This is a genomic window from Pseudomonas sp. RW409 (assembly GCF_003184125.1).
Lineage (GTDB): Bacteria > Pseudomonadota > Gammaproteobacteria > Pseudomonadales > Pseudomonadaceae > Aquipseudomonas > Aquipseudomonas chlororaphis_I.
Window position 1 is genome coordinate 421972 of record NZ_QHHP01000002.1, and the last position, 54300, is coordinate 476271.

At 63.3% G+C, this 54300-nt stretch carries 59 protein-coding genes and 1 pseudogene (1 of these 60 only partly in view); 27 read left to right on the plus strand and 33 right to left on the minus strand.

Translation table 11 applies throughout. The features are described 5' to 3' along the window. The 5 genes and pseudogenes from DK261_RS33285 to DK261_RS01960 all read right to left on the minus strand — a co-directional run. Positions 1 to 502: pseudogene (locus DK261_RS33285) on the minus strand (hypothetical protein); the annotation flags it as partial. Beyond that, entirely contained in the window at positions 499 to 1377 is an 879-nt protein-coding gene (locus DK261_RS01945) for an endonuclease/exonuclease/phosphatase family protein (RefSeq protein ID WP_009046282.1), read from the minus strand. The gene DK261_RS01945 and the pseudogene DK261_RS33285, both read right to left, overlap by 4 nt. 13 nt (positions 1378 to 1390) lie before the next feature. After that, positions 1391 to 2020, minus strand: coding sequence for a thiol:disulfide interchange protein DsbA/DsbL (locus tag DK261_RS01950; protein ID WP_009041530.1), 630 nt, complete (start codon positions 2018 to 2020; stop codon positions 1391 to 1393). A 195-nt stretch (positions 2021 to 2215) separates the two neighbouring features. Then, positions 2216 to 2821, minus strand: a complete 606-nt coding sequence (locus DK261_RS01955; RefSeq protein WP_009041529.1) for a cytochrome c — start codon at positions 2819 to 2821, stop codon at positions 2216 to 2218. A gap of 45 nt (positions 2822 to 2866) precedes the next feature. Beyond that, complete coding sequence (locus DK261_RS01960) at positions 2867 to 3157, minus strand: cytochrome c5 family protein (protein WP_009041528.1); 291 nt, start codon at positions 3155 to 3157, stop codon at positions 2867 to 2869. A gap of 191 nt (positions 3158 to 3348) precedes the next feature. Between DK261_RS01960 and yihA the strand changes: the two genes are divergently transcribed. Next, positions 3349 to 3990, plus strand: coding sequence for a ribosome biogenesis GTP-binding protein YihA/YsxC (yihA, locus tag DK261_RS01965; RefSeq protein WP_009046280.1), 642 nt, complete (start codon positions 3349 to 3351; stop codon positions 3988 to 3990). A gap of 424 nt (positions 3991 to 4414) precedes the next feature. Here the strand turns inward: yihA and polA are convergent, their stop codons facing one another. Next, positions 4415 to 7219 (minus strand): DNA polymerase I, encoded by a 2805-nt coding sequence (gene polA / locus DK261_RS01970; protein WP_110175217.1) that lies wholly within the window; start codon positions 7217 to 7219, stop codon positions 4415 to 4417. Positions 7220 to 7293: 74 nt separating this feature from the next. Here polA and DK261_RS01975 point away from each other — a divergent pair, with 74 nt between their 5' ends. Together DK261_RS01975 and DK261_RS01980 are read left to right on the plus strand one after the other, a co-directional pair. Continuing rightward, entirely contained in the window at positions 7294 to 7581 is a 288-nt protein-coding gene (locus DK261_RS01975) for a DUF2782 domain-containing protein (RefSeq protein WP_007924295.1), read from the plus strand. Between the two features lie 62 nt (positions 7582 to 7643). After that, on the plus strand, positions 7644 to 8594 hold the full coding sequence (locus DK261_RS01980; RefSeq protein ID WP_016703912.1) for a homoserine kinase: 951 nt from the start codon (positions 7644 to 7646) through the stop codon (positions 8592 to 8594). Between the two features lie 74 nt (positions 8595 to 8668). Here DK261_RS01980 and DK261_RS01985 read toward each other — a convergent pair whose 3' ends face one another. Continuing rightward, on the minus strand, positions 8669 to 9598 hold the full coding sequence (locus tag DK261_RS01985; RefSeq protein ID WP_028683572.1) for a zinc ABC transporter substrate-binding protein ZnuA: 930 nt from the start codon (positions 9596 to 9598) through the stop codon (positions 8669 to 8671). 57 nt (positions 9599 to 9655) lie between these two features. On the opposite strand from DK261_RS01985, the gene zur reads away from it, so the two are divergent. The 7 genes from zur to DK261_RS02020 all read left to right on the plus strand — a co-directional run bounded on the left by zur (position 9656) and on the right by DK261_RS02020 (position 15279). Beyond that, the gene (gene zur / locus DK261_RS01990) at positions 9656 to 10138 is read left to right on the plus strand and encodes a zinc uptake transcriptional repressor Zur (protein WP_007924301.1); all 483 of its coding nucleotides are present in this window, start codon (positions 9656 to 9658) and stop codon (positions 10136 to 10138) included. Beyond that, complete coding sequence (gene znuC / locus DK261_RS01995; RefSeq protein ID WP_009046275.1) at positions 10138 to 10923, plus strand: zinc ABC transporter ATP-binding protein ZnuC; 786 nt, start codon at positions 10138 to 10140, stop codon at positions 10921 to 10923. The genes zur and znuC overlap by 1 nt, the downstream gene beginning before the upstream one ends. Next, a complete protein-coding gene (gene znuB, locus DK261_RS02000; protein ID WP_009046274.1) occupies positions 10916 to 11704 on the plus strand; it encodes a zinc ABC transporter permease subunit ZnuB in 789 nt (262 codons plus the stop codon). Before znuC ends, znuB begins: the two co-directional genes overlap by 8 nt. 37 nt (positions 11705 to 11741) lie before the next feature. Then, entirely contained in the window at positions 11742 to 12455 is a 714-nt protein-coding gene (locus tag DK261_RS02005; protein ID WP_110175218.1) for a PA5502 family lipoprotein, read from the plus strand. 313 nt (positions 12456 to 12768) lie between these two features. Then, positions 12769 to 13776 carry a methionine ABC transporter ATP-binding protein gene (locus DK261_RS02010; RefSeq protein WP_016703914.1) on the plus strand — a complete coding sequence of 336 codons (1008 nt, stop codon included), beginning with the start codon at positions 12769 to 12771 and terminating at the stop codon, positions 13774 to 13776. After that, a complete protein-coding gene (locus DK261_RS02015; protein ID WP_009046271.1) occupies positions 13776 to 14450 on the plus strand; it encodes a methionine ABC transporter permease in 675 nt (224 codons plus the stop codon). The genes DK261_RS02010 and DK261_RS02015 overlap by 1 nt, the downstream gene beginning before the upstream one ends. Before the next feature lie 55 nt (positions 14451 to 14505). Further along, entirely contained in the window at positions 14506 to 15279 is a 774-nt protein-coding gene (locus DK261_RS02020; RefSeq protein WP_009046270.1) for a MetQ/NlpA family ABC transporter substrate-binding protein, read from the plus strand. 189 nt (positions 15280 to 15468) lie between these two features. On the opposite strand, the gene DK261_RS02025 is transcribed toward DK261_RS02020, so the two are convergent. Genes DK261_RS02025 through DK261_RS02045 form a run of 5 tightly spaced genes read right to left on the minus strand, consistent with a single transcriptional unit; the run spans position 15469 to position 19377 of the window. Next, a complete protein-coding gene (locus tag DK261_RS02025) occupies positions 15469 to 16104 on the minus strand; it encodes an SCO family protein (RefSeq protein WP_009041520.1) in 636 nt (211 codons plus the stop codon). Further along, positions 16101 to 17000: a heme o synthase gene (cyoE, locus tag DK261_RS02030; protein WP_009046269.1), complete on the minus strand. Its 900-nt coding sequence runs from the start codon at positions 16998 to 17000 to the stop codon at positions 16101 to 16103. The genes DK261_RS02025 and cyoE overlap by 4 nt, the downstream gene beginning before the upstream one ends. Then, positions 16988 to 18067, minus strand: coding sequence for a heme A synthase (locus DK261_RS02035; RefSeq protein WP_007924313.1), 1080 nt, complete (start codon positions 18065 to 18067; stop codon positions 16988 to 16990). The genes cyoE and DK261_RS02035 overlap by 13 nt, the downstream gene beginning before the upstream one ends. Before the next feature lie 10 nt (positions 18068 to 18077). Continuing rightward, complete coding sequence (locus tag DK261_RS02040) at positions 18078 to 18671, minus strand: hypothetical protein (protein ID WP_110175219.1); 594 nt, start codon at positions 18669 to 18671, stop codon at positions 18078 to 18080. Next, entirely contained in the window at positions 18637 to 19377 is a 741-nt protein-coding gene (locus DK261_RS02045) for an SURF1 family protein (protein WP_110175220.1), read from the minus strand. The genes DK261_RS02040 and DK261_RS02045 overlap by 35 nt, the downstream gene beginning before the upstream one ends. Before the next feature lie 69 nt (positions 19378 to 19446). On the opposite strand from DK261_RS02045, the gene DK261_RS02050 reads away from it, so the two are divergent. Continuing rightward, positions 19447 to 19650, plus strand: a complete 204-nt coding sequence (locus DK261_RS02050; RefSeq protein ID WP_016703917.1) for a twin transmembrane helix small protein — start codon at positions 19447 to 19449, stop codon at positions 19648 to 19650. An 8-nt stretch (positions 19651 to 19658) separates the two neighbouring features. Here DK261_RS02050 and DK261_RS02055 read toward each other — a convergent pair whose 3' ends face one another. The 4 genes from DK261_RS02055 to coxB all read right to left on the minus strand — a co-directional run bounded on the left by DK261_RS02055 (position 19659) and on the right by coxB (position 24091). Continuing rightward, positions 19659 to 20546 (minus strand): cytochrome c oxidase subunit 3, encoded by an 888-nt coding sequence (locus DK261_RS02055; RefSeq protein ID WP_009046266.1) that lies wholly within the window; start codon positions 20544 to 20546, stop codon positions 19659 to 19661. 34 nt (positions 20547 to 20580) lie between these two features. Beyond that, entirely contained in the window at positions 20581 to 21135 is a 555-nt protein-coding gene (locus tag DK261_RS02060; RefSeq protein WP_009046265.1) for a cytochrome c oxidase assembly protein, read from the minus strand. A 144-nt stretch (positions 21136 to 21279) separates the two neighbouring features. After that, positions 21280 to 22881, minus strand: coding sequence for a cytochrome c oxidase subunit I (gene ctaD, locus DK261_RS02065; RefSeq protein WP_009046264.1), 1602 nt, complete (start codon positions 22879 to 22881; stop codon positions 21280 to 21282). A gap of 82 nt (positions 22882 to 22963) precedes the next feature. Beyond that, the gene (coxB, locus tag DK261_RS02070) at positions 22964 to 24091 is read right to left on the minus strand and encodes a cytochrome c oxidase subunit II (protein ID WP_009046263.1); all 1128 of its coding nucleotides are present in this window, start codon (positions 24089 to 24091) and stop codon (positions 22964 to 22966) included. A 372-nt stretch (positions 24092 to 24463) separates the two neighbouring features. Here coxB and DK261_RS02075 point away from each other — a divergent pair, with 372 nt between their 5' ends. Then, the gene (locus DK261_RS02075; protein WP_016703918.1) at positions 24464 to 25114 is read left to right on the plus strand and encodes a hypothetical protein; all 651 of its coding nucleotides are present in this window, start codon (positions 24464 to 24466) and stop codon (positions 25112 to 25114) included. Between the two features lie 132 nt (positions 25115 to 25246). Here the strand turns inward: DK261_RS02075 and DK261_RS02080 are convergent, their stop codons facing one another. From DK261_RS02080 to DK261_RS02105, 6 genes are all read right to left on the minus strand, one after another. Further along, on the minus strand, positions 25247 to 26815 hold the full coding sequence (locus tag DK261_RS02080; RefSeq protein ID WP_110175221.1) for a SulP family inorganic anion transporter: 1569 nt from the start codon (positions 26813 to 26815) through the stop codon (positions 25247 to 25249). 89 nt (positions 26816 to 26904) lie between these two features. After that, positions 26905 to 27639, minus strand: a complete 735-nt coding sequence (locus DK261_RS02085) for a carbonic anhydrase (RefSeq protein WP_009046260.1) — start codon at positions 27637 to 27639, stop codon at positions 26905 to 26907. Positions 27640 to 27883: 244 nt separating this feature from the next. Next, on the minus strand, positions 27884 to 28942 hold the full coding sequence (locus tag DK261_RS02090; RefSeq protein ID WP_016703920.1) for a PA0069 family radical SAM protein: 1059 nt from the start codon (positions 28940 to 28942) through the stop codon (positions 27884 to 27886). 163 nt (positions 28943 to 29105) lie between these two features. Continuing rightward, positions 29106 to 30431, minus strand: a complete 1326-nt coding sequence (locus tag DK261_RS02095) for a cytochrome c (RefSeq protein ID WP_016703921.1) — start codon at positions 30429 to 30431, stop codon at positions 29106 to 29108. Between the two features lie 12 nt (positions 30432 to 30443). After that, on the minus strand, positions 30444 to 32228 hold the full coding sequence (locus DK261_RS02100) for a GMC family oxidoreductase (protein ID WP_110175222.1): 1785 nt from the start codon (positions 32226 to 32228) through the stop codon (positions 30444 to 30446). Positions 32229 to 32230: 2 nt separating this feature from the next. After that, positions 32231 to 32980 carry a gluconate 2-dehydrogenase subunit 3 family protein gene (locus tag DK261_RS02105; RefSeq protein ID WP_038583305.1) on the minus strand — a complete coding sequence of 250 codons (750 nt, stop codon included), beginning with the start codon at positions 32978 to 32980 and terminating at the stop codon, positions 32231 to 32233. 305 nt (positions 32981 to 33285) lie between these two features. Between DK261_RS02105 and DK261_RS02110 the strand changes: the two genes are divergently transcribed. Further along, positions 33286 to 33942, plus strand: coding sequence for a tyrosine-protein phosphatase (locus DK261_RS02110; protein WP_009046255.1), 657 nt, complete (start codon positions 33286 to 33288; stop codon positions 33940 to 33942). A 135-nt stretch (positions 33943 to 34077) separates the two neighbouring features. Here the strand turns inward: DK261_RS02110 and DK261_RS02115 are convergent, their stop codons facing one another. Both DK261_RS02115 and prlC read right to left on the minus strand, forming a co-directional pair. After that, on the minus strand, positions 34078 to 34365 hold the full coding sequence (locus DK261_RS02115) for a YheV family putative zinc ribbon protein (protein ID WP_009046254.1): 288 nt from the start codon (positions 34363 to 34365) through the stop codon (positions 34078 to 34080). Further along, complete coding sequence (prlC, locus tag DK261_RS02120; RefSeq protein WP_016703922.1) at positions 34362 to 36413, minus strand: oligopeptidase A; 2052 nt, start codon at positions 36411 to 36413, stop codon at positions 34362 to 34364. The genes DK261_RS02115 and prlC overlap by 4 nt, the downstream gene beginning before the upstream one ends. Positions 36414 to 36515: 102 nt before the next feature. On the opposite strand from prlC, the gene DK261_RS02125 reads away from it, so the two are divergent. From DK261_RS02125 to DK261_RS02135, 3 genes are all read left to right on the plus strand, one after another. After that, positions 36516 to 37061: a gamma carbonic anhydrase family protein gene (locus DK261_RS02125; RefSeq protein WP_009046252.1), complete on the plus strand. Its 546-nt coding sequence runs from the start codon at positions 36516 to 36518 to the stop codon at positions 37059 to 37061. A gap of 28 nt (positions 37062 to 37089) precedes the next feature. Continuing rightward, complete coding sequence (locus DK261_RS02130; protein WP_009041505.1) at positions 37090 to 37740, plus strand: HAD family hydrolase; 651 nt, start codon at positions 37090 to 37092, stop codon at positions 37738 to 37740. A 161-nt stretch (positions 37741 to 37901) separates the two neighbouring features. After that, complete coding sequence (locus DK261_RS02135) at positions 37902 to 38360, plus strand: transposase (RefSeq protein WP_009046251.1); 459 nt, start codon at positions 37902 to 37904, stop codon at positions 38358 to 38360. Positions 38361 to 38448: 88 nt separating this feature from the next. Here the strand turns inward: DK261_RS02135 and DK261_RS02140 are convergent, their stop codons facing one another. Further along, positions 38449 to 39528, minus strand: a complete 1080-nt coding sequence (locus DK261_RS02140) for an aminopeptidase (RefSeq protein ID WP_009046250.1) — start codon at positions 39526 to 39528, stop codon at positions 38449 to 38451. 59 nt (positions 39529 to 39587) lie between these two features. Between DK261_RS02140 and DK261_RS02145 the strand changes: the two genes are divergently transcribed. Further along, on the plus strand, positions 39588 to 40001 hold the full coding sequence (locus DK261_RS02145; RefSeq protein WP_009046249.1) for a hypothetical protein: 414 nt from the start codon (positions 39588 to 39590) through the stop codon (positions 39999 to 40001). Between the two features lie 42 nt (positions 40002 to 40043). Next, positions 40044 to 40463 (plus strand): hypothetical protein, encoded by a 420-nt coding sequence (locus DK261_RS02150; protein WP_009046248.1) that lies wholly within the window; start codon positions 40044 to 40046, stop codon positions 40461 to 40463. A 4-nt stretch (positions 40464 to 40467) separates the two neighbouring features. Here DK261_RS02150 and DK261_RS02155 read toward each other — a convergent pair whose 3' ends face one another. Further along, entirely contained in the window at positions 40468 to 40707 is a 240-nt protein-coding gene (locus DK261_RS02155; RefSeq protein WP_009046247.1) for a DUF1161 domain-containing protein, read from the minus strand. Between the two features lie 227 nt (positions 40708 to 40934). Further along, on the minus strand, positions 40935 to 41366 hold the full coding sequence (locus tag DK261_RS02160) for an OsmC family protein (RefSeq protein WP_009046246.1): 432 nt from the start codon (positions 41364 to 41366) through the stop codon (positions 40935 to 40937). Positions 41367 to 41608: 242 nt separating this feature from the next. Here DK261_RS02160 and DK261_RS02165 point away from each other — a divergent pair, with 242 nt between their 5' ends. Continuing rightward, positions 41609 to 42610, plus strand: a complete 1002-nt coding sequence (locus DK261_RS02165) for an LLM class flavin-dependent oxidoreductase (RefSeq protein WP_009041499.1) — start codon at positions 41609 to 41611, stop codon at positions 42608 to 42610. A gap of 153 nt (positions 42611 to 42763) precedes the next feature. On the opposite strand, the gene DK261_RS02170 is transcribed toward DK261_RS02165, so the two are convergent. Both DK261_RS02170 and DK261_RS02175 read right to left on the minus strand, forming a co-directional pair. After that, positions 42764 to 42988: a DUF1161 domain-containing protein gene (locus DK261_RS02170; RefSeq protein WP_009046245.1), complete on the minus strand. Its 225-nt coding sequence runs from the start codon at positions 42986 to 42988 to the stop codon at positions 42764 to 42766. 130 nt (positions 42989 to 43118) lie between these two features. Next, positions 43119 to 43334 carry a dodecin gene (locus DK261_RS02175; RefSeq protein WP_009046244.1) on the minus strand — a complete coding sequence of 72 codons (216 nt, stop codon included), beginning with the start codon at positions 43332 to 43334 and terminating at the stop codon, positions 43119 to 43121. A 158-nt stretch (positions 43335 to 43492) separates the two neighbouring features. Here DK261_RS02175 and DK261_RS02180 point away from each other — a divergent pair, with 158 nt between their 5' ends. Then, positions 43493 to 43819, plus strand: coding sequence for a YqjD family protein (locus DK261_RS02180; protein ID WP_110175223.1), 327 nt, complete (start codon positions 43493 to 43495; stop codon positions 43817 to 43819). On the opposite strand, the gene DK261_RS02185 is transcribed toward DK261_RS02180, so the two are convergent. Continuing rightward, the gene (locus DK261_RS02185; protein WP_038635658.1) at positions 43816 to 44709 is read right to left on the minus strand and encodes a LysR family transcriptional regulator; all 894 of its coding nucleotides are present in this window, start codon (positions 44707 to 44709) and stop codon (positions 43816 to 43818) included. The two genes, DK261_RS02180 and DK261_RS02185, sit on opposite strands and share 4 nt — an antisense overlap. 129 nt (positions 44710 to 44838) lie before the next feature. Here DK261_RS02185 and trpB point away from each other — a divergent pair, with 129 nt between their 5' ends. From trpB to DK261_RS02200, 3 genes are all read left to right on the plus strand, one after another. Next, the gene (trpB, locus tag DK261_RS02190; RefSeq protein WP_009046242.1) at positions 44839 to 46074 is read left to right on the plus strand and encodes a tryptophan synthase subunit beta; all 1236 of its coding nucleotides are present in this window, start codon (positions 44839 to 44841) and stop codon (positions 46072 to 46074) included. Beyond that, positions 46074 to 46886, plus strand: a complete 813-nt coding sequence (trpA, locus tag DK261_RS02195; protein ID WP_016703927.1) for a tryptophan synthase subunit alpha — start codon at positions 46074 to 46076, stop codon at positions 46884 to 46886. The genes trpB and trpA overlap by 1 nt, the downstream gene beginning before the upstream one ends. Before the next feature lie 121 nt (positions 46887 to 47007). Next, entirely contained in the window at positions 47008 to 47475 is a 468-nt protein-coding gene (locus DK261_RS02200) for an anti-virulence regulator CigR family protein (RefSeq protein WP_110175224.1), read from the plus strand. 98 nt (positions 47476 to 47573) lie between these two features. On the opposite strand, the gene DK261_RS02205 is transcribed toward DK261_RS02200, so the two are convergent. Further along, positions 47574 to 47900, minus strand: coding sequence for a DOPA 4,5-dioxygenase family protein (locus DK261_RS02205; RefSeq protein WP_009046239.1), 327 nt, complete (start codon positions 47898 to 47900; stop codon positions 47574 to 47576). 80 nt (positions 47901 to 47980) lie between these two features. Between DK261_RS02205 and DK261_RS02210 the strand changes: the two genes are divergently transcribed. Then, entirely contained in the window at positions 47981 to 48631 is a 651-nt protein-coding gene (locus tag DK261_RS02210; protein ID WP_110175225.1) for an NAD(P)-dependent oxidoreductase, read from the plus strand. A gap of 95 nt (positions 48632 to 48726) precedes the next feature. Here the strand turns inward: DK261_RS02210 and DK261_RS02215 are convergent, their stop codons facing one another. Further along, positions 48727 to 49677, minus strand: coding sequence for a LysR family transcriptional regulator (locus tag DK261_RS02215; protein ID WP_101281591.1), 951 nt, complete (start codon positions 49675 to 49677; stop codon positions 48727 to 48729). Positions 49678 to 49791: 114 nt separating this feature from the next. Here DK261_RS02215 and betC point away from each other — a divergent pair, with 114 nt between their 5' ends. From betC to DK261_RS02230, 3 genes are all read left to right on the plus strand, one after another. After that, positions 49792 to 51306: a choline-sulfatase gene (gene betC, locus DK261_RS02220; RefSeq protein WP_041987886.1), complete on the plus strand. Its 1515-nt coding sequence runs from the start codon at positions 49792 to 49794 to the stop codon at positions 51304 to 51306. A gap of 15 nt (positions 51307 to 51321) precedes the next feature. Next, positions 51322 to 52266: a choline ABC transporter substrate-binding protein gene (choX, locus tag DK261_RS02225; RefSeq protein WP_110175226.1), complete on the plus strand. Its 945-nt coding sequence runs from the start codon at positions 51322 to 51324 to the stop codon at positions 52264 to 52266. Positions 52267 to 52464: 198 nt separating this feature from the next. Then, complete coding sequence (locus tag DK261_RS02230; protein WP_110175227.1) at positions 52465 to 54033, plus strand: SulP family inorganic anion transporter; 1569 nt, start codon at positions 52465 to 52467, stop codon at positions 54031 to 54033. A 126-nt stretch (positions 54034 to 54159) separates the two neighbouring features. Here the strand turns inward: DK261_RS02230 and aroE are convergent, their stop codons facing one another. Continuing rightward, positions 54160 to 54300 carry the 3' portion of a shikimate dehydrogenase gene (gene aroE, locus DK261_RS02235; RefSeq protein ID WP_009046233.1) on the minus strand. The gene runs 681 nt beyond the window's last position, so only the last 141 of its 822 coding nucleotides appear in the window; its start codon lies off the right edge, out of view; its stop codon occupies positions 54160 to 54162.

A 54300-nucleotide genomic window follows, 5' to 3' on the forward strand; every position in this document is an offset into this window, starting at 1 on the left:
GCAGCAAACCTGGGCGGCTCGGCTCCGGGGGGCTCTCCAACTGGCTCAGCGCTTTGCCTTGCAGGCCGCTCAGTTCGCCCAGCAACAGTGGGATTTCCCGGGCCTGGCCGACGCGACCATCCAGCTGCTTGGCGAAGTTTTTCAGCGGCCGACTCACCTCGCGGGGCAACGGCAGCTTCTGCAACTGGCTGACCAGCGAAGTCAGGGCCGTGCTCATTTGCTCGATGCGCGTCTCGCGACGCTGCTCGGAATCCAGCACGGCTTTTTCCAGGCGTGGCAACAGGGCCGCCAAGGCCGCGTCCATATCGTCGGTGCGCACCACCTCGCGCATTTCCTTCATGCACTGGTCGACGGCGCGATCAGTCCCTTCGGCCGCCAGCGTGCTGCGCACCAGGCCACGGCGAAGCAGGTCGAGGCGGGCATTCCAGCGTCGCTCGAGTTTTTCCTGTTGTTCGATACTTTTGAGGTATTTCTCTTTCCAGCGCTGGGCGTCGTCGCTCATTCATGGGTTCCGCGAGGGGCAGGACTCAGCGCGGGCAATGCATCGGCCGTGAGCGAACCCGGCAGACGAATCTCTACCGCGACCGGCAGGTGATCGGAAATCGGTTGGGCCAGGACTTCGACCCGCTCCAGCGTCAGGCTGGAGCTGAGCAAAATATGATCAAGACAGCGTTGCGGGCGCCAGCTGGGGAACGTCGCTTCCAATTGCGGCGCCAGCAGACCGAGATCGCGCAACGGCGAGTGCTCCAGCAGATCGCTGGCATGGGTGTTCATGTCCCCCATCAGCACCTGATGCTTGTAGCCGCCGATCATCTCGCGGATGTAGGCCAGCTGCCGGGTGCGCGTACGGGCGCCCAGGGCCAGGTGCATCATCACCACCACCAACGCCTCGGGACCATCGCCGAAGCGCAGAAGGATCGCACCACGCCCCTTGGGGCCTGGCAGCGGATGATCTTCGATCGCCCAGGGTCGCAGGCGGCTGAGCACACCATTGCTGTGCTGGGCCAGGCGACCGAGGTTGCGATTGAGTTGTTGGTACCAGTAGGGGAAGGCGCCGAGCTGGGCCAGGTGCTCGACCTGATTGACGTAGCCCGAGCGCAGGCTGCCGCCATCGGCTTCCTGCAGGGCGACCAGATCGAAGTCGCCCAGCAGATCGCCGATCCTTTGCAGGTTGTCGGCGCGCCCGTTGTGCGGCAGCAGGTGCTGCCAGCCACGGGTCAGGTAATGCCGGTAACGTTCGGTACTGATACCGACCTGGATATTGAAACTGAGCAGCCGCAGACGGCTGTCTGCCGGCAGGCCGGAGGACGCCACATGGTGCTCGTTGACCCGCGGGTCATGCAGGCCAACGATGCGTTCCGTACCCCAACGTCGCATGGCAGGGGCTCGCTTACTTGGCCGCCCGCTCTTTGGCGATCAGCTGGTCGGCGACGCTCAGGGCACCTTCAGGACCACCGGCGGTGCCCAGGTCGAAGCGGTACTTGCCATTGACGACCATGGTCGGTACGCCGGAGATCTGATAGGCCTGGGCCTTCTTCTTCGCGTCCTCGACCTTGCCTTTGACGGCGAACGAGTTGTAGGTGCTCAGGAACTTGTCCTTGTCGACGCCTTCGCCGGCCAGGAACTCGGCCATTTCCTCTGGGGAAGCGAGTTTCTTGCCGCCATGGATGGCTTCGAATACGGCTTTGTGGACCTTGTGCTCGACACCCATGGCTTCCAGGGTGATGAACAGTTGGCCGTGAACGTTCCAGATACCGCCGAACATGGCCGGGATGCGTACGAAGTTGACGTCGGCCGGCAGTTTTTCAGCCCATGGGTTGATGGTCGGCTCGAAGGCGTAGCAGTGCGGGCAGCCATACCAGAACAGCTCGACCACTTCGATCTTGCCAGGCACCGCAACCGGAACGGCGCTGCTCAGCTCTACGTATTGTTTACCGGCTTCAAGGGGTTCGGCGGCTTGAGCGGTCATGCCAAACAGGCTGGCAGTGACGAGAGCGGCGCTGAGAATCAGATTACGCATGCTTTACTCCTGAACAAGTAAGGTCGCCTCGCGCGGCCTGTTCGCAGACAGGTCATGGCGGGGCTTGAGTTCGCTAGTGTAGCGGCAGACGCCATAAAAAAGGGCGGCCTGAGCCACCCTTTATGCTTTCATCGACAGATTAATCGATCATTAACGTTGCGCAAGATAGACCCTTTCGCAACATGATCGCCGGCCTCAGTGCAGGCCCTGGATGTAGCTGGATACTGCTTCGATGTCCTTGTTGCTCAGCTTGGCGGCGATGCTGCGCATGATCATGGTGTCGCCGTCGTTGGTGCGGTTGCCTTCGCGGAAGTCGGTCAACTGCTTGGCTACGTACTGAGCGTGCTGGCCACCCAGGTGCGGGAAGCCGGCGGCGGCGTTACCCGTGCCATTTGGCGAGTGGCAACCGGTGCAGGAAGGCATGCCTTGATCCAGCTTGCCGCCACGGAACAATTCTTCACCGCGAGCCACGACTTTCGGGTCTGCCGCGCCGACGCTGCCTTTCTGGCTGGCGAAGTAGGCGGAGAGGTCGGCCAGGTCCTGATCGCTCAGGTTGGTCAGCAGGCCGGTCATTTCCAGCACCTGGCGCTTGCCGGACTTGATGTCGTGCAACTGCTTGTTCAGGTAACGCTCACCCTGACCCGCCAGCTTTGGAAAGTTAGGCGCCATGCTGTTCCCATCCGGACCATGGCAAGCACCACATACGGCGGCTTTCGCCTGACCGGCAGCAGCGTCGCCTGCAGCATGGGCGACACCTGTGATGCCCAAGGTCAACAGCAGACTCACGAGTAATTTGTTCATCAGCTAATCCAACTACGGCTAAGGGTTAAGAGTTATGGACCGGGATCACTCGCTCATCCAAAGGATGATGGCTCGGTAATCCTCGGCACTGCAGTCCATGCACAAACCACGCGGCGGCATCGCCTTGAAACCCTGGGTCACGTGTTGCACCAGCGTCTCCATACCTTGCGCCAGCCTCGGCGCCCAAGCTCCCTGGTCCCCCTTGCGGGGAGCCGTTGGTAGTTGGCCGGAATGACAAGCCCCACAAACACGGTTGTACACAGCTTCCGGATCCTGTGTAGCCTGAGCGCTGTAAAGCGGTATCAGGACGCCGGCAGCCAGCAGCCATTTCGTCATAAAACGACCTTTTCAGGGTTGAGAGCGTGCTGCGTTCTAATGCGCAATCAAGGTCTATCGCTCTCGTGAACTTCATCCTACGCTGGGACAAAGCGCACACAAAATCTGCGGCATTATATACTGGCGTTACTGAAACGGAAACGACACCGCTCGCCGCGTCCATTCTCGGCACCGCCCCTATCGGAAATCCCATGCAACTGAAAAACCCCATTCTTGGTCTGTGCCAACAGTCCACTTTCATGCTCAGCGCCGCCAAAGTCGATCAATGCCCCGACGACGAAGGCTTCGAAGTGGCCTTCGCCGGGCGTTCCAACGCCGGCAAATCCAGCGCCCTGAATACCCTGACCCATGCCAGCCTGGCACGCACCTCGAAAACCCCGGGCCGCACGCAGCTGTTGAACTTCTTCAAGCTAGACGACGATCGCCGTCTGGTCGACCTGCCGGGCTACGGTTACGCGAAAGTACCGATCCCGCTCAAGCAGCACTGGCAGCGTCACCTGGAAGCCTACCTGGGCAGCCGCGAGAGCCTGAAGGGGTTGATTCTGATGATGGACATCCGCCATCCGATGACCGACTTCGACCTGCTGATGCTCGACTGGGCCGTCGCCAGCGGCATGCCGATGCATATCCTGCTGACCAAGGCCGACAAACTGACCTACGGCGCGGCCAAGAACACCCTGCTCAAGGTGCAGTCGCAAATCCGTAAAGGCTGGGGCGACAACGTCACCATCCAACTGTTCTCGGCGCCAAAACGCATGGGCCTGGAAGAGGCCTACACTGTACTGGCGAGCTGGATGGAACTGGCAGACAAAGGCGCCGAAATCGAAGTCTGAAAGACATAGATAAAACTGTCTGTGGAGTGATCAGGCAAGGCAAAAGCGCGGCTCGAAAGCGGAGTTTACTGGCTGTAAATGAGCATTTCGGGCCGCGCTTTTAACGCAGCATGATCGCGCCACAGGCAGTTTTAGGGCAAAAAAAAACCCCGGACTTCGTATGGGGAGGGGAAGTTCGGGGTCCAAGTTCCGGACCGCTAGGGCGGGGTCCAGATATCTGCCAACACTTAACACAACATAGGAGCATCGAAGGGCTTCACCAGCCATTCAGATACTCTGAGTGGGCTTTCGCCGATTAAGTTCCGGGAGGTTTCAAAAACTATTGGCAATAGTCGATGAAATTTTCCGCACTAATAGCTCTTCGCCAGCCTTCGCCAGCCTTCGCCGCGGCACTATGCCGCGGCCAAAGTGCTGCGTTCTCGCCTCAGTGCGCCTCATCCCAGTTACTGCCCACCCCGACCTCGACCAGCAGCGGCACATCCAGGGTCGCGGCCTTGCTCATGTAGCCGCGAATCTCCTCGCTTACCTGGTCCACCAAGTCTTCGCGCACTTCCAGCACCAGTTCATCGTGCACCTGCAGGATGACTTTGGCATCCAGGCCTGAGGTCGCCAGCCAGTTATCCACCGCCACCATGGCCTTTTTGATGATGTCGGCCGCCGTGCCCTGCATCGGCGCGTTGATCGCCGTACGTTCGGCGCCGGCGCGTTCCTGCGGCTTGTTGGAGTTGATCTCCGGCAGGTACAGGCGGCGCCCGAACAGGGTTTCCACATAACCCTGTTCCGCAGCCTGGGCGCGGGTGCGATCCATGTATTCGCGCACGCCGGGATAGCGGGCGAAGTAGGTGTCGATATAGGCCTTGGCGGTCTTGGTATCGACGCCGATGTCCTTGCCGAGTTTCTGCGCGCCCATGCCGTAGATCAGGCCGAAGTTGATCGCCTTGGCGCTGCGGCGCTGATCGGAACTGACGTCCTTGAGCTCGACCTTGAATACTTCGGCCGCGGTTGCCGTGTGCACGTCGAGGTTATTGCGGAAGGCATTCAGCAGCCCTTCGTCGCGGGACAGGTGCGCCATGATCCGCAGTTCGATCTGCGAATAGTCAGCCGCCAGCAGCTTGTAGCCAGGCGGCGCGATAAAGGCCTGGCGGATACGCCGGCCTTCGGCGGTGCGCACCGGGATGTTCTGCAGGTTCGGATCGCTGGAAGACAAACGCCCGGTAGACGCGACCGCCTGATGGTAGGAGGTGTGGATCCGCCCGGTACGCGGGTTGATCTGCTCCGGCAGGCGGTCGGTGTAGGTGCTCTTGAGCTTGCTCATGGAGCGGTACTGCATCAGCACCTTGGGCAGCGGGTAGTCGTCCTCGGCCAGCTTGGCCAGCACTTCTTCAGCAGTGGACGGCTGGCCTTTGGCGGTTTTCTTCAGCACCGGCAGGCCGAGCTTGTCATAGAGAATCACCCCCAGTTGCTTGGGCGAGCCGAGGTTGAATTCTTCGCCAGCGATCTCGAAGGCTTCACGCTCCAGCTCCACCATCTTGTCGCCGAGTTCGATGCTCTGCACACGCAGCAGGTCGGCATCCACCAGCGCTCCCTGGCGCTCGATCCGCGCCAGTACCGGCACCACGGGCATTTCGATATCGCTGAGCACGCTGGCCAGGCTCGGGATCGCAGCCAGTTTTTCATGCAGGACCTGATGCAGACGCAGGGTCACATCGGCGTCTTCCGCCGCATAAGGCCCGGCCTGCTCGAGGGCGATCTGGTCGAACGTCAGCTGCTTGGCGCCCTTGCCGGCGATGTCCTGGAAGCTCACGGTGGTGTGGCCCAGGTATTTCTCCGCCAGGCTGTCCATGTCGTGCCGGGTAGCCGTGGAATTGAGCACATAGGACTCGAGCATGGTGTCGAAGGCGACCCCGCGCACCGTGATGCCATTGGCCTGATCGCCGCCGATGGCGCAGTTGGCCAGGATGTTCATGTCGAACTTGGCGTGCTGGCCGACCTTAAGCTTGTTCGGATCTTCGAGAATCGGCTTCAGGGCCCGCAGGACGGTGTCGCGATCCAGTTGTTCCGGCACATCGATATAAGAGTGGGTCAGCGGAATATAAGCCGCTTCGTTGGCCTGCACGGCGAAGGACAACCCCACAAGCTGCGCCTGCTGGGCGTCGATACCGGTGGTTTCGGTATCGAAGGCGAACAGCTTGGCGTTCTTCAGTTTCTCCAGCCAGACATCGAAACGCGCCTGATCGAGGATGGTTTCGTACTGCGCTTCGACAACCACCGGCACTTCGATCTCGACTTCGACCTGAGTCAACAAGTCAGCCACCGGCTCAGAGGCGGCGACACTCAGCTCCAGGCGCTTGGCATCGCGCTGCAGCTCGTCGAGCCAGCTCTTGAACTCCAGCAGGCTGTACAGCTCGAGCAGTTTGTCGCGGTCCGGTTCGCCCAGGTGCAGGTCGTCCAGGCCGATGTCCAGCGGCACATCGACCTTGATGGTCGCCAACTGATAGGAGAGGAAAGCCATCTCCTTGTGCTCTGCGAGCTTGGCCGGCAGGGTCTTGGCCCCACGAATCGGCAGGCTCGGGACGATATCGAGCTGGGCATACAGCTCGTTCAGACCACCGTTGACCCCCACCAACAGGCCGGAAGCGGTCTTCGGGCCGATGCCCGGCACACCCGGAATGTTGTCGGAGGAGTCGCCCATCAGCGCCAGGTAATCGATGATCTGCTCGGGAGCGACGCCGAATTTCTCCTTCACGCCCTCCACGTCCATGCTGCTACCGGACATGGTGTTGACCAGCGTAATGTGCCCATCCACCAGCTGCGCCATGTCCTTGTCGCCAGTGGAGATCACCACCGGCCGGTCGGCCGCCGCGCTGCTGCGGGCCAGGGTGCCGATCACGTCGTCCGCCTCGACGCCCTCGACGCACAGCAGCGGAAAGCCCAGGGCGATCACGCTGGCGTGCAACGGCTCGATCTGCACCCGCATGTCGTCGGGCATGCTCGGGCGATTGGCCTTGTACTGGGCGTACATGTCATCGCGGAAGGTCCCGCCCTTGGCGTCGAACACCACGGCGAACGGACTGTCCGGGTACTGTTTGCGCAGACTCTTGAGCATGTTCAGCACGCCCTTGACCGCACCGGTCGGCATGCCTTTGGAAGTGGTCAAAGGTGGCAGCGCGTGGAAGGCGCGGTACAGGTAGGACGAACCGTCCACCAGGACGAGGGGGGCTTGGCTCATGAGCAGGATCAACCTTTTCGGCGGGTCCGGCGCTAGAATAGCGGGACCGTTGACGACAAAGGGACAAGGTTATCATGCGCACACTAAATCGCTTGCTGCTGGCCAGCCTGATTGCAATCGCGCCGATGGCCGTGATTGCGGCGGAAGATGCGCCATCGGCGGATCCGGAAGTGACCATTCGCACGGAAGGCGACAAGACCATCCAGGAGTACCGCCAGAACGGTTTCCTGTACGCCATCAAGGTCACGCCGAAGGTTGGCAAACCCTACTTTCTGGTACGCGCCGACGGTTCCGATGGCAACTTCATTCGTTCGGACCAGCCGGATATGCTGATTCCGGCGTGGAAAATTTTCGAGTGGTAAACCACTCCTAACTTCAACCGGCGCTGGCTCGACAGCGGCGCCCGTACTGGCAGTTTTTAACCATGTCTGTGTTTACTCCCCTGGCTCGGCCCGAGCTGGAAACCTTTCTCGCCCCTTACGGGCTCGGCCGCCTGCTTGACTTCCAGGGGATTGCCGCTGGTAGCGAAAACACCAACTTCTTCATCAGCCTGGAACAGGGCGAGTTCGTCCTGACCCTGGTCGAGCGCGGCCCGGTCCAGGAAATGCCGTTCTTCATCGAACTGCTGGACGTGCTGCACGACGCCGACCTGCCGGTGCCTTACGCCCTGCGCACCACCGACGGCGTGGCCCTGCGCGAGTTGGCCGGCAAGCCGGCGCTGCTGCAGCCGCGCCTGGCCGGCAAGCACATCAAGCAAGCCAATGCCCAGCATTGCGCGCAGGTCGGCGAGCTGCTCGCTCACCTGCACCTGGCGACCAAGGACAACATGATCAAGCGCAAGACCGATCGTGGCCTGGACTGGATGCAGGAAGAAGGCTCGCAGATGCTCTCGCATCTCGATCCGCAGGCGCGGGATCTGCTGCAGCGGGCGCTGGATGAAATCGCCGAACAGAAGGTGAAGATCCTCGCGCTGCCACGGGCCAATATCCACGCCGACCTGTTCCGCGACAACGCGATGTTCGAAGGCACGCACCTGACCGGGCTGATCGACTTCTACAACGCCTGCTCCGGGCCGATGCTGTATGACGTGGCGATTGCCCTGAACGACTGGTGTTCCGACGCCGACGGCCTGCTCGACGGCTCGCGCGCCCGGGCCCTGCTGGGCGCCTACGCGACCCTGCGCCCGTTCACCACCGCCGAGGCCGAGCTGTGGCCAACCATGCTGCGGGTGGCCTGCGTGCGCTTCTGGCTGTCACGCCTGATCGCCGCCGAGTCCTTCGCCGGACAGGACGTGCTGATTCACGACCCGATGGAGTTCCAGCTGCGCCTGGCCCAGCGCCAGCAGGTCAGCACGCCATTGCCGTTCGCCATCTGAAAGCATCGCGGGCAAGCCTCGCACCTACGATCCCCTGTAGGAGCGAGGCTTGCCCGCGATAGCGTCAACCGCCTTTACAACGATTCCAGGCAACCCGCCAGATCGTTGCCCAGCTTCTCCAACACCTGCTCGTACCCCTGCGCGGAGGCCGGGGTGTAGCCGCCCAGCGCATCGAGCTCCGCCAGCTTCACCGGCAAGCCCGCCACCAGGGTTTCGGCCAGGCGCGGGCGCAATGGCGGCTCGCTGAAGACACAGGTCTTGCCGACTTCCTGCAAGCGCATGCGCATCGCCGCTACATGCTGCGCGCCTGGCTGCACCTCGGCCGCGACGCTGAACACGCCCGCGTGCTTGAGGCCATAAGCGTCTTCGAAATAATCGAAGGCTTCGTGGAAGACGAAGTAAGGCTTGCCGGCGATTGGCGCCAGGCGGGTTTTCAAACGGGCATCCAGGGCATCCAGGCGTGCGTCGAAAGCCTTGGCGTTGCTCTGGTAACGCGCGGCGTTGGCCGGGTCCGCGGCGCTCAGGTCGGCCGCCATGCGGTCGGCGATGACCCGCGCGTTGACCGGCGACAGCCACAAGTGCGCATCGAGGCTGCCCGGACGATGATCGTGATCATGTTCGTCGGCTTCTTCAGCGTGCGAGTGGTTATCTTCGGCGAAATGACGGAGTTTCAGGCCTGGTAGGTCCTGCACCGCCAGCGATGGCAACGTGCGGCCCTTGAGCACCCGCGGCAGGAAGCTCTCCATGTCCGGGCCGATCCAGTACAGTAACTCCACCGACTGCACTTTGCGCACGTCGGAAGGGCGCAGCGCATAGTTGTGCGGCGAGGCACCCGGCGGCAGCAGAACCTCGGGCACGGCGATGCCATCCTGGACGGCGGCGGCGATCAATTGCAGGGGTTTGATGCTGGTCAGGACCCGGACCTCGGCCTGGGCCGAGCTGATCACGAACAAACTGGCGGTAAAAGCGACAAAAAGGGCAAAAAGTCGGGACACGATGACCACTCGAAGAGGCGAGAACGGGTAACATAATAACGTCTCTCACAATTATCGTCGCCGCTCATGCCTAAAACCCCCCTCGCCAGTCGCCCCCACGACCACTCTCACTGCGTGCACAGCGCGCTGTCCGAGGCCGATGCCCTGTGCGCGCGCCAAGGCCTGCGCCTGACCGCCCTGCGTCGGCGGGTGCTGGAGCTGGTCTGGCAAAGCCACAAGCCACTGGGTGCCTACGACATCCTCGCCGTGCTCAGCGAACAGGACGGTCGTCGCGCCGCGCCGCCAACCGTGTACCGCGCCCTGGATTTCCTCCTGGAAAACGGCTTGGTGCACCGCATCGCCTCGCTCAACGCCTTCGTCGGCTGCAACCACCCGGAACACGCGCACCAGGGCCAGTTCCTGATCTGCCGCGTCTGCCACGCCGCCATCGAGCTTGAACAGAAATCCATCAGCGACGCGATCATCAGCAGCGCCCGCGATGTCGGCTTTGTCGTCGAAGGCCAGACCGTTGAAGTGGTCGGCCTCTGCTCGGGTTGCCAGGGGGCTTGATGAGCACTGCCTTGATCCGCCTCGACCAGGTCGCGGTGACCTTTGCCGGGCAGAGCGTGCTGGACAACATCCAGCTCAGTGTCGAACCAGGACAGATCGTCACCCTGATCGGCCCCAATGGCGCCGGCAAGACCACCCTGGTGCGCGCCGTGCTCGGCCTGCTCAAGCCCGACAGCGGCAGCGTCTGGCGCAAGCCGAAGCTGCGGGTTGGCTATATGCCGCAGAAGCTGCACGTCGATCCGACCTTGCCGTTGTCGGTGTTGCGTTTCCTGCGCCTGGTGCCCGGCGTGGACCGCGCGACAGCCTTGGCCGCGCTGAACGAAGTCGGCGCCGAACAGGTGATCGACAGCCCGGTGCAGAGCATTTCCGGCGGCGAGATGCAGCGTGTGCTGCTGGCCCGCGCCCTGCTGCGCGAGCCGGAACTGCTGGTACTGGACGAGCCGGTACAAGGCGTGGACGTCGCCGGCCAGGCCGAGCTGTACAGCCTGATCACCCGTTTGCGCGATCGCCACGGCTGCGGTGTGCTGATGGTCTCCCACGACCTGCACCTGGTGATGAGCACCACCGACCAGGTGGTCTGCCTCAATCGCCACGTGTGCTGCTCCGGCCACCCGGAACAGGTCAGCGGCGACCCGGCCTTCGTCGAGCTGTTCGGCCAGAACGCGCCGAGCCTGGCGATCTACCACCACCATCACGACCACGCCCACGACCTGCACGGCTCGGTCGTCACCGGGGCCGCGGCCGGTCACGTTCATGTTCACGGAGATAGCTGCAAGCATGGCTGATTTTCTGTTCTACGCCCTGCTCGCAGGCCTGGCGCTAGCGCTGGTGGCAGGTCCCCTGGGATCGTTCGTGGTCTGGCGGCGCATGGCCTATTTCGGCGACACCCTGTCCCACGCCGCCTTGCTCGGCGTGGCCCTGGGCTTTCTGCTGGATGTCAGCCCGGCGGTGGCGGTGACCGTCGGCTGTCTGTTGCTGGCGGTGCTGCTGGTCACCCTGCAACAACGCCAGCCGCTGGCTTCCGATACGCTGCTGGGGATTCTCGCCCCCAGTACGCTCTCCCTCGGGCTGGTGGTACTAAGCTTCATGCATGACGTGCGGATCGACCTGATGGCCTATCTGTTCGGCGATCTGCTGGCGATCAGCCCCGGCGACCTGGCGTGGATTCTCGGCGGCAGCGCCGCGGTCCTGCTGCTGTTGGTGGCCCTGTGGCGGCCGTTGCTGGCGATCACCGTGCACGAGGAGCTGGCCAGGGTCGAAGGCTTGCCGGTGGCGTCGTTGCGCCTGGCGCTGATGCTGTTGATCGCGGTGGTGATCGCGGTGGCGATGAAGATCGTCGGGGTGTTGCTGATCACTTCGCTGCTGATCATCCCGGCGGCTGCGGCTCAACGTCACGCCCGTTCCCCGGAGCAGATGGCGCTGGGTGCAAGCCTGCTGGGCATACTCGCGGTCTGTGGCGGGCTGGCGTTGTCCTGGTTCAAGGACACCCCCGCGGGGCCGTCGATTGTGGTCACGGCGGCCGCATTGTTTCTGCTGAGTTTTGTCCTGCCCCGTCGAGGGGTGTAGACTTGCTCGCTTTTTGCGCAATTAGAGAGTCGCAGGAATGAAGCCGTTCGCCTCCCGTTATCTGCTCCTTGTCGCATTTTTCCTGCTGCTGGGCGCCTGCCAGAGCACGCCGCCGGCTGAAGTGCCCGACGCCCGCGCCACGGCCATCGCACAGCTGCAGCAAAATATCGCCAGCAGTGAACTGGCCACCGCCGAAGACCAGTTGAGCGCCTTGCAGGCCCAGTCGCCCAACGACCCGCAGCTCGAGCAATACCAGCGCCAGCTGGCCGAAGCCTACCTGCAGCGCAGCCAGATCGTGCTGCAAAAGGGTGATGTCAACGCCGCCGCCACAGCCCTGAGCCGCGCCCGCGCGCTGATGCCCAAGGCACCGGCCCTGACCGGTGGCGTCGATGGCGCCATCACCCAGGCCCGTAAAGCCGAGCTGGAAAAAGCCGAAGCCGCGCTCAAGGCCGCTGAAGCCCGGCCGCCAGCCAAGCTGATCGACCCGGCCGCCGAGAGCACCACCATTGCGCTGAACCTCAGCGATATCAAGCAACTGCGTCGGCAACTCGATGCGATCGCCGCCGATGTGGTGAATTACCAGTGCGACGTGAGCATCCAGGCGCCACGCACCGAGGATTACCCCTGGCTGAAGACCCTGCTGAGCAAGCGGGTGAAGAAGCTCGACGGTGAGTTCGACCTGCAGATCGAGCGGCAGATCCTGCGCCACGTCCCGGCACAGATGGTGCTGAGCCCGCGCAAGCCCCAATAAGCCCATCGCCCGCAAACCCGCGTCTGTAGGAGCAAGCGGGCGGCGATCCGACTTGCCCGCGATGAACGATAACGCGGTACTACAGATGACCGTGGCGTCCCCATCGCACGCAAGCTGTGCTCCTAAACAAACATCTCGCCGCAATCGCCTTGGGCTCCCGCTCCCAGAGCCGGTGCCATAACCTTTGATCGCGTTATTGCCAAATCGAAGGATGAATACAAAATAAATGCTAAGAACCTCTATACGGACAGGCTAAAATGCGCGCCCGGCTAACCGCTGATCCTTTTCTAACGCGCCCCACAAGGTTCGCTACGTGATCGAGTTTCAAAACGTCCATAAAACCTACCGGGTCGCCGGTAAGGATATTCCCGCCCTGCATCCGACCACTCTGAAGGTCGAGAATGGCCAGGTATTTGGCCTGATCGGCCATTCCGGCGCGGGCAAAAGTACCCTGCTGCGCCTGATCAACCGCCTGGAAAACCCCAGCGGCGGCAAGATCATCGTCGACGACGAGGAAGTCACCGCCCTGGATGCCAACGGCCTGCGCCGCTTCCGCCAGCAGGTCGGGATGATCTTCCAGCACTTCAACCTGCTGGCTTCCAAGACCGTGGCCGACAACGTCGCGCTGCCGCTGACCCTGGCCGGCGAGCTGTCGCGCAGCGCGATCGACCAGCGCGTGGCCGAGTTGCTGGCCCGCGTCGGTCTGTCCGATCACGCCAAGAAGTACCCGGCCCAGCTGTCCGGCGGGCAGAAGCAGCGCGTCGGCATCGCGCGCGCCCTGGCGACCAAGCCGAAGATCCTGCTGTGCGACGAAGCCACCAGCGCCCTGGACCCGCAGACCACCGCGTCGGTCCTGCAACTGCTGGCTGAGATCAACCGCGAACTGAACCTGACCATCGTGCTGATCACCCATGAGATGGACGTGATCCGTCGCGTCTGCGACCAGGTGGCGGTGATGGATGCCGGGGTGATCGTCGAGCAGGGTTCGGTGGCCGAGGTGTTCCTGCATCCCAAGCACCCGACCACCAAGCGTTTCGTCCAGGAAGACGAGCAGATCGACGAAAGCGAACAGCGCGACGACTTCGCCCACGTACCGGGGCGCATCGTGCGCCTGACCTTCCAGGGCGACGCCACCTACGCGCCGCTGCTGGGCACCGTGGCCCGCGAAACCGGGGTGGACTACAGCATCCTCGCCGGCCGCATCGACCGCATCAAAGATGTCCCTTACGGGCAACTGACCCTGGCTATCACCGGCGGTGACATGGAGGCGGCCTTCGCCCACTTCACCGCGGCGGACGTCCATATGGAGGTGCTGCGCTAATGGAACTGCTGACAAGTTTCTTCGCCAATATCGACTGGTACGAAATCTGGCTGGCCACCGGCGACACCCTGCTGATGCTCGGTGGTTCGCTGCTGTTCACCGTGCTGCTGGGCCTGCCCCTGGGTGTGCTGCTGTTCCTCTGCAGCCCGCGCCAACTGCTGGAGCAGAAGAGCCTCTACGCCCTGCTGTCGCTGATGGTGAACATCCTGCGTTCGCTGCCGTTCATCATCCTGCTGATCGTGATGATCCCGTTCACCGTGCTGATCACCGGTACCTCGCTGGGTGTCGCCGGCGCGATCCCGCCCCTGGTGGTCGGCGCCACGCCGTTCTTCGCCCGCCTGGTGGAGACCGCCCTGCGCGAAGTGGACCGCGGCATCATCGAAGCTACCCAGTCGATGGGCGCGACCACCCGGCAGATCATCACCAACGCCCTGCTGCCGGAAGCCCGTCCGGGTATTTTCGCGGCAATTACCGTGACAGCGATTACCCTTGTTTCCTACACCGCCATGGCGGGCGTGGTAGGCGCGGGCGGTCTCGGCGACCTGGCGATCCGCTTCGGTTACCAGCGCTTCCAGACCGATGTGATGGTGGTCACCGTGGTGCTGTTGCTGGTGCTGGTTCAAGTTCTGCAAACCGTCGGCGACAAGCTGGTGGTGCACTTTTCCCGAAAATAAGTCGGCCCTGGCCGGCAGGCGTCCGGCACCGGGCGCCTCACAAGGAGCTAGCTGGATGAAAAAACTACTCGTCGCTTTCGCCGCCGTTGCCGCGTTTTCCGCGAACGCCGCTGACACCCTGACCGTGGCCGCCACTCCGGTGCCTCACGCCGAGATCCTCGAATTCGTGAAGCCGGCGCTGGCCAAGGAAGGTGTGGACCTGAAGGTCAAGGTCTTCACCGACTACATCCAGCCGAACGTGCAGGTCGCCGAAAAGCGCCTGGACGCCAACTTCTTCCAGCACCAGCCGTACCTGGATGAGTTCAACAAGGCCAAGGGCACTCACCTGGTGAGCGTCGCCGGCGTGCACCTGGAGCCGCTGGGCGCCTACTCCAACAAGTTCAAGAAGCTCGAAGAACTGCCAGGTGGCGCCAACGTGGTGATCCCCAACGACGCCACCAACGGCGGCCGCGCCTTGCTGCTGCTGGCCAAGGCCGGCCTGATCAAGCTCAAGGATTCCAACAACATCCTGTCCACGGTCAAAGACATCACCGAGAACAGCAAGGACCTGAAATTCCGTGAGCTGGAAGCCGCGACCATCCCGCGCGTGCTGACCCAGGTCGACCTGGCGCTGATCAACACCAACTACGCCCTGGAAGCCAAGCTGGACCCGTCCAAGGACGCCCTGGTGATCGAAGGCAAGGACTCGCCTTACGTGAACATCCTGGTGGCCCGTCCTGACGACAAGGATTCGGACGCCATGAAGAAACTGGTTGCCGCCCTGCACAGCCCCGAAGTGAAGCAATTCATTCTCGAGAAGTACAAAGGCGCCGTGGTTCCGGCGTTCTGATCGGTTACAGAAACACAAACGGGGCGCCTCAAGGCGCCCCGTTTCGTTTCAGTTGCCTACCGCGCCCCCTGTAGCCGCTGCCGCAGGCTGCGATCGGCTCCGCAGGAGACGCGCTCTTGAGGGCCTCGGAAGGTGCTCCGCACCTTATCGCAGCCTGCGGCAGCGGCTACAGGACTCAGGCGTCCCGGACTACTTGCGCTGCAACATCACCGGCAGCTGGGCCACCAGTTTCTGGTTGTTCAGCGGCGCGCGGATGAAGCCGCGCTGGGTACCGTCCGGGCCGATCACCGCGAGGTTGCCGCTGTGGTCGACGGTGTAGTTGGGCTTGCTGGTATCCGCCGGAATGAACGGGATACTCACCGCATTGGCGAGCTTCTGCACATCCGCCACCGAGGTCGCGGTCAGGCCCTTGAAGTCCTTGTCGAAGTAGCCCAGGTACTGTTTCAGCTGCTGCGGCGTATCGCGGTTCGGGTCGACGCTGACCAGCACCACCTGCAGGTTGTCCACCGCCTCCTTGGGCAGCTCGCTCTTGATCTGGCGCAGCTGGGCGAGGGTGGTCGGGCAGATGTCCGGGCAGAAGGTGTAGCCGAAGAACAGCAGGCTCCACTTGCCCTTGAGCTCATTGAGCACCACCGGCTGGCCTTCCTGGTCGGTCATCTTCACATCCGGCAAGTTGCGGCTCTGGGGCAGCAGGATGATCCCGGCGTCGATCAACGCGGTCGGGTCCCCCTGGTTCTTGCCGGTCAGCACTTTGTTGACGGTGAGCCCCAGCACCAGGGCCACCAGCGCCACGAGAATAAAGACGGTTTTCTGAGTTCGAGTCATAGGTTCAACAATAGGTAGTGGTCTACGAGCAGCGCGATAAACAGCAGGAACAAGTAATAAATAGAGTACTTGAAGGTGTTGATCGCCGCGTGCGGCCGACTGCCACGGTACAGCACCCAGGCCCATTGCAGAAAGCGCGCGCCCAGGCCCAGGGCACAAATCAGGTAGAGCAGGCCGCTCATGTGGATCGCATAGGGCAGCAGGCTGACCGCCAGCAGGGCGAAGGTGTAGAGCAGGATATGCACCTTGGTGTAATGCTCGCCGTGGGTCACCGGCAGCATCGGGATGTCGGCCTTGGCGTATTCCTCCTTGCGGTGAATGGCCAGGGCCCAGAAGTGCGGCGGGGTCCAGGCGAAGATGATCAGCACCAGCAGCAGCGGTTCGGCCGTCACATGGCCGGTGGCCGCGACCCAGCCCAACAGCGGTGGCGCAGCCCCGGCCAGACCGCCGATCACGATGTTCTGCGGGGTCGCCCGCTTGAGGAAACCGGTGTAGATCACCGCATAACCGAGCAGCGATGCCAGGGTCAGCCAGGCAGTCAGCGGGTTGGTGAACGCCAGCAGCAAGGCTTGCCCGGCGATGGCCAGCAGCAGGGCGAAACCCAGCGCCGCCGGCGGCGATACCCGGCCTTCGGCCAGCGGCCGTTTGTGGGTGCGCGCCATGACCGCGTCGATCCGCCGGTCCACCACATGGTTCACCGCTGCCGCCGCACCGGCGCACAGGGCGATGCCCAGGTTGCCGAACACCAGCACCGTCCACGGCACCCCGGCACGGGTGGCGAGGAACATGCCCACCAGCGAGGTAATGAGCATCAGCACCACCACCTTGGGTTTGGTCAGCTCCAGGTAGTCACGCCAGATCGCCTGACGGTGACGCTCGCCGATCAGAGTCGCCATGGCATTTCTCCTTTAATAGTGATGGGCCCGGCGGCGTGTTTGCGCGGGCTCAGGCGCCAGCCCAGCGGCAGGTGCGAGCGGGCGCGGACCAGGCTGGTACGGGCGTGATAGTTGACCAGCACCAGGGTCAGCAGCAGCGCCGCGCCACCCGCGTTATGCGCCACGGCCACCGGCAGCGGCAGGTGGAACAGCACGTTGCTGATGCCGAGGCCGATCTGCGCCGCCAGCGCCACCAGCACCAGCCCGGCGAGGCGGGTCATGCCCACATGCTTGAGTTGCCAGGCCAGGCCGAGCAACACCAGGGTCACCAGCAACGCGCCGATGCGATGGGTCAGGTGGATGGCGGTGCGGGCGTCGCTGTCGAGCTGCCCGCCCAGGTAGTTGGGGCCGATGTGCTGGGTCAGGTGAAAACCGTTGGCGAAATCCGCCGCCGGCCACCACTGGCCGTGGCAGGTCGGCAGGTCGATGCAGGCCACCGCCGCGTAGTTGGAGCTGACCCAGCCGCCCAGGGCGATCTGCCCGATCACCAGCACCAGCCCGGCCGTGGCCCAGTACTGCAGGCGGCGCGGCACGATCAGCGCCGGCAGCACCCCGGACAGGCGCAGCGTCAGCAAAAACAGCAGGCTCAGGGTGGCGAAGCCGCCCAGCAGGTGCGCGGTGACCACCTGCGGCCACAGCTTGAGGGTCACCGTCCACATGCCGAACAAGGCCTGGGCGAATACCACCGAGAGCAGGAACAGCGGCAACTTCAATGGTTGCCCGGGATGATGCCGATGGGTCCAGGAGCGTGCCGCCAGCAATACGATCAACAGGCCCAGGGTACCGGCGAAATAGCGGTGGATCATCTCGTTCCAGCCCTTGTGGGCTTCCACCGGGGTGTCGGGAAAATGCAGCTCGGCATGGGCCAGCTGGGCTTCGCTTTTCGGCACGCTGATGAAGCCGTAGCACCCCGGCCAGTCCGGGCAGCCGAGGCCGGCGTGGGTCAGTCGGGTATAGGCGCCGAGCAGCACCACGATCAGTGCCAGCAAGGTGGCAAACAAGGCGAGGCGAAATCCAGGTTTGGCCATGACGATGCCCTTATCCGATGTTCGACAGTTTCAGCAGATGGCGCAGGTCGTTGAGCAGGTCCTTGCCCTTGACCCGGGCGTCGTAGCGCAGGACCAGGTTGCCGTGCGGGTCGACTATCCACAGCAGCGGCGCGCCCTGGTCGCTGGCGCCCTTGGTGAAGGTCGGCAGGTCCAGTGGGTAGCGTTGCAGTTGCGGGTACTCGCGCTGCAGCTTGGCCTGGTAATCGGTGTCCAGCGGCTGGGCGGCGGCCAGGGCGTGGCTGGCCCGGGAGGCGTCGCGGCCCAGGGAGATCTGGATCTGCCGCGCCAGGTACACCAGTTGCTGGCAATCCACCGCGCAGTCCCTGGGTGCGGTGACCAGGATCTGCCAGCGCGTCTCGTCGGCCTGAACCCCGATGTCGGCGCGGCTCTGGCCGTTGCCGATCAGCTCACCGTGGTAGCTGCGGCTTTCCGGCACCCAGAACTGCAACTTGTACATGCCGGTGGCGAGGATCATCGGGCCAATCACCATGGCCACGATCAGCAGCAGCTGCCAGCGTCCGCGGCGCCGGTTGTGCGGCGCCTGGGCCTCAGAAATGTTGGGTGGATTCATGGCCGCTCCCATGGTGTTTCTCCCTTGCGTTATGCCATCCGAGATAGAGGTACAAAGCGCACAGGGCCAGCGCCATGGCGAACCACTGCACGGCGTAGCCCAGATGTTTTTCCGGCCCCATGGCCACCACCGGCCATTCGGTCAGGTAGGCGCCCGGGCCAGCCTCCTGGCGTAGCTCGTAGGCAAAGCCGCTGCGTCCCAGCTCGCTCCAGAGCCTGGCCGGATCGACCGTCGTCACCAGCCGCGGCCACTGGGCATTGCGCGGATCGGCATGCAGTTGAAAGGTCGCGCCGGGAGCGACATAGACCCAGGCGTCGAGGTCCAGAGGTTGTTCGGGGGTACTGAACGCCGGTGGCGTGCGCCGGTCCGGCCAGGGCAGCCAGCCACGGTTGAGCAACAGCCATTGGCCGCTGGCCTGGTCGAGAAAGGGTTGCAGCAGCTCGACCCCGACCTTGCCTTCGTGCATGCGGTTATCCAGCAGCAGGCTGTGGGCTGCATCGAAGCTGCCATGCACTCGCACCCGGCGGAACGCCGGATCAGGGGCAGCCTGCAGCTCATCCACGCTCAAAGGCCCGGCCACCCGCCGTTCCGCGTAGCTGGCCAGCAGCTCGCGCTTCTGTTCGCCCCGGCCCAGTTGCCAGAACCCGAGCGTCACCAGCACCGGCAGCAACGCCAGCACCACCAGGGTCGGCAGCACGCCCGGGCGAAAGCCGTTCATGGCAGCGCCCGAAAGTGGCGAGATCGACTGGCTATACTCAAGCGCATCGCGTTTCCCCTGGAGCCCACCATGCTTAAAGCGGCAATCGTCCTGTTGCTGATCGCCACGCTCATCAGCCTGTTCAGCGGCCTGTTCTTTCTGGTCAAGGACGACAGCAGCTCCCATCGCCTGGTCAGGTCGTTGACCGTGCGTGTGTGCCTGGCCGCGCTCACCGTCGGCTTGATCGCCTGGGGCTTCTTCAGCGGCCAGCTGGTGTCGCACGCGCCCTGGTAACCCCGCGCTCAGAGCACGTAGACGAAGACAAACAAGCCGATCCACACCACATCGACAAAGTGCCAATACCAACTGGCCGCCTCGAAACCGAACTGATGCTCGGCGTCGAAGTGCCCCTTCATGATGCGCATCAGCATCACGAACAGGATCAGCGTGCCGATGGTCACGTGGGCACCGTGAAAGCCGGTGAGCATGAAGAAGGTGGCGCCATAGATGCCCGAACCCAGGGTCAGCCCCAGCTCGTGGTAGGCGTGCAGGTACTCCTCGGCCTGGAAGCCGAGAAAGGCACAACCCAGCAGCACGGTGATCGCCAGCCAGATTTTCAGCGCGCCGCGATGGCCGTTCTTCAGGGCGTGGTGGGCGATGGTCACGGTGACGCTGGAACTCACCAGCAGCACGGTGTTGAGCAGCGGCAGGCCCCAGGGGCTGATGACTTCCTTGGGCGGCGGGAACAGCTTGGAATCGGGGTTTTCGAGCAATGGCCAGACGAACTCGAAGTTCGGCCAGAGCATGTGCGCGATGCCCTTGCTGCCTTCGCCACCCAGGGCCGGGCCGGCGATCTGGCGCACGTAGAACAGCGCGCCGAAGAAGGCGATGAAGAACATCACTTCAGAAAAGATGAACCAGCTCATGCCCCAGCGGAACGAGCGATCCAGCTGGGCGCTATACAAGCCGGCGCGACTTTCCTTGATCACCGCGCCGAACCAGCCGAACAGCATGTAGGCCAGCAACAGGCTACCGACGAAGAAAATCAGCGGGCCATGGGATTCCGGGCGCGCGGCCTTGAGGTCGTTGAACCAGGTGGCCAGGCCGAACACGGTAACGAACATGCCCACGGTGGCGATGATCGGCCACTTGCTCTGGGCGGGAACGTAATAATGCTCATGAGTTGCCATTTATTGTTCTCCTTATCGGGCACGCTTGAACGTCTTAACCGCCGGTGTTGGTGCTCACGGCCACCGGTGGATGACGCGCGGTGATATCGAACAGCGTGTAAGCCAGCGTCAGGTGCTTCACATCCTTGGGCATGTCGCGGTCAACGATGAAACGTACCGGCATCTCGATCTGCTGACCGGGCTGCAGCACTTGCTGGGTGAAACAGAAGCATTCGGTCTTGTGGAAATACATCGCGGCGCTGCTCGGCGAAATGCTCGGGATCGCCTGGGCGCTCATCGGGCGGTCGCTGGGATTGCGGGCGATGAAGATCATCTCGTTCACCGCGCCCGGATGGACCACGATGTCGTCGGCCTTGGGATAGAAGTCCCAGACCATGTCGATCGCGTTGGTCGACAGGAACTGCACCCGCACCTGGCGCGAGACATCCACCTGCTGCTCGCCGGAATACTGCCCGCCGGTCTTGCCGTTGATGCCCAGTGCCTTGCACATCACGTCATAGATCGGCACCAGGGCAAAACCGAAGACGAACATCGCCGCCACCACCAGCAACAGGCGGGTGACCAGCTTCTTCATCGAGATCTCAGCCATGAGCGCGCCCCCTTGTAGGAGCGAGCTTGCTCGCGAAAAAATCACCAACGATGACTCGATGAGGCTGATAGCGCGCCACTTCGTGGCTATCGCGAGCAAGCTCGCTCCTACAGGAGGAGGTCAGCGGGTATCGCGGCAGGCTGTTCATTTCACTTCCGGCGGCGTGGTGAAGGTGTGGTAAGGCGCCGGCGACGGCACGCTCCACTCCAGCCCTTCGGCACCGTCCCAGGGCTTGGCCGGTGCGGGTTGGCCGCCACGGATGCACTTGATGACGATGAACAGGAAGAAGATCTGCGTCGCGCCGAAGGTGAACGCGCCGATGGACGACACCATGTTGAAATCGGCGAACTGCAGGTTGTAGTCCGGGATCCGCCGCGGCATTCCCGCCAGGCCGACGAAGTGCATCGGGAAGAACGCCATGTTCATGCCGACGAAGGACAGCCAGAAGTGCAGCTTGCCCAGGGTTTCGTCGTACATGTGCCCGGTCCACTTCGGCAGCCAGTAATAGGCCGAGGCGAAGATGCCGAAGATCGCGCCCGGCACCAGTACATAGTGGAAGTGCGCGACCACGAAATAGGTGTCCTGGTACTGGAAGTCCGCCGGGGCGATGGCCAGCATCAGCCCGGAGAAGCCGCCGATGGTGAACAGGATCACGAAGGCCACGGCGAACAGCATCGGCGTCTCGAAGGTCAGCGAGCCCTGCCACATGGTGCTGACCCAGTTGAAGACCTTGACCCCGGTCGGCACCGCGATAAGCATCGTGGCGTACATGAAGAACAGCTCGCCCACCAGCGGAATGCCGACCACGAACATGTGGTGCGCCCAGACGATGAACGACAGGAAGGCGATACTCGCCGTGGCGTAGACCATCGAGGTGTAGCCGAACAACGGCTTGCGCGAGAACGCCGGGATGATTGCGCTGACGGCGCCGAAGGCCGGCAGGATCATGATGTACACCTCGGGGTGGCCGAAGAACCAGAACACATGCTGGAACAGCACCGGATCACCGCCACCGGCGGCACTGAAGAAGCTGGTGCCGAAGTGGATGTCCATCAGCATCATGGTCACGCAGCCGGCCAGCACCGGCATCACCGCGATCAGCAGGAACGCGGTGATCAGCCAGGTCCAGACGAACAGCGGCATCTTCATCAGGGTCATGCCGGGGGCGCGCAGGTTGAGGATGGTGGCGATCACGTTGATCGCGCCCATGATCGAGCTGATGCCCATCAGGTGGATGGCGAAGATGAAGAAGGTCACGCTTTCCGGCGCGTAGGTGGTGGACAGCGGGGCGTAGAAGGTCCAGCCGAAGTTGGGTCCGCCGCCGGGCATGAACAGGGTCGAGACCAGCAGCAGGAACGCCGCCGGCAGCAACCAGAAACTGAAGTTGTTCATCCGCGGCAGGGCCATGTCCGGCGCGCCGACCATCAGCGGGATCATCCAGTTGGCCAGGCCGACGAAGGCCGGCATCACCGCGCCGAAGACCATCACCAGGCCGTGCATGGTGGTCATCTGGTTGAAGAATTCCGGCTGCACGATCTGCAGGCCGGGCTGGAACAGCTCGGCGCGGATCACCATGGCGAACGAGCCGCCGAGCAGGAACATGGAGAAGGCGAACCACAGGTACAGGGTGCCGATGTCCTTGTGGTTGGTGGTCAGCACCCAGCGCATCAGGCCCTTGGCGGGGCCGTGGGTGTGGTCATGATCGCCAACGACTGCATGACCGTGCTCATCGCTCACAGCGTTCATGGCCTGTCTCCTGTAAACGGTTGGGCTGGACGATCGAGGGCAGCACGCCCCGAGCGGCTGCGGGAACACGCAATAGACCGGGTCATTTGCTTTCCGCCTGTTTCAGAGCCAGGACATCCTTGGGCGTCACCATGTCGCCCTTGTTGTTGCCCCAGGCGTTACGTTCGTAGGTGACCACCGCCGCCAGGTCGACTTCCGACAGCTGCTTGCCGAAGGCCGCCATGGCGGTGCCGGGCTTGCCGTGGAAGACGATGTTCAGGTGATCCGCCACCGGCCCGGTGGCGATCTTCGAGCCCTTGAGCGCCGGGAACATCGGCGGCAGGCCCTGGCCCTCGGCCTGGTGACAGGCCACGCAGGTGGTGTGGTAGACCTTGTCGCCGCGGGCCACCAGCTCTTCGAGGGTCCATTCCTTGCTGGTCAGTTCCTTGAGCTTGAGGGCCTCGGCCTTGCGTTCGCCCAGCCAGGTGTCGTAGTCGGCCTGGGTCTTCACATCGACCACGATCGGCATGAAACCGTGGTCCTTGCCGCACAGCTCGGCGCACTGGCCGCGATACAGGCCGGGCTTGTCGACCCGGGTCCAGGCTTCGTTGACGAAACCGGGGATCGCATCGCGCTTGACCGCGAAGGCCGGGACCCACCAGGAATGGATGACGTCGGCGGAGGTCACCAGAAAGCGCACCTTGGCGCCGATCGGCAGCACCAGCGGCTGATCGACTTCCAGCAGGTAATGCTCGCCCTTGGCACTCTGGTTGTGAATCTGTTCGGCGGGCGTGGTCAGGTTGCTGAAGAACTCGACGTCCTGGCCCAGGTATTTGTAGTGCCACTTCCACTGATAGCCGGTGATCTGGATGTCCACATCCGGCTCACTGGCGTCGTACATCTTGATCAGGGTCGCGGTGGCGGGAACGGCCATGGCCACCAGGATCAGCAGCGGCACCACCGTCCAGAGGATTTCCACCGTCGTGCTTTCATGGAACTTGGCGGCCACCTGGCCGGTGGAGCGGCGGTGCACGATCATCGACCAGAACATGGCGCCGAAGACAATGACGCCGATCACCACACAGATCCAGAAGATGGTCATGTGCAGGTCGAATACCGCGTGACTTATATCAGTCGCTCCAGGCGCCATATTCACGGTCCAGGCGCCATGCGCCTGGCTGAATACCGACCACAACAGGAGGCCCATCCAGACTTGTGGATGTCGCATCATTGCGGGTTCCCCTTATCGTTCTTGTTATCCCGCCGGCTTTCACCTGCGGCCAAGGGATCGGCTGCCCAGACTACGAACTTAAACCGCCGAGCCTTCGCTGCACATGCAGTCGGGCGTCATCAGCTAACTTCATACAGCCCCGAGTATAGACAGCGACTTCGACCTCGCAACGCGGTGCCGTAAATCCACTGAAACAGTTTGCCGCGGCCTTATAGGCCACGGTTGGAAAGGGATAAGGGATGAATGATGGCGAAGCGATATAACTTAGACGACTAACCATGAAATAATTATGAGAAATACGTCTTAAGCGATTTCGTGAGCAGGCTAACTTATGTCTTCCCTAATTAATTGCCCTTGTTTCCTGGAGTATTCATGAACACCGCCGCATTGCGCGAGCAGATCCAACGAGCCCATCAACATGAGTCCAGCACCGGGCATTTGCGCCGCCAGCTGGAAACCCAATTGCCACACCTGCACCCCGCCATCCAGCTCCCAGAACTGGACGCCCAGGGGGTGATGACCCGTTTTGTCGCCGCTTATATCGATCAGGTTCCCGACCTGCTGGACGCCGCCAACGAAGTCGCGCGCGAAGCCGGCATCGAGTCGCAGATCAAGCCGGTGCTGAAGATCGCCGAGCAGTTCTTCCTCCAGCCGCCCGCCATCATGGCCGGCCACGAAGGCCTGGACGGCCTGCTGGACGAAGCCTATCTGGCCCATCGCCTGGTAGAAGAGGTCAACGACCTGTACATCACCCATTTCGGCCAGCCGCTGATCCCGCTGGACACCACGGTGGCCAACCTGATCGCCCACCAGTTGATCGGCGAAACCTTCGCCAACCAGCTGGACGAAGCGGTGCACCATGCGGTCGACGCGATGCTCAATGAAGAAAGCTTCGCCCTGGAGTCGGTCGAGGCCTACCGTGAGAAGCTCAGCAGCCCCGACACCGACGCCGCCTGGAAACGCTGGCCGTGCCTGTCGCGCCAGCTGGGCGTGGAGCTGGAACTCGACCAGCCGGCTGCCTGAGGATTGCAGGTGGCGCCCCTGTAGCCGCTGCCGCAGGCTGCGATCGACCGGCACGGTCGCAGCGATATCACCGCCGCTGAAGGCCCTTCGGACCTTATCGCAGCCTGCGGCAGCGGCTACAGGGCTACAGACTTACGCCCGGCTCAAGCCTTTCGCTTCCATCTTTGAGGCCGGACTCACGCCGACGTTGGTGTGCAAACGCCCCTCCAGCCGGCGCTTCAACCCGCGCGACTCGATCACCAGCTTCGAGCCCTTGGCCGCATTGGCCCGTCCCCACTCCTCGAGCAGTTCCAGGCAGGCATGGTCGATGTAGCCCAGGTTATTGAGCGGCACATGCACCGTGGTGCCCGGCGGGATGCTGCCCAGTGCCTGGGTCAGGGCCGGCACCTTGAGGAAGGTCGCGGCGCCTACCAGGCGCAGCTCCATTTCGCCTTCGGCGGGCAGGTCCACCAGGCTGATCTTCAGTCGCGAAGCGCCCCAGGCCAGCTTCACCAGGGTCAGGCCGAAACCGATCAGCACACCGGTCAGCAGGTCGGTGAAGACAATCGCCAGCGCGGTCACGCCGTAGGTCAGCATCGGCATCGGCCCATAACGGCCCAGCTTGCGGAACGACTTGAGGTCCACCAGCTTGAACCCGGTGTACACCAGCACGCCCGCCAGGCTGGCCACCGGAATGCTTTGCAGCACGCTGGACAGCAACAGCACGAATGCCAGCAGCCACAGGCCGTGGAAGATCGCCGACAACCGCGTGGTCGCGCCCGCCTGGACGTTGGCCGAACTGCGCACGATCACCCCGGTCATCGGCAACGCGCCGAGCAACCCGCAGAGCATGTTGCCGATCCCTTGCGCCGACAGTTCACGGTCGAAATCCGAACGTGTACCGCTGTGCATGCGATCCACCGCGGCAGCGGACAGCAGGGTTTCGGCGCTGGCGATAAAGGCCACGGCAAAGGCTGCGATCAGCAGTGTCGGGTCCGCCAGGTTGAGCAGGTCGGCCGGGCGCAGCCAGTCGATTGCCTCGGCGAGGTTTTCCGGTACCTCGACCCGCTTGACCTGCAGCGCCAGGAGCAGGCTGGCAAAGGTCGCCAGGCCGACACCCAGCAGGGCGCCGGGGATGAAGCGCAGCGAATGTGGGCGCAGTTTTTCCCACAGGAACATCACCGCCATGGTCGACAGGCCGAGCAACCCGGCCTGCCAGCCAAAGCCGCCGCCCAGGCTGGGCAAGGCTTGGGTCACCGCCTCGGGGAAACCCGCGAGGTTATCCAGGCCGGACGCCTGGGGCTGGGCATCGAGCATCACGTGCACCTGGGAGAGCACGATCAACACCCCGATCCCGGCAAGCATGCCGTAGACCACCGCTGGCGCCGTGACCCGGAACCAGCAGCCCAGGCGCAAGCGCCCGGCCACCAGCTGGAGGAAACCCGCCAATAGCAGGATCGGCCCGAGCATGGCGATACCGTGCTGACGCACCAGCTCGAACACCAGGACCGCCAGCCCCGCGGCCGGACCGCTGACCTGCAAGGGCGAGCCCGCCAGCCAGCCCACTACCAGGCCACCGATGATCCCGGTGATCAGACCCTTGGCCGGCGGCATGCCGGAAGCGATGGCGATACCCATGCACAAGGGCAGGGCCACCAGGAACACCACCACGGAAGCGAGCAGCTCCCGTGGCAAAACAGCTTTCAGTTGTGCTGCACGCATGATGATTCTCCCGAACTTTTTTCAGGCGTGGCAAAGCCTGACCGCACTGACAGCAGTCATGGCTGAACCCCACTGGGATTTAGGAGGATTTAGAAGCGCGCTTTAGGCGTCGCAACCGGGATCGGATGGCGTCCGTCCAACGGCAGGAAACACCCTTGATCCGCGTCGTAGGCTTTGATTTCGCTGGTTTCGATGTTGTACACCCAGCCATGGATGAACAACTGGCCGTTGGCCATGCGCGAAGCCACCGAAGGGTGGGTGCGCAAATGCTGCAACTGGGCGATGACGTTCTCTTCGGTCAGCACATGCATGCTGGCGTTCTCGTCGGCGCAGTCGCAGTTCTCCTGGACCATGGTCTTGGCCACTTCGGCGTGACGCAGCCAGGCTTTGACCGTCGGCATCTTTTCCAGGCTCTGCGGGTTGAGCACCGCGCGCATGGCGCCGCAGTCGGAATGGCCGCAAACGATGATGTGGTGCACTCCCAGCGCCATGACCGCGTATTCGATGGCCGTGGACACACCGCCGTTCATCTGCCCGTAAGGCGGTACCACGTTACCGACGTTGCGGGTCACGAACAGGTCGCCCGGGGCGCTCTGGGTAATCAGTTCGGGAACGATGCGCGAATCCGCGCAGGCAATGAACATCGCCCGCGGCCGCTGGGCCGTGGCGAGTTTCTTGAACAGTTCTTCCTGCTGTGGGAAGACCTCGTGATGAAAATGCAAAAAGCCGTCAACGATTATCTGCAGCGCTGCATCGGCGCTTTCGGCGACCTCCGTGGACGCTGAAGCCGACGCAGCCAACGGCTGTTTATCCTTGTCACTCATGATTCATCCCCTTTTGACGGATTAGGTGAATTTTCCAGTTTTATCCGGCACGACGCCAGCGATTGATCAAAAAACGACCAGACCGCCGACAGCGACCCATCGGTCACTCGGTGAACAAGGTAGCCTTCCAAACTTAACTCAAACTGAACGGAGCGCTCTAAAACGCCACTATTGGCGATGCAAAAAGGTGACCAGCCTATAGAGCCAGGTGCACCGGCACTACTCCACCATAGGCCAATAACCCCTACAGCAACGACATCTGCCCACCCGGCGGACAGAAGGCCGTGCAATCGAGGTTGTAGCCTTCGCGCCGATCGAGCCCCAGGCGTTTGCTGGCCTTGGCGAAACGCTGCGCCAACAGGGCCGCGAAGGGGCCTTCGCCGCGCATCCGTGCACCAAAACGGCTGTCGTACAGCTCGCCGCCGCGACACTGGCGGATCAGGCTCAGGACATGGGCCGCCCGCTGCGGGTAATGGGCGTTGAGCCATTCCTCGAACAGCGGCGCCACTTCCAGGGGCAGGCGCAGCATCATGTAGGCCGCGCTTTGCGCGCCCGCGGCATGGGCCTCGGCGAGCAGGCTTTCCAGTTCGCTGTCGTTGATCATCGGAATCATCGGCGAACACAGCACCCCTACGGGAATCCCCGCCTCGCGCATCACCCGGATCGCCCGCAATCGCGCCTTGGGCGCCGCCGCCCGGGGTTCGAGGATGCGCTTGAGCTCGTCGTCCAGGGTGGTCAGGCTGATCATCACCGCCACCAGCCGCTGCTCGGCCAGCTCGACCAACAGGTCGAGATCGCGCAGGATCAGCGAGCCCTTGGTGACGATGGTCACCGGGTGCCGGTAGCGCAGCAGCACCTCCAGGGTCCGGCGGGTCAGTTGGTGCTCACGCTCGATGGGCTGGTAGGGGTCGGTGTTGGAACCCAGGTTGATCGGCGCGCATTTGTAGCCGGGCTTGGACAGCTGCTGTTCCAGCATTGCCGCGGCATTGGTCTTGGCGATCAGCTTGGTCTCGAAGTCCAGCCCCGGCGACAGGTCCCAATAGGCATGACTGGGCCGCGCATAACAGTAGATGCAGCCGTGCTCGCAACCGCGATAGGGGTTGATGGAGCGGTCGAAGGGCAGGTCCGGCGAGCTGTTGCGGGTGATGATGGATTTCGCCGTCTCGAAGCGCACCTCGGTGCCCTGGGTCAGCGGGGCTTCCTGGTACCAGCCGTCATCGAAGGCCACCGAGCGCTGGGGCGCAAAACGGTTGTGCGGATTGGTCGCGGTGCCACGGCCGCGAGGGGGCAGGGGGCTGAACATGGGAGGCGCTCCGATACTGTATTCATATACAGTATCGGAGGTTCGAATTTCTGCAAAGCGCCGTCGGGCGGAGCGCGCCTTCGGCGCTGATCGCGAGCAAGCTCGCTCCTACAGAGAACACACGCATCCCTGTAGGAGCGAGCTTGCTCGCGAAAAAGGCCGGTCAGCCACCGCTGTGCTTGGTCCCCTGCCCCAGATCGTCGTTCGAGGTGCTTTGCAGGTCGCCCTTGCGCAGCCCCGCCACGTCCGCGGCGTTCACCTCGGAACCCTGGTTGCCCCAGCTGGTGCGGATGAAGTTGACCACATCGGCCACCTCCTGGTCCGACAGCCGCCAGGCGAAGGCCGGCATGGTGAAGGTCGATGGCGCGGTATGAGTCGCCGGCAAGGTGCCGCCCTTGAGCACGATATTGATCAGCGACGTGGCATCGGCGCTTTGCAGCACCGGGTTGCCCGCCAGCGCCGGGAACACCCGGGTATAGCCATGGCCGTCGGTACGGTGGCACGCCGCACAGTTGTCGACATACACCGACGCCCCCGGCTTGCTGTCGTCACCTTTCCACAACGCCTCGGCCACCGCCTTGTCGTACTGGTGCGGCTGGTCGTTGGCATCCACTGCCGGCAGCGACTTGAGGTAACGGGCGATGGCCGTCAGGTCCTCTTCGGACATGTACTGCATGCTGTGCACCACCACGTCGCTCATGCCGCCGAACACCGCTCCACGATCACTACGACCAGTCTTGAGGAACTGCACCAGCTGCTCTTCGCTCCAACTGCCGAGGCCATCCTTGTGGTCGCCGCGCAAGCTCTTGGCGATCCAGCCTTCCAGCGGCGCGCTGCCGGCCAGGAAGTGGCTGCCTTCGCTGGCGCTCAGGGCCTTCTCCTGCATGGTCAGGGCGCGCGGCGTGTGGCAGGCGCCACAGTGGCCGAGGCCCTCCACCAGGTAAGCACCGCGGCTGACCACCGGGTCTTCGCCTGCCTTGGCCTGGCCGTTGCCTTGCAGGTCCGCCACGCTCGGCGCGAACATCCAGCGCCAGCCCGCCAGCGGCCAGCGCATGCTCAGCGGCCAGGGGATGTCGCTGTCGCGGTTCTCCTGGACCACAGGCGCCACGCCTTCCATGAAGTAGGCATACAGCGCCTGCATGTCGGCGTCGCTGACCCGCGCATAGGACGGGTAGGGCATGGCCGGGTACAGGCTGCTGCCGCTCTTGGCCACGCCATGGCGCACGGCCTTGTCGAAGTCGTCGAAGCTGTACTCGCCGATGCCGGTCTTGTCCGGGGTGATGTTGGTGGAGTAGATCATGCCGATCGGGGTTTCCATCGGCAGGCCGCCGGCGAACGGCTTGCCGTCCTTGGCGGTGTGGCAGGCCACGCAGTCACCGGCGCGGGCCAGGTATTCGCCCTGCTTGATCAAGGCTTGCCGATCGGTTTCGGCGGCGCTGAGGGAAGCGCTGCCGAGCAGGGCCAGGGTCGCGATAACGAGGGTTTTCATGGTCATCGCTCCTTATGCCTGGACCAGCGGGCCGGGGTTCTTCAGGTACTGCTCGCGGATCGCGCGGGCCGACCAGTAGGTCAACGCGGCCACCAGGCCGGTCGGGTTGTAGCCCAGGCCCTGGGGGAAGGCCGAAGCGCCCGGGACGAACACGTTGTGCACATCCCAGCTCTGCAGGTAACGGTTCAAGGCACTGGTTTTCGGGTCGGTGCCCATGATCGCGCCCCCGTTGAGGTGGGTGGTCTGGTAGGACGCGGTGTTGAAGTGCTCACCGACCTTCTTGCCCAGCACCGCGATGGCCTTGGGGTTCATCGCCTCGGCGATCTTGCCCATCTTCTCGACCATGAAGCGGTTCATCTTGATGTCGTTTTCCTGCCAGTCGAAGGTCATGCGCAGCAGCGGCAGGCCGTAGGCGTCGCGGTACACCGGATCGAGGTCGAGGTAGTTGCCGCGGTAGGACTGGTGGGCGCCGTGGGCGTCCATCGACACCTGATGGGTGTAGTAGTCGGCGGTGGCCTTCTTCCAGGCGCTGCCCCAGGCCGGGGTGCCCGGTGGGTTGGAGGTCCCGGCGATCGGCCGGCTGCCAGCCTGGTTGACCCAGAACGGCGAGCCACCGACGAAGCCATGCGGGCCGTGGTCGAAGTTGTCGGCGTTGAAGTCGTCCACCGCCACGCCATTGCCGCCGGCGCCGATGAAGTTGTTGGTGTGCACGTCCTTGTCGAAGTAGGCCTTGATGGTGGCCATGTTCTGGTAGGCGAAGTTCTTGCCCACCACGCCTTCGCCGGTGATCGGGTCGTACGGCTTGCCGATGCCGGACAGCAGCATCAGACGCACGTTATGGAACTGGAAGGCGCTGAGGATCACCAGGTCCGCCGGCTGCTCGATCTCGCGGCCCTGGCCATCGACGTAGGTAACGCCGGTCGCGCGGGTCTTGGTGCTGTCGAGGTTGACCTTGAGCACGTGGGAGTTGGGGCGCAGCTCGAAATTCGGCAGCGGCTTGAGGGCCGGCAGAATGTTCACGTTCGGCGAAGCCTTTGAATACATGTAGCAGACATAGCCGCTGCAGAACCCGCAGAAGTTGCACGGCCCCATTTGCGCGCCATAGGGGTTGGTGTACGGCCCCGAGGTGTTGGCCGACGGCAGGTTGTAGGGCTTGTAGCCGACTTCGCCGGCGGCTTTCTGGAACAGCTGGGCGGAGTAGGTGTTCTTCTGCGACTCCAGCGGGAAATGGTCCGAACGGTCCGGCGCGTAAGGGTTGCCGCCCTTGCCTTCACCGACCAGCTGGCCTTTCACGGTCCAGGCCTGACCTGAGGTACCGAAGACTTTTTCCGCGTAATCGAAGAACGGCTCCAGCTCTTCGTAGGTGACGCCGAAGTCCTGGATGGTCATGTCCTTGGGGATGAAGTTCTTGCCGTAGCGCTCTTCGTAGTGGCTGCGCATACGCAGCTCGATCGGGTCGGCGCGAAAATGCACGCCGGACCAGTGCAGGCCGGCACCGCCGACGCCGTTGCCCGGCAGGAACGCGCCCAGCTGGCGGTTCGGCAGGGCCACGTCGTTGACGCTGTGGCGAATGGTCACCGTCTCCCGAGAGATGTCCTGAAAGAGTTTCTTGCGCACGCTGTAGGTGAGCTCGTCGATCACCTGCGGGTAGTTGCCGTCCGGGTAGGTGTCCTGCATCGGCCCGCGCTCCAGCGCCAGCACGTTGAGCCCGGCCTCGCTCAGCTCCTTGGCCATGATCGCGCCGGTCCAGCCAAACCCGACGATCACCGCATCGACCTTCTTCATTACCGTTGCCATGCTCAAGCCCTCTCGCCGCGAATCGACACTGCCGGGAAAGGGTATTGCTCGTTGCGTTCCACCCAGTCCATGAAATCGGCGCGCGCGCCGGGGAAGCCGATCAACGTCCAGCCGACCATGCCTTTATTGCCGCCGTGGATCGGGTCGCAGAAGAACCCTTCCTTGGTGTTTTGCAGCAGAAGGTTGAAGAAAATCTTCGGCGGAACGCTGTCGAATTGAGGTTTTCCCGCTTCGAGCTGCTTGAGCAAATCGTCTCGGGTAGCGCTGTCTTGCGCGGCAAATGTTTTACCGTTGAAGGCTTTCGACCAAGCATCCGTCGCGGCAATGCCCAGGCGGTAGATCTCCTTGGGTACCAGCTTGCTCTGCCAGCCCATCTCCGGCGCGGCGTCGGCGTTGAACGGGCCTTGCATGTACCACAGGGCACCCGCGGCGTAGGGGGTGTTCATCTGCCGGTCGATGTATTCCGGCACGCCGGCTTCCAGGGCACCCGGGCCTTGTTCGTCGGCCGGGATCAGACGCTCTACCGCGGCCTGGACAAAGGCCCATTCTTCGGCGGTGAAATAGCTTGGCTGGTAAGCGTCAGCATTGGTGCTGACCGGGGTTCGGGCCGGCTCGACCGGCTTGGGCGCTTCGGGCGCGGCCATCAGCATCGAGCTGCCCAGGCCGGTACTGGCGACCGTGACCACCGGGATCAAGGTCAGGGATTTGCGCAGAAACTCACGCCGCGGGTTGTCTTGATCGTGATCAGACATGGGGGTGCACCTCACACTAGGCATTCACGGGTTGGGCAGCCGCGTCATGGCGTGGCTTGTCGTTCTGGCGGCGCAACGGGTCGATCCCGAGGCCGGGGAAAGCACAGTTCAGCAAATTTTGGTTACAAATGGTAGCAGGCTAAGCATTCGAATAAATCGTTTGCGTTGCAAAAAAGTCGCGATTGCCGAGAAAAAACCTCTATCGCAGCGACTTCACGTTTCTTTGACGAGCGCCTCACAGGGCGTTGACCGGTCCGGATGGAAGCTAGGCTCTCTCCACCCCATTTCCGGTCACGGCCTTCTGCATGCACAACTCTCGTATCCTTCCCGCTCTCTGCCTGTCCCTGCTGACGCTGCTCGCCTGGCCCCAGGCGCAGGCCGCCGAAACCGGCACGACCCGCCCGGCCCAGTGGGCCCAGCCCGTGGAAACCCACTACAACCTGTACCAGATGTCGCCGACGCTGTACCGCAGCGCCTTGCCGGACGGCGGCGCCGTGCCTTTGCTGGAAAAACTCAAGGTGGGCACGGTGATCAACTTCCTGCCGGAGTCCGATTCCAGCTGGCTGCAGGCCCCGGGAATCAAGCAGGTGCAATTGCCTTACCGGACCAATCACGTGGATGACGCCGACGTGCTGGCGGCCTTGCGCGCGATCCAGAGCGCCGAAAGCGACGGCCCGGTGTTGATGCACTGCAAGCACGGCTCGGACCGCACCGGCCTGATGTCGGCGATGTATCGAGTGGTGGTTCAGGGTTGGAGCAAGGAGGAGGCGCTGAATGAAATGACCGGAGGCGGGTTTGGTGACAGTTCCCACTTCAAGGACGGCATTCGCTACATGATGCAGGCCGATGTCGACAAATTGCGCACCGCCCTGGCCAATGGCGATTGCAGCACCAGCGTGTTCGCCACCTGTTCGGTGAAGAGCTGGTTCGAGACGGTGAGCGTCAGCAAGCCAGCGAATTGACCGGCTGCGTGAAGCTGCAGAATTGAGCTTCGACCGCATCCCGGTAGGAGCCAAGCTTGCTGGCGATCAAAGCACCGCGGTGTATCTGATACACCGCTATCGCGCGCAAGCTGCGCTCCTACAGGGGATTGGCAGTTACTTGGGCTCGTCGGTCTTTTTCTTCAACTTGGGGTTGGGGAAAAACTGCACCGACTGGACCTTGGCATCCGGCACCTTGAGGGCCGTGGTGTTGACCCGCGTGCCCAGCTCCTTGGGCACCGACAGGCCCTGTTCATTCAGGGTGTCGGAATACCCGCAGGCCACGCACTCGCGATGGGGAACGTCGTCTTCGCTCCACATCATCAACTTGTCCTGCTCGCTGCACGCCGGGCAGACCGCCCCGGCGATAAAGCGTTTTTTCGTCTTCACTGGCCCCTCGCTCATGCCGCTGCGTCCTCGGTCAGGCCGCTATGGCGCAAGAGTGCGTCAATCGACGGTGCGCGTCCGCGGAAGTCGACGAACAGCACCATCGGCTCCTGGGAGCCGCCGCGGGCCAGGATCGCTTCGCGGAACGCGCGACCGGTCTCGGCATTCAGCACGCCTTCTTCCTCGAACCTCGAGAAGGCATCGGCCGACAGCACTTCGGCCCACTTGTAGCTGTAGTAACCCGCCGCGTAACCGCCGGCGAAGATGTGCGCGAAGCTGTTGGGGAAACGGTTGTAGGCCGGCGGACGCATCACCGAGACCTCGTCGCGCACGCCTTCGAGCACTTGCAGCACGGCACGGCCATCGCCGTGGGTGGCATGCAGTTCGAAGTCGAACAGCGAGAACTCCAGCTGGCGCACCATCATCAGGCCGGACTGGAAGTTCTTCGCCGCGAGCATCTTTTCCAGCAGGTCCTGGGGCAGCGGCTCGCCGGTTTCATAGTGACCGGAGATCAGCGCCAGGCCTTCCGGCTCCCAGCACCAGTTCTCCATGAACTGGCTCGGCAGCTCCACCGCATCCCAGGCCACGCCGTTGATGCCGGAAACACCGGCATGTTCGACGCGGGTCAGCAGGTGGTGCAGGCCATGGCCGAATTCGTGGAACAGCGTGGTGACTTCATCGTGGGTCAGCAGGGCAGGCTTGCCGCTGTCGGCCGGGGTGAAATTGCACACCAGGTTGGCCACCGGGCTTTGCAGCACGCCGTCGAAAGTGCGGCGACGATCACGGGCGCCATCCATCCAGGCACCGCCACGCTTGTTGGCGCGGGCATACAGGTCGAAGAAGAAGCGGCCCACGTGCTGGCCGTTCTCCTTGATCTCGAACAGGCGCACGTCCGGGTGCCAGGTGTCGAAGCCTTTCAGTTCGGCGATCTCGATACCGTACAGGCGCTGGACGATGGCGAACAGGCCGCCCAGCACCTTATCGATCGGGAAGTAGGCGCGCAGGGTTTCCTGGGCCACGCTGTAGCGCTGCTCGCGCAGCTTCTCGCCGTAGAAACCGCTGTCCCAGCTTTGCAGGTCCGGGCAGCCCTGTTCGGCGGCGTAGGCCTTGAGCTGTTGCAGGTCCTGGGCGGCGAACGGCTTGCTGCGCTTGGCCAGGTCCCGCAGGAAACTCAGCACCTGGTCGCTGGACTCGGCCATCTTGGTGGCCAGGCTCAGCTCGGCGAAGTTGGCGTAGCCCAGCAGTTGGGCCAGTTCCTGGCGCAGGTCGAGGATTTCTTCCATGACCGGGCCGTTGTCATTCTGGCCGGCATTCGGGCCCTGGTCCGAGGCGCGGGTGCAGTAGGCGGCGTAAACTTCTTCGCGCAGCGCGCGGTCTTCGGCGTAGGTCATCACTGCGTAGTAGCTGGGGAATTCCAGGGTGATCAGCCAGCCTTGCAAATCCTTGGCCTGGGCCGCGGCAGCCATCTGCGCCTTGGCCGACGCGGTCAAGCCAGCCAAGGCCGCTTCGTCAGTGACGTGCTTGGTCCAGGCCTGGGTGGCGTCGAGCAACTGGTTGGAGAAGCGGCTGCCCAGCTCGGAAAGCTTGCTCTGCACTTCGGCGTAGCGCTTCTGCTGCTCTGGCGGCAGGTCGATACCCGACAGGCGGAAGTCACGCAGGGAGTGTTCCAGGATAGTTTTTTGCGCCACGTCGAAACCGGCGGCTTCCGGGCTGCTCGCCAGGGCTTCGAAGGCCTGGAACAGCTCACGGTTCTGCCCCAGCTCGGTGGCGTAGGCGCTCAAGTCCGGCAGGCAGGACTCATAGGCTTCGCGCAGTTCGGCGCTGTTGCACACGGCATTGAGGTGGCTGACCGGGCTCCAGGCCGCGCCCAGGCGGTCGTTGAGTTCGTCCATGGCCAGCACCAGGCCGGCCCAGGTCGGTTGCGCGCCCTGGTTCTTGAGGATTTCAGCGATGGCGGCGCGGTTGTCAGCCAGGATCTGTTTGATGGCCGGCTGTACGTGCTCGGCGCGGATCGCCGAAAACGGCGGCAGGTCGTAGGGCTGCAGAAGAGGGTTGTTCACACTCACGGTTGGCACCTTGGCTGGAAGAAACGTGGCCCCATCTTAATTACAATCGACGCACACCGCAGCTATCGCCCCCATTAATAAATGTCAGAACAGGTATCCAACTTGGCCATTCGCAGCTATCAGAACCACACGCCCATCCTTGGCCCGCGGGCCTTCGTCGACAGCTCGGCGGTGGTGATCGGCGACGTCGAAATCGGTGCCGACAGCTCGGTCTGGCCACTCACGGTGATCCGCGGCGACATGCACCGCATCCGCATCGGCGCCCGCACCAGCGTGCAGGACGGCAGCGTGCTGCACATCACCCACGCCGGCCCCTTCAACCCGGATGGTTTCCCGCTGCTGATCGGCGACGACGTGACCATCGCCCACAAAGTGATGCTGCACGGTTGCAGCGTCGGCAGCCGGGTGCTGATCGGCATGGGCAGCATCGTCATGGACGGCGCCGTGGTGGACGACGACGTGATCGTCGGCGCCGGCAGCCTGGTGCCGCCTGGCAAACGCCTGGAAAGCGGCTTCCTCTATGTCGGCAGCCCGGTGAAACAGGTTCGCCCGCTGACCGACAAGGAGCGCGCGTTCTTCACCTATAGCGCCGCCAACTACGTGAAGCTCAAGGACCTGCACCTGGCCGAAGGCTACGACCAGGCTTGAGCCCCCGACCCACTGCCCAGGAATCCCCATGCATTACCAAACCGTTCTGTTCGACCTCGATGGCACCCTGACCGACCCGCGCGAAGGCATTACCCGCTCGATCCAGTTCGCCCTCGGCAAGCTGGGCATCGACGAACCCGACCTGAGCAAGCTGGAACACTTCATCGGCCCGCCGCTGTTGCAGGCGTTCATGCAGTTCTACGGTTTCGACGAAGCCAGGGCCTGGGAGGCGGTGAATTTCTACCGCGAGCGTTTCAAGGTCACCGGCCTGTATGAGAACCGCGTGTTCGACGGCGTCACGCCCCTGCTGGAAACCCTCGGCGGGCAGGGCCGCCAGCTGTACATCGCGACGTCCAAGCCGTGGGTGTTCGCCCGTGAAATCGCCCGGCACTTCGATTTCGCCCGGCACTTCAAGGTGATCTACGGCAGCGAACTGGACGGCACCCGCACCGACAAGGTCGAGCTGATTCGCCACCTGGTCAGCGAGGAAGGCCTGGACCCGAGCGATACCCTGATGATCGGCGACCGCAAGCACGACCTGATCGGCGCCCGCCGCAACGGACTGGATGCGGCGGCGGTGGGTTACGGCTTCGGCAGCCACGAAGAACTGAGCGCCGAGGCACCGGCCTATCACTTCCAGACCCTGGATGAACTGCATCAGGCGTTCTTGCAACGCTGAGCCGATAGCTATCGCAGGGCTTGCGTGCTTCTGTAGGAGAGGCCGGTCGACGCTCGATTGCCCGCGATAGCGTCCCCCCCAGACACATCCCGCACAACAGACATACACCGTTCCGCCCTTCTTCGATCTAGCCTGAAAAACACGATCAAGGAGGATCTCCCATGCCCAGCAAACCCCACGCCCATCGCCTGCGTACTGGGCGTTACTCGCAGCCCGGTCAAATCTACGTTCTCACCTCCGTCACCCAAAACCGGGAACCGCTATTCAGTGATTTCCACTCGGGCCGCTTGGCAGTGGCTGCGTTCAAACAGGCCGAGCAGGAGCAACTCGCCCACTCGCTGGCCTTTGTCGTCATGCCCGATCATTTTCACTGGTTGGTCGAACTGCATGGCTCCACGTTGCCAGTGTTGATGGGCAGGACTCGCTCGCGCATTTGCGTATCGTTGAATCGCCAGCGGCGGCGCAAAGGGGCGGTCTGGCAACGTGGGTACCATGATCGAGGCATTCGCAAGGAAGAGGATTTACAGGCTGTCGCACGGTATATCGTGGCCAACCCGTTACGCGCGGGGTTGGTGAAGCGGGTGGGGGATTATTCGCTTTGGGATGCGATATGGGTTTGACGATCCGGCCTCATCGCGGGCAAGCCTCGCTCCTACAGAAGCACGTACGCCCTTTGTAGGAGCGAGGCTTGCCCGCGATAGCGTCCTTTCAGGCACCATCCATCAATGTTTGCAGCGCCGCCTTGCGCTTTTCAGCCGGCAGCGCGCCGAGCTTCTCCACCGCCTGGTAAAACGCCCGCCAATCGCCGTTCACCTGCTTGAACAAGGCGGCAAACGCCGGCACCCACTGGTCGTACAGGCCAAAAGGCAACAGCCTGGCATTGTTCAGCGGGGTGTTGATCCAGAAGTCGTAGCGCGAGTCGCCGTGCCATTGGCTGTCCTTCAGCTGGCGATAATCCCGGCGCAGCCGTTCGAATTCGGCGGCCTTGCGCTGGCGCATCTGCTCGGCTGGCAGCGGCAGGGCATACAGGCGTTCCAGGCGCTGGCGGGTATCGAGGATCAGCTGGATGAACTGGTCCTTCTGCTTGACCAGGGCATCGCTGGCCGGCGCCAGGCCCCGGGCCGCGCGCCATTGCCGGGTGCCTTCCTGCTCGACGAAGGTGGCGAAGGACTCGTTGAACTCGGTGTCGTCCTTCACATAGAAGCGCTGATGGGCCAGCTCGTGGAAGATCAGGGTCGCCAGGCGCTCGTCGCCCCAATGCAGCATCGAACTGAGGATCGGGTCGTTGAACCAGCCCAGGGTCGAGTAGGCCTCCACCCCGCCGATGGCCACATCCATGCCCTGCTGTTTCTGCAAGGCCGCCTCGCCCCGGGCCGCGCCCTGGCTGTAGTAGCCGCGATAGGCCACGCAGCCGGCAATCGGGAAACAGTGGGTCTTGGGGCTCAGGGAAAACTCGGGGGTGCTGAATACATTCCACACCACGTAAGGCCGGCCGATGTCGGCGTAGAGGCGGTAGCTCTGGTTGTCCGGCAGGTGCAGGTGCTGGCTGGCGAAGCGCCGGGCCTTCTGCGACTGGGCCAGATGGGCGCGCAACAACGGGTCGCGAGCCGGGTCGGCGATGACCTGCTCGACCGGCGTGCGGGCCTGCAGCAGACGCCATTGGCCACTGGCCAGCTGGCCGTAGTAACCCACGCTGGAACAACCGTTGAGCAACAAAAGCAGCAAGCCCGGAAACAAAAAGCGCAAAAGATGATCAAGTAACCCATGGCTTGAACGCGGCCTAATCAAATCGAATCATCCTTCGAGAGTCTGCCCCCAAGACTATCTCGCCTGCCTGGAGTTTCGCTATGCGCGTGTTGCTGCTGACCACCGGACTGTTGACCCTGAGCGGCTGTGCCGGATTGCCCGCCCCAGATCCGACGCAAGCCTGGATCGATCTCGACACCCACCAGGACAGCGCGCTGCAGGCGCTGGAGGTCGACGAAAAGGCTTGGGTGGACCGTCGATATTTCGAGGTCCAGCCCGGCAACCATGAGCTGAAGGTGCGCTACCAGTTCGCCGTGGAGCCCACCAATATCGGCCCGGACAGCGAACCGCTGTGGCGCGATTGCCAGCTGAACGTGAAGTACAAGGACTTCAACGCCGGCCAGCGCTACCAGTTGCAGACCGGCAATATCGGCTTCCGGCCCTGGGCCAAGCTCTATGACCAGCAGCGCAATCTGGTGGGTACCGGCCAACCAGCGGGCTGCCAGCGCACCTGATCGGCGCTATGCTTGAGGCCTTTCCCCGGACGGCCCGACCTCATGCGCCAACCTTTGCTGCTGCTTGCCCTGACCGGCCTCGTTGCCTGCTCCAGCCCCCTGCCGGCGGTGGACCCGCAGCAGGCCTGGGTCGATTTCGCCACCCCGACGCCGGGCGGCAAGCTGCTGATGGCCGAGCGCCTGGACAACCAGCGCCTGACCGACGGCCGCTACTTCCAGGTCACCCCGGGCAGTCACGAGTTGATGGTGCGTTTCGATTTCGAGGTGTTCAGCGGGCGCTTCGGCATGATGAACGATCCGGCCGAGCGCCTGTGCTACCTGAGCGTGCGCTACGACCATTTCGAAGCCGGCCAGCGTTACCTGCTGGAAGCCCGCTCGCTGGGTTTCTCTCCCAGTGCCCGGCTGTACAACGCCAAGCGTGAGCTGCTGGCCGAAGACCACATGGTCAACTGCGTGATCTGAACGATCAGCTGTCGTTTCGCTGATAGATGATCGCCTTGGTGCCGTTTTCGCAGGTACCGACCACCATGGCCACGTCATGCTTTTCGGCTTCCTCCTTGCTGACAATCTCCAGGGTGTAGGAGGGCACGGCGTTAGCCTGGATCTTGATTTCAATCTCTTTCTTGAGTTCTTCGCAATCCTTCGGAGCCGCCAGGGCCGAGGTGGCCAGCGCGCTACAAACAACTGCCAGGACAAAACGTTTCATGAGTGGAGCTCCCCTTGATGCAGCGCCCACGGTCATGGGCTGAGCCTGCAGTCGTGCATTCGACCACATTTTCATGAAGCGAGTTCTGACGCCGCGCATATCTGGCGCGGGAGTGTTGCGAAGAAAACGCAATCGCGAGCCCGCGAACGGCGGCCGGTTGCTCCTGCAAAAGGCCTCGTTCGCTGGCTCGCGATGCGATGTAACGGTTGTAACGGTTGGACCGTGGCTCAGCTGACCAGCGTCGCATCCAGGCTGATCTTGGCGTTCAGCACCTTGGACACCGGGCAACCTTCCTTGGCCTTCTTGCTCAGTTCATCGAACTGCTGCTGGCTGGCGCCGGGAATCTTCGCCTTGAGGATCAGGTGCACCGCGGTGATCGCAAAACCGCCATCGACCTGGTCCAGGGTCACTTCGGCGTTAGTGTCGATGCTGTCGGCCTTGAGCCCGGCCTCGCCGAGAATCATCGAGAAGGCCATGGAAAAACACCCCGCGTGCGCGGCGCCGATCAGTTCTTCCGGATTGGTGCCCTTGCCGCCTTCGAAACGCGCCTTGAAGCCGTAAGGTGCATCGCGCAGTACCCCGGTTTCAGTGGAAATCGAGCCAATGCCGGTTTTCAGGTCGCCTTCCCAGTGAGCCGATGCTTTCTTGGTGATGCTCATGTCTGTCTCCTCGAGAACGGGCGCGAAAGACCGCGCCCTTGTGGTTTTCTGCTACTCAGGGTTCTAGAGGATAGAAGGCCTGGCGAAGTTCATCCTGTCTGAATCCGCCGTTTATCCGGACAGCAAATTCAGCTTGGCTATTGAAACTCGGGTATATGCCCACATTGCATGAAACAGGCTTTCAGCATTCGGCAGGTTTTGGCTCATGACAAAGGCCTGCACACCATTGGAGAAGCAGGCTTATGAAACCACTGTCCGACGTTAAGTTTTCCACCCTCGACCTGGTCCCCGTGCGCGAGGACGGCAGCCCGGCGCAATCGCTGCGCAATTCCCTGGACCTGGCCCGCCATGTAGAGAAATTCGGCTACACCCGCTTCTGGGTCGCCGAGCACCACAACATGGACGGTATCGCCAGTTCCGCGACCTCGGTGCTGCTGGGTTATCTGGCCGGCGGCACCTCGAGTATTCGCGTCGGTTCCGGTGGCGTGATGCTGCCCAACCATGCGCCGCTGGTAATCGCCGAGCAGTTCGGCACCCTGGAAAGCCTGTACCCGGGGCGCATCGACCTGGGCCTGGGCCGCGCGCCGGGGTCGGACCAGATGACCGCCCGCGCCCTGCGCCGCGAACGTTCCGGCAGCGCCGACGATTTCCCTGAAGACGTGGCCGAGCTGATGGCCTACCTCGGTCCACGCACCCCGGAACAGCGGGTGATCGCGGTACCAGGGACCGGTACCCAGGTGCCGGTGTGGCTGCTGGGTTCCAGCCTGTTCAGTGCGCAACTGGCCGGTGAGCGCGGCTTGCCTTACGCCTTCGCCTCGCATTTCGCGCCGCGCTACATGCACGAGGCGATTCGCGTGTACCGCAATCACTTCAAGCCCTCGGCCGTGCTCGACAAGCCTTATGTGATGCTCGGCGTGCCGCTGGTGGCGGCCGATACCGACGAACAGGCCGACTACCTGGCGACCTCGGTGTACCAGCGGATCCTCGCGCTGATGCGCGGCCAGAGCCTGGTGCAGCGCAAACCGGTGAAGAGCATGGACGGCCTATGGCTGCCCCATGAAAAAGAGGCGGTGGGCAGCTTCCTCGGCCTGGCCATGATCGGCAGCCCGGCGAAGATCCGCGCCAAGCTCGAAGTGCTGATCGAACAGACCGGCGCCGATGAACTGATCTTCACCTGCGACCTGTACGAACACGCCGACCGCCTGCATTCCTACGAATTGCTGGCGCAGGTCATGAAAGGTTGAGTGCAATCGGGCCAAAGGATTCTGTGATCCTGAGGCCTTGCGCGCCCTTCGGCCGCGATCGCAGCCTGCGGCAGGGGCCCGCCTGGCCTGGGTAATCGCCGGGCACAAAAAAAGCCGACGCATTGCGTCGGCTTTGTTCATTTCTACGAGGGCTCAGCCGCGCTTGTAGACGATTTCCTTGGTACCGCCTTCGCAGGTACCGACCACTTTGCCGTCAGTCGCGCTGCCTTTGTCGACAATTTCCAGCGAATAACCCGACACGCCTTTGGCATCGATCTTCGCGGCGATTTCGCTTTTCAGCTCTTCGCATGATTTGCCGGCAGCAAGGGCTGTTCCCGCGACACTCAACAACGCTAAAGCCATTACCAGTTTTTTCATCGGTCACATTCCCTGGTCGAATCAAAAATAAGCGTCAAGCCCCGGCCTGTTCGGCATCGAGGCAGATATAGCGCTTTGCCATTCCCTATGGCAATCGGCCAGCGCCCAAGTTCAACAGCCTAGTCCAGGTTCAGCTGTTGGCAATGCGGAAACCGACCTTGAGCGTGACCTGGAAATGCGCGGCCTTGCCATCAAGGATGTGCCCGCGGGTTTCCGTGACCTCGAACCACTCCAGGTGCTTGATGCTTTTGCTGGCTTCGGCCAGCGCATTGTTGATGGCGTCTTCGATGCTGCTAGGGGACGAACCGACCAGTTCGACTTTCTTGTAGGTGTGATGATCAGACATGGCGCTCTCTCCTTATGAGGTAGATCAAAGCCTAGCAGCGATTACCAGCAACACTGGAATAAGCCCCGGGCCCATCGTCATGCAGATTTAATGCACTTTCGCCAGGCCGCGCAGTCGGACCCTACAGACCCCTCAATCAACAATGCAGGAGAGCCACCATGGCCAACACTTCGCTACGCAAAGCCTCATTGGAAAGCATGGAAGCCGAGATCGAAAGTCTGCTCAAGTCCCTGGAAAGCCTCAAGGACGACGCTTCGGACGAGTCGCGCAAAACCCTCAAGGCGCTGAAAAGCAACGCCGAGAGCGCGCTGAGACATTCGCGCAGCCTGCTCAGCGATGCCTATGAAGAAGTCAAAGTGAAAACCCGTGAAACCGGGATCGCCACCCGCGACTACGCCCAGCAACACCCCTGGACCACCGCCGGCGTCGCCGTGGGCGCGCGGGGCCTGCTGGCCGCTTACCTGCTGTGCAAACGCGGCAATTAAGGAGTCTGGCGCAGCTCATTACTGAGCCACTGCGCCAGCTGCCGGGCGCGTCCGTCCGCGGCGCGCTTGGGTAGCCACAACGCCAGTTGCCCCGGGGTTTCACAGAAACCCCACGGGGCAACCAGGCGCCCGGCACGCAGGTCCTCGGCCACCAGCGGCTGCGGCGCGATCGCCACGCCCAGCCCGGCCACCGCGGCCTCCAGCAAATAATACAAATGCTCGAAACCCTGCCCGAACTTCAACGCCCCGGCGTCGATGCCGTTCTGCCGTGCCCAGCTGGGCCAGGCCTGCGGGCGCGAGCTGGTCTGTAGCAATGTCTCGTTGAGCAGCGCACTGGCCGGCGCCTCGCGCAGTTGCTCGTAACGGCTGTAGCGCGGGCTGAGCACCGGGCCGATGCGCTCGCTGGCCAGTTCAAAGACCTGCATGTCCGCCGGCCACGGCGGCTCGGCGAATACCAGCAAGGCATCCAGCCCCGGCCGGCGCGGGTCGAGATCGCCTTCGCCGGCCGACAGGTGCAGGCGCAGGTCCGGCAGGTCGGCATTCAACCGCCCCAGGCGCGGGATGAACCAGCGCGCCAGCAGGCTGCCGGAACAACCGAGCACGAAGGGCGCATCGGCGGTGCTCTGGCTCAGCTCGGCGCAGACCGTGCGCAGGCGCTCGAAGGCATCGCTGCTGGCATCGCGCAGGCGCACCCCGGCATCTGTGAGTTTCAGGCCGCGCCCTTCCTTGACGAACAGGCTCACCCCGAGATGCTCTTCAAGCACCTTCAACTGGCGGCTGACCGCGCCATGGGTGACGTGCAGCTGCTCGGCCGCCTGACTGACGCTGTTCAGGCGGGCGGTGGCTTCGAAGGCCCGGAGGGCGTTCAGCGGGGGCAGGTCGTGGCTCATGGGATATGTGAGTTTTCCTGACAGGTTGTGGCGATCTTATCGGTTTTCAGCCTGGGGCGTCAGGGGTAGAGTGAACGCCATTGCCTGTCCACGCATTCACCCTTTTGACGAATCACCGGGAGCGCCCCAATGACCCAGACCAATCTGCGCAACGGCCCTGATGCCAACGGCCTGTTCGGCGCGTTCGGCGGCCGTTACGTCGCCGAAACCCTGATGCCGCTGATCCTCGACCTGGCCCGCGAATACGAAGCGGCCAAGGAAGATCCGGAGTTCCTCAAGGAACTGGCCTATTTCCAGCGCGACTACGTCGGCCGTCCAAGCCCGCTGTACTTCGCCGAGCGCCTGACCGAGCACTGCGGCGGCGCCAAGATCTACCTCAAGCGCGAAGAGCTGAACCACACCGGCGCGCACAAGATCAACAACTGCATCGGCCAGATCCTCCTGGCGCGGCGCATGGGCAAGAAACGCATCATCGCCGAGACCGGCGCCGGCATGCACGGCGTGGCCACTGCCACCGTGGCGGCGCGTTTCGGCCTGGACTGCGTGATCTACATGGGCACCACCGACATCGAGCGCCAGCAGGCCAACGTGTTCCGCATGAAGCTGCTGGGCGCCGAAGTGATCCCGGTGGTCGCCGGCACCGGCACCCTGAAGGACGCGATGAACGAAGCCCTGCGTGACTGGGTGACCAACGTCGACAGCACCTTCTACCTGATCGGCACCGTGGCCGGTCCGCACCCTTATCCCGCCATGGTCCGCGACTTCCAGGCGGTGATCGGCAAGGAAACCCGCGAACAGCTGCAAGCCCAGGAAGGCCGCCTGCCGGACAGCCTGGTGGCGTGCATCGGCGGCGGTTCCAACGCCATGGGCCTGTTCCATCCGTTCCTCGACGACAAGAGCGTGCAGATCATCGGCGTCGAAGCCGCCGGCTACGGCATCGAGACCGGCAAGCACGCGGCCAGCCTGAACGGCGGCCTGCCAGGCGTGCTGCACGGCAACCGCACCTTCCTGCTGCAGGACGAGGATGGCCAGATCATCGATGCCCACTCGATTTCCGCCGGCCTCGACTACCCGGGCATCGGCCCTGAACACGCCTGGTTGCACGATATCGGCCGCGTCGAATACACCTCGGTGACCGACGACGAAGCCCTGGCCGCGTTCCACCAGTGCTGCCGACTGGAAGGCATCATCCCGGCCCTGGAAAGCGCCCACGCCCTGGCCGAAGTGTTCAAGCGCGCGCCGAACCTGCCCAAGGATCACCTGATGGTGGTCAACCTCTCGGGCCGCGGCGACAAAGACATGCAAACCGTGATGCACCACATGGAACACTCTCAACAAGAGCACTCCCAGCAGGAGAAACACTGATGAGCCGCCTGCAAACGCGCTTTGCCGAGCTTAAGCAACAGAACCGCGCCGCCCTGGTGACCTTCGTCACCGCCGGCGACCCGGGCTATGACGCTTCCCTGGCGATCCTCAAAGGCTTGCCGGCAGCCGGCGCCGACGTGATCGAGCTGGGCATGCCCTTCACCGACCCGATGGCCGACGGCCCGGCGATCCAGCTGGCCAACATCCGCGCCCTGACGGCCAAGCAGAACCTGGCGAAAACCCTGCAAATGGTTCGCGAATTCCGCGCCGGCAACAACGACACACCGCTGGTACTGATGGGGTACTTCAACCCGATCCACCACTACGGCGTGCCGCGCTTTATCGCTGAAGCCAAGGAGGCCGGCGTCGACGGCCTGATCGTGGTCGACATGCCGCCCGAGCACAACGCCGAGCTGTGCGACCCGTCCCAGGCCGCCGGTATCGACTTCATCCGCCTGACCACGCCGACCACCGACGACGTGCGCCTGCCGAAGGTGCTGAACGGCAGCTCGGGCTTCGTCTACTACGTCTCAGTGGCCGGTGTGACCGGTGCCGGTTCCGCCACCCTGGAGCATGTGGAAGAGGCGGTGACCCGCCTGCGTCGCCACACCGACCTGCCGATCAGCATCGGTTTCGGCATCCGCACCCCGGAGCAGGCCGCGGCCATCGCCCGCCTGGCCGACGGTGTGGTGGTGGGTTCGGCGCTGATCGACCAGATCGCCAATGCCACCAGCTCCGAACAGGCCGTGGACGGCGTGCTGAGCCTGTGCGCCTCCCTCGCCGAAGGGGTGCGTCAAGCCCGTGTCAGCTGAGGGTAAAGTTCCTGATACAGAGGAATTAGCCTCGGGATCCACAGACTAAACCGGCAAGACCAAGGGGTTCAGGACCAGGTTCTGAACCCCTTTTTGTTGTTCGTGCTCTGAGGAAGACCCGATGAAAATGCCCAAACGCCTGATTGCCGGTCTCGGTGTGCTGATGCTCAGCGCCAGCCCGCTGTTGCACGCGGTCGCGGACCCACGTGACGACCACGATCGCGGAGACCCGCAACAGGGTCGCTACGACAATCGAGGAGACAATCGCGCGGACAATCGGGGCGATGAGCATCGTGGCCCGCAGGCCGATCGGCGTGGCGGCCCGCCCCGGGATTTCGGCCCGGTGCGCGAAACCATTCGCGACAATCACGTCTACTTCGTACGCGGCGCACCACCGCCCCACGGCATCCACCTGGTACGCGGCCAGCCGCTGCCCCGCGGCTACTACGGCGAACGCCTGGACAACCGTGCCCTGGCGCACCTGCCGTACTACCCGGGTTATGAATGGCGGCGCATGGGCGCCGATATCGTGCTGATCGCGGTGGGCAGCGGGATCGTCTACGAGATTCTCGACGGCGTGCTGTATTGATCGGGGATTGATAGCGTTTGAGAGGACGTCATCGCGAGCAAGCTCGCTCCTACAGAAAGCGCCTGACCTTGTAGGAGCGAGCTTGCTCGCGAAAAATCTCAAAAAATCGACAGATCCAGCGGCCTGATCGCCCCCATCCAGACCGCATGCTCAGTGTGATCCTTCAGGTCGTCCCCGGTATCCGGGTGCAGAAACACCACCAGCCCGTTGCGATTGAGCGCCAGCCACGGCAGCACCTCCCCCAGGTACTGCGGTTCGAACGCCAGCTGGCAGCTCCAGTCCGGATGCGGGCCGACCGGCCGTTCATGCACCCGGCCCATCTTCAATGGAAACAATTGCGCCGCCTGCTCACACAAGGCCCGCGCCTGGTCGATGGTGCTGGCGTCGAAATAGACGTGGGCGTGATAGCCCTTGATGCGTTGCATGGAACCTCTCATGACAAAGTCGAACCCTGGCGACAGCCCACAGGTCATAACCTTACCAGTGTAAAGAAACGAGCCGCGCCATGAAAAATGCCGAAACCCCGGTGGTCAAACTGGTGCTCTACGGTGCCATGAGCAGCCTGGGCAGCGCACTGATGGCGGAGTTCCTGCGGCGCCAGCATGAAGTCATCGCCATCCTCGACGACCTGACGGCCCTCGAGCCCCTTCCCGGCTTGCGCACCAAATGCGGTGACCTGTTCGATGCCGTGCGGGTCAGGCAAAGCGTGGCCGGAGGCGACGTGGTGGTCTGCCTGCTGAATGCCCCGGGGCTGCCCATGGGTCTCGAACAACAGGAAAACCTGCTGCTCGAACCCCGGGAACAAGTCCAGGCAGTCGAAGCGCTGATCGCCGGCATGCAGGCTGCCGGCGTCCGACGCCTGTTTCTGGTGGGGAATTTCGAGGTGCTGGACCAGCTGGAGATGGAGGGTTATCCACACCGTCAGACGGCCGAGACCATCCTCGACGCGCTGCAAGGCAGCAGCTTGCGCTGGACCCTGGTGAATGCGCCGCAAAGCGTACCCGGGCTGACCCTGGAACACTTCAGCCACCCCATCGACAGCCTTGCACCCGAGCGGGTCGAGCCGGTGCAGCGACTGGCGCGGGTAGCTGCCGGCATCGCCGACGAACAGCAGCTGAACCTGCATGTGGGCGAGCATGTGAACTTCGTGTGTTGAATCCTTATCGCGAGCAAGCTCGCTCCTACAGAAGGTTATGCGATCCCATGTAGGAGCAAGCTTGCTCGCGATGGCTTGCGCGCCAACCCCAAACCTCAGATGGCAATCGAAGGCAGGCCCAGCCCGGTCAGGGATTGCGCGCTGTCGGCCTGCTCGGCCATCAGCCAGTCGAAAAACCGCTGGATCAGCGCCCCCCGGCGTTTGCGCTGGGGCAGGACCACGTAATAGCCGTAGCGGGAAATCAGCGTTTCGCTGATCGGCCGGCACAACAGACCTTGCGCCAGCAAGTTATCCACAAGGTGGCGCCAGCCAATGCCCACGCCCTGGCCACCGATCGCCGCCTGGATCAGCAGGGTGTAGTTGTCGAAACGCAACTGCCCCGGCGCTGGCGGGGTGGCGATCCCTAACTCACGAAACACGCCGCTCCAGTCGAACCAGTGGCTGCTGTTTTCGCCCTTCAGGTGCAGCAGCGGAAACTCCAGCAGCGAATGGGCGCCCAGCGGTAGCGGCCGCTCCTTGAGCAACAGCGGGCTGCACACCGGAAACACCTCTTCATTGAACAGCCAGTGGCTTTCCCCCTGCTTGAAACGGCCATCGCCAAACAGCACCGCCACGTCGATATCGCTGCGCAGCATGTTGTGGCTGCGTTCGCTGGTGACCAGGCTCACATCCACCTGCGGATTGGCGGCGTGGAAACGGTGCAGGCGCGGCATCAGCCAGTAGGCGGCAAAGGCGAAGTCGGTGGCCACCTGCAGCACCTCATGCTGATGCTGGGCGGTGATGGCGCTCAGGCCGTTGTCGATGCTCTGCAAGCCGGCCTGCACCTGTTCGAACAACTGGCTGCCGGCCTCGGTCAGTTCGATGCCACGGTAGATGCGGTCGAACAGCCGGGTGCCGAGCTGTTCTTCCAGCCGCTTGATCTGCTGGCTGATGGCCGGTTGGGTGGTCCCCAGTTCCACCGCCGCGGCGGTAAAGCTGCGCTGGCGCGCCGCCGCCTCGAATACGCGGAACAGGTCCAGGGACAGGTCGCCAAGCGCTTCATACATAAGCTGTACTTATCCTAGTCATTGCCGCACATGGGCTTTACCGCAAAAGCCGCGGGTTACATGCTCGATCGCAGCACTTTCGCATAACTGCCTACTATGGAATGCCGCGAATACATGAAGCGCAAGAACATTCTTTTCATCATGGCCGATCAGATGGCCGCGCCAATGTTGCCGTTCTACGGTCCATCGCCCATCAAGCTGCCGCACCTGAGCCGTCTCGCCGCGCAAGGCGTGGTGTTCGACGCCGCCTACTGCAACAGCCCACTGTGCGCGCCCTCGCGTTTCACCCTGGTCAGCGGCCAGTTGCCGAGCAAGATCGGCGCCTATGACAACGCCGCCGACTTCCCCGCCGACGTCCCGACCTACGCCCATTACCTGCGCCGCCTGGGCTACCGCACCGCGCTGTCAGGCAAGATGCATTTCTGCGGCCCGGACCAGCTGCACGGTTACGAAGAACGCCTGACCAGCGATATCTACCCGGCCGACTATGGCTGGGCGGTGAACTGGGATGAGCCGGACGTGCGCCCCAGCTGGTACCACAATATGTCCTCGGTACTGCAGGCCGGGCCATGCGTGCGCACCAACCAGCTGGATTTCGACGAAGAGGTGGTGTTCAAGGCCCGCCAGTACCTGTTCGATCACGTTCGCGAAGACGGCGACCAGCCGTTCTGCCTGACCGTGTCGATGACCCACCCGCACGACCCGTACACCATTCCCAAGGCCTTCTGGGACCTGTACCGCGACGAGGATATTCCGCTGCCGCAGACCCCGTCCCAGGACGCGCTCGACCCGCATTCCCAGCGCCTGCTCAAGGTCTACGACCTGTGGGACAAGCCGCTGCCTGTGGATAAGATTCGCGACGCGCGTCGCGCCTATTTCGGCGCGTGCAGCTATATCGACAGCAACGTCGGCAAACTCCTGGAAACCCTGGAGGAAACCGGGCTGATCGACGACACCATCATTGTCTTTTCCGGCGACCACGGCGACATGCTCGGCGAGCGCGGCCTCTGGTACAAAATGCACTGGTTCGAAATGGCCGCGCGGGTGCCGCTGCTGGTCAGCGCGCCGGGGCAGTTCGCCGCTGGCCGGGTGGGCCAGGCGGTCTCGACCGCCGACCTGCTGCCGACCCTGGTGGAACTGGCCGGTGGCCAACTGCAAGCGGATCTGCCGCTGGATGGCCGCTCCCTGGTGCCGCACCTGCAAGGGCAGGGCGGGCATGACGAAGTCTTCGGCGAATACATGGCCGAAGGCACTATCGGCCCGCTGATGATGATTCGTCGCGGCCGCTACAAGTTCATCTACAGCGAAGACGACCCGTGCCTGCTGTTCGATGTGGCCAACGACCCGCGTGAACAGGAAGAACTCAGCCAATCACCGCAACATCGCCCGCTATTCGAGGGTTTTCTCCGCGAAGCCCGGGCCAAATGGGATATCCCGCACATTCATCAACAGGTACTCGCCAGCCAGCGCCGCCGTCGCTTCGTCGCCGATGCGCTGAGCCTGGGCAAGCTGAAGAGCTGGGACCACCAGCCACTGGTCGACGCCAGCCAGCAATACATGCGCAACCACATCGACCTCGACGATCTGGAGCGCAAGGCTCGTTATCCACAACCCTGCCAAAACCAATAACGTAAGGGGAAGAGCATGCAAAGGTTATCCACAGCAGTGACGGCCGCGCTTCTGGCGCTGGGCAGTGCTTCGATCCCGGCCCTGGCCTGGGCCGAACAGGGGTGCGAGACCGTGAAGATGGCCGACCCGGGCTGGAGCGACATCGCCGCCACCAACGCCATCGCCGGTTTCCTGCTGGACGGCATGGGCTACAAGGCCAAGGTCGATACCCTGGCGGTGCCGATCACCTTCGGCGGGCTCAAGGACGGCCAGGTGGATGTGTTCCTGGGCAACTGGATGCCGGCGCAGCAGGGCTTCTACGACAAGTTCGTGGCCAATGGCGATGTCACCCAGCTGGCGAAGAACCTGGACGGCACCGAGTTCACCCTGGCGGTGCCGGATTACGTCTGGGACGCCGGCGTGCATGACTTCAACGACCTGAACAAATACGCCGAGCTACACCCAAAAGAAGTCGACAAAAAGCTCTACGGCATCGGCTCCGGGGCCCCGGCCAACCTGTCGTTGCAGGAGATCATCAAGAAGAACGACTTCGACCTCGGCCAGTGGAAGCTTATCGAGTCCAGCGAGCAGGCGATGCTCGCCGAAGTCTCGCGGGCGGTGAAAAGGCAGAAGTTCGTCACCTTCCTCGGCTGGACCCCGCACCCAATGAACGTGCAGTTGAAAATGCGCTACCTCAAGGGTGGCGAGAAGTACTTCGGCGATACCGGCAGCGTCTACACCCTGACCCGCAAGGGTTATGCACAGGCCTGCCCGAACGTCGGCAAGCTGCTGAGCAACCTGAGCTTCACCCAGGACATGGAGAACAGCATCATGGCCGAGGTGGCCAACAAGAAGGTCAGCAACTTTGACGCAGCCAAGGCCTGGATCAAGGCCAACCCGGCGGTGCTGGACAAGTGGCTGGATGGGGTGAAGACCCTCGATGGCAAGGATGCGCTGCCGGCGGTGCAGGCCAAACTCTAACGCCCGTCGTAGGAGCGAGGCTTGCCCGCGATGCGGGCGACACGGTCTTCCAGATGGACCCTGCATGCAGGTTTTGGGGCTACTGCGTAGCCCATCGCGGGCAAGCCTCGCTCCTACAGGCAACCCTGGCGGAATGGGGCAAGCCTTCCGGCAATGCTTTACCCTGACGCCCCTGAACACCTTCACCCGCGAGGACCCATGGCCTGGCCCAATCGCCATTCACTCTTGCCCTTCCTGAGCTGGCTGCCCCGGCAGACCCGCGCCAGCGTCGGGCGCGACCTGCTGGTGGGCCTGAGCGGCGCCATCCTCGCCCTGCCGCAATCCATCGCCTATGCGCTGATCGCCGGCCTGCCACCGGAATACGGCCTGTATGCCGCCGTCGTGCCGGTGCTGATCGCCTGCCTCTGGGGTTCTTCCTGGCACCTGATCTGTGGCCCCACCGCGGCGATTTCCATCGTCCTCTACGCCAGCGTCAGCCCCCTGGCGGTGCCGGCATCCCAGGACTACATCACCCTGATCCTGCTGCTGACCCTGCTCGCTGGCGTGTTCCAGTGGCTATTGGGGCTGTTGCGCTTCGGCGCGCTGGTGAACTTCGTGTCCCACTCGGTGGTGCTCGGCTTCACCCTCGGCGCCGCGGTAGTGATCGCCCTGGGGCAGCTGCCCAACCTGCTGGGCCTGGACTTGCCGAGCGAAGCCACCGCGCTGAACAGCCTGACCTCGCTGTTCGCCCATCTCGATGCTGTGGATAACCCCTCGCTGATCCTCGGCCTGGGCACGCTGATCGTCGGCCTGGCCCTGAAACTGCTGGTGCCGCGCTGGCCGTCGCTGCTGATCAGCCTGATCCTCAGCGCTCTGGTGGTATGGCTGTGGCCGGCGCTGTTCGGCCAGGTGAAGCTGGTCAGCGCCTTTACCGGGCGGCTGCCGCCGTTCAGCCCGCTGCCGCTGGACCTGGACATGATCCTGCGCCTGCTGCCCAGCGCCGTGGCGGTGGGCATGCTGGGGCTGGTGACCAGCCTGTCGATCGCCCGCTCGCTGTCGGCGCGCTCCGAGCAGTTGCTCGATGCCAACCAGGAAGTCCGCGCCCAGGGCCTGTCGAACATCGTCGGCGCGTTCTTCTCCGGCTATCTGTCTTCCGGTTCCTTTACCCGTTCCGGCCTGAGCTACGAAGCTGGTGCCTGTTCGCCGCTGGCGGGGGTGTTCTCGGCGTTGTGGGTGGCCTTGTTCGCCGTGGCCGGCGCGGCGCTGATCGCCCATATCCCGATCCCGGCCATGGCCGGGAGCATCCTGCTGATTTGCTGGGGATTGGTGGACCACCGCGGCATTCGCGCGCTGTTCCGGGTCAGCCGCGCCGAGTTCGCGGTGATGAGCCTGACCTGTGTCGCCACCTTGCTCCTGGAATTGCAGACGGCGATCTATGCCGGGGTTCTGGCATCGCTGTTCTTCTACCTCAAGCGCACCTCGCAACCGCGCGTGCAGCATGGGCGCGAAGGCGACGAGGACATCCTGCGGGTCGGCGGCTCGATCTTTTTCGGCGCCAGCCATTACCTGCAAGTGCGCATGCAGCGCTGCCATGCGCCGCGCCTGGTGATCGACGCCCGGCAGATCAACTTCATCGACTATTCCGGGGTGGCCATGCTGCACCAGGAAGCCCGCCGCCTGCTGCGGCAGAACCGCAGCCTGACCCTGCGCCGCGCGCGGGCCTCGGTGATCGAAGAGTTGAGAAAGCTCGAAGGCGCGGAGAGATGCCCGATTCGGTTTGAGGATTGAACCCGGCTATGTAGGAGCGAGCTTGCTCGCGATGAACGTCGACGATAATACGGCGTGGCTGTCGCACCGCCGCTTCGCGGCTATCGCGAGCAAGCTCGCTCCTACAATAGAAAGAGGGGCGCGGGGTCAGAGCCCCAGCTGGCGCCGCAGCTCCGCCAGCACCGGCGCGGTGTCCGGGCGCACGCCGCGCCACAGGAAGAAGGCTTCCGCCGCCTGCTCGGCGAGCATGCCCAGGCCATCCATGGAAATCGCCGCGCCGTATTGGCT

Bases quoted from the DNA above. Each gene is read 5' to 3' on its own strand.
- DK261_RS01945 (WP_009046282.1), bottom strand. From the start codon at position 1,377: ATGCGACGTTGGGGTACGGAACGCATCGTTGGCCTGCATGACCCGCGG.
- DK261_RS01950 (WP_009041530.1), bottom strand. From the start codon at position 2,020: ATGCGTAATCTGATTCTCAGCGCCGCTCTCGTCACTGCCAGCCTGTTT.
- DK261_RS01955 (WP_009041529.1), bottom strand. From the start codon at position 2,821: ATGAACAAATTACTCGTGAGTCTGCTGTTGACCTTGGGCATCACAGGT.
- DK261_RS01960 (WP_009041528.1), bottom strand. From the start codon at position 3,157: ATGACGAAATGGCTGCTGGCTGCCGGCGTCCTGATACCGCTTTACAGC.
- yihA (WP_009046280.1), top strand. From the start codon at position 3,349: ATGCAACTGAAAAACCCCATTCTTGGTCTGTGCCAACAGTCCACTTTC.
- polA (WP_110175217.1), bottom strand. From the start codon at position 7,219: ATGAGCCAAGCCCCCCTCGTCCTGGTGGACGGTTCGTCCTACCTGTAC.
- DK261_RS01975 (WP_007924295.1), top strand. From the start codon at position 7,294: ATGCGCACACTAAATCGCTTGCTGCTGGCCAGCCTGATTGCAATCGCG.
- DK261_RS01980 (WP_016703912.1), top strand. From the start codon at position 7,644: ATGTCTGTGTTTACTCCCCTGGCTCGGCCCGAGCTGGAAACCTTTCTC.
- zur (WP_007924301.1), top strand. From the start codon at position 9,656: ATGCCTAAAACCCCCCTCGCCAGTCGCCCCCACGACCACTCTCACTGC.
- znuC (WP_009046275.1), top strand. From the start codon at position 10,138: ATGAGCACTGCCTTGATCCGCCTCGACCAGGTCGCGGTGACCTTTGCC.
- znuB (WP_009046274.1), top strand. From the start codon at position 10,916: ATGGCTGATTTTCTGTTCTACGCCCTGCTCGCAGGCCTGGCGCTAGCG.
- DK261_RS02005 (WP_110175218.1), top strand. From the start codon at position 11,742: ATGAAGCCGTTCGCCTCCCGTTATCTGCTCCTTGTCGCATTTTTCCTG.
- DK261_RS02015 (WP_009046271.1), top strand. From the start codon at position 13,776: ATGGAACTGCTGACAAGTTTCTTCGCCAATATCGACTGGTACGAAATC.
- DK261_RS02020 (WP_009046270.1), top strand. From the start codon at position 14,506: ATGAAAAAACTACTCGTCGCTTTCGCCGCCGTTGCCGCGTTTTCCGCG.
- DK261_RS02025 (WP_009041520.1), bottom strand. From the start codon at position 16,104: ATGACTCGAACTCAGAAAACCGTCTTTATTCTCGTGGCGCTGGTGGCC.
- cyoE (WP_009046269.1), bottom strand. From the start codon at position 17,000: ATGGCGACTCTGATCGGCGAGCGTCACCGTCAGGCGATCTGGCGTGAC.
- DK261_RS02035 (WP_007924313.1), bottom strand. From the start codon at position 18,067: ATGGCCAAACCTGGATTTCGCCTCGCCTTGTTTGCCACCTTGCTGGCA.
- DK261_RS02040 (WP_110175219.1), bottom strand. From the start codon at position 18,671: ATGGGAGCGGCCATGAATCCACCCAACATTTCTGAGGCCCAGGCGCCG.
- DK261_RS02045 (WP_110175220.1), bottom strand. From the start codon at position 19,377: ATGAACGGCTTTCGCCCGGGCGTGCTGCCGACCCTGGTGGTGCTGGCG.
- DK261_RS02050 (WP_016703917.1), top strand. From the start codon at position 19,447: ATGCTTAAAGCGGCAATCGTCCTGTTGCTGATCGCCACGCTCATCAGC.
- DK261_RS02055 (WP_009046266.1), bottom strand. From the start codon at position 20,546: ATGGCAACTCATGAGCATTATTACGTTCCCGCCCAGAGCAAGTGGCCG.
- DK261_RS02060 (WP_009046265.1), bottom strand. From the start codon at position 21,135: ATGGCTGAGATCTCGATGAAGAAGCTGGTCACCCGCCTGTTGCTGGTG.
- ctaD (WP_009046264.1), bottom strand. From the start codon at position 22,881: ATGAACGCTGTGAGCGATGAGCACGGTCATGCAGTCGTTGGCGATCAT.
- coxB (WP_009046263.1), bottom strand. From the start codon at position 24,091: ATGATGCGACATCCACAAGTCTGGATGGGCCTCCTGTTGTGGTCGGTA.
- DK261_RS02075 (WP_016703918.1), top strand. From the start codon at position 24,464: ATGAACACCGCCGCATTGCGCGAGCAGATCCAACGAGCCCATCAACAT.
- DK261_RS02080 (WP_110175221.1), bottom strand. From the start codon at position 26,815: ATGCGTGCAGCACAACTGAAAGCTGTTTTGCCACGGGAGCTGCTCGCT.
- DK261_RS02085 (WP_009046260.1), bottom strand. From the start codon at position 27,639: ATGAGTGACAAGGATAAACAGCCGTTGGCTGCGTCGGCTTCAGCGTCC.
- DK261_RS02090 (WP_016703920.1), bottom strand. From the start codon at position 28,942: ATGTTCAGCCCCCTGCCCCCTCGCGGCCGTGGCACCGCGACCAATCCG.
- DK261_RS02095 (WP_016703921.1), bottom strand. From the start codon at position 30,431: ATGAAAACCCTCGTTATCGCGACCCTGGCCCTGCTCGGCAGCGCTTCC.
- DK261_RS02100 (WP_110175222.1), bottom strand. From the start codon at position 32,228: ATGGCAACGGTAATGAAGAAGGTCGATGCGGTGATCGTCGGGTTTGGC.
- DK261_RS02105 (WP_038583305.1), bottom strand. From the start codon at position 32,980: ATGTCTGATCACGATCAAGACAACCCGCGGCGTGAGTTTCTGCGCAAA.
- DK261_RS02110 (WP_009046255.1), top strand. From the start codon at position 33,286: ATGCACAACTCTCGTATCCTTCCCGCTCTCTGCCTGTCCCTGCTGACG.
- DK261_RS02115 (WP_009046254.1), bottom strand. From the start codon at position 34,365: ATGAGCGAGGGGCCAGTGAAGACGAAAAAACGCTTTATCGCCGGGGCG.
- DK261_RS02130 (WP_009041505.1), top strand. From the start codon at position 37,090: ATGCATTACCAAACCGTTCTGTTCGACCTCGATGGCACCCTGACCGAC.
- DK261_RS02135 (WP_009046251.1), top strand. From the start codon at position 37,902: ATGCCCAGCAAACCCCACGCCCATCGCCTGCGTACTGGGCGTTACTCG.
- DK261_RS02145 (WP_009046249.1), top strand. From the start codon at position 39,588: ATGCGCGTGTTGCTGCTGACCACCGGACTGTTGACCCTGAGCGGCTGT.
- DK261_RS02150 (WP_009046248.1), top strand. From the start codon at position 40,044: ATGCGCCAACCTTTGCTGCTGCTTGCCCTGACCGGCCTCGTTGCCTGC.
- DK261_RS02155 (WP_009046247.1), bottom strand. From the start codon at position 40,707: ATGAAACGTTTTGTCCTGGCAGTTGTTTGTAGCGCGCTGGCCACCTCG.
- DK261_RS02160 (WP_009046246.1), bottom strand. From the start codon at position 41,366: ATGAGCATCACCAAGAAAGCATCGGCTCACTGGGAAGGCGACCTGAAA.
- DK261_RS02165 (WP_009041499.1), top strand. From the start codon at position 41,609: ATGAAACCACTGTCCGACGTTAAGTTTTCCACCCTCGACCTGGTCCCC.
- DK261_RS02170 (WP_009046245.1), bottom strand. From the start codon at position 42,988: ATGAAAAAACTGGTAATGGCTTTAGCGTTGTTGAGTGTCGCGGGAACA.
- DK261_RS02175 (WP_009046244.1), bottom strand. From the start codon at position 43,334: ATGTCTGATCATCACACCTACAAGAAAGTCGAACTGGTCGGTTCGTCC.
- DK261_RS02180 (WP_110175223.1), top strand. From the start codon at position 43,493: ATGGCCAACACTTCGCTACGCAAAGCCTCATTGGAAAGCATGGAAGCC.
- DK261_RS02185 (WP_038635658.1), bottom strand. From the start codon at position 44,709: ATGAGCCACGACCTGCCCCCGCTGAACGCCCTCCGGGCCTTCGAAGCC.
- trpB (WP_009046242.1), top strand. From the start codon at position 44,839: ATGACCCAGACCAATCTGCGCAACGGCCCTGATGCCAACGGCCTGTTC.
- trpA (WP_016703927.1), top strand. From the start codon at position 46,074: ATGAGCCGCCTGCAAACGCGCTTTGCCGAGCTTAAGCAACAGAACCGC.
- DK261_RS02200 (WP_110175224.1), top strand. From the start codon at position 47,008: ATGAAAATGCCCAAACGCCTGATTGCCGGTCTCGGTGTGCTGATGCTC.
- DK261_RS02205 (WP_009046239.1), bottom strand. From the start codon at position 47,900: ATGCAACGCATCAAGGGCTATCACGCCCACGTCTATTTCGACGCCAGC.
- DK261_RS02210 (WP_110175225.1), top strand. From the start codon at position 47,981: ATGAAAAATGCCGAAACCCCGGTGGTCAAACTGGTGCTCTACGGTGCC.
- DK261_RS02215 (WP_101281591.1), bottom strand. From the start codon at position 49,677: ATGTATGAAGCGCTTGGCGACCTGTCCCTGGACCTGTTCCGCGTATTC.
- betC (WP_041987886.1), top strand. From the start codon at position 49,792: ATGAAGCGCAAGAACATTCTTTTCATCATGGCCGATCAGATGGCCGCG.
- choX (WP_110175226.1), top strand. From the start codon at position 51,322: ATGCAAAGGTTATCCACAGCAGTGACGGCCGCGCTTCTGGCGCTGGGC.
- DK261_RS02230 (WP_110175227.1), top strand. From the start codon at position 52,465: ATGGCCTGGCCCAATCGCCATTCACTCTTGCCCTTCCTGAGCTGGCTG.